Below are 57,671 nucleotides of genomic sequence, written 5' to 3'. Positions count from 1 at the left end.
CCCACGCAGATGGCCATTGCCCGCTACCTGCGGGAAACCCTTTATGACCGCCACCTCAAGAAGCTGCGCACGGCCATGAAGGAGCAGATGGCCGATATGAGAACTGAAATCGGTCTTTCCTTTCCGGAAGGAACCAGAGTGACCAACCCCACCGGAGGCTCTGTTCTCTGGGTGGAGCTCCCGGAAAAAGTGGACGGTGTGGATTTGTTTTTCAGAGCCAGAGAGGAAGGCATCGGTATAGTTCCCGGAGTCGTTTTTTCCTCGCAGGACCTCTTTTCCAACTACATCCGTCTTTCAAGCGGTTCGCCAATGACGGACGAGTTGCGCTCCGGCCTGCGCCGTCTGGGGGAACTGGCTGCCTTGCAGGGCGGTTCTGCAACGCATTCTTAATTTACCCATCCTGTGCCGAATGGGGAGCGCGGCAGTCGACTGCTGCTGATCAGACGCTCTCTTCATGGAATATTTTACGTATCTCAGTGTCGGTGCATCCGCTGCCGATGAGCAGTTGCAGGAGCAGGGTGGCTTTGATGGCCGAGAGTGCTCCGGCTATGATAACCCCTTTCTGCTTTAGGTTTGCCGCTCCGCCGGGATAGGCGTAGATGGGCCAGACTCCGCCTTCCACACAGCGAGTGCAGAGCACAACGGGAATTCCGGCGGCAAGGCATTTTTCCACACCGGCAACCAGTCCGGGAGGGGTGTTTCCGGCACCGAAACCTTCAAGGACAATGCCTTTTGCTCCGCATTCGAGGAGTTTTTCCAGAATTGTGGAGTCCATTCCGGGATGGCAGCCGACCATGTGCACGTTTTCAGCAGTCTTTGTCACGTTGAACGGCAGGCGCGGGCGGCGGCCCGGTTCCGCTCTGGTAAGTACTACCGATTCACCTGCAATGAATCCGAGGCGTCCCGTGTTCTGCCCGATGAACGGGTCCACGTTGAGGGAACTGGATTTTATTGCATTGCGGGCCGCGAAAAGTTTATCGGCCATTTGGATGATAACGTCCGAGCCTTGAGGCGGGGGGAGCAGGCAGACCCTGACCGCGTCCATGAGGTTGCGGATTCCGTCATAGCCGGACTCATTGAAATAACGCATGGCTCCGGTCATGATCACCGGCTTGGGTGAACGTATTGTCATGTCCAGAACGTATGCAGTCTCGGCCAGGAGGTCTGTGCCGTGCAGGATCACCGCGCCCAGAACCTGCTCTTCGGCCAGGAATGCATCAACATCCTGAGCAAGGTGGAGCATTTTTTCGGGCGACATGTGCGGGCTGGGAATATCCGACCAGAGAATCGGTCTGATCTGTATGTCATGATCGTCCGGGGTCACTTCCCGGATCAGTTTGGTGAAGTTGTCGTCCGGCACCACTCCGCCTGCGTCCGGTCTTTCACTCATGCCTATGGTTCCGCCCGTGAATACGAGCATGACCTCGCCTGATATTTTTTTTGCGCCCATTTCTGACTCCGAAATATGTTGGTCTGTGCGAATCTGGTAACGCAGGTCCTCCGGATTGGCAACTACAATACTGTATCATACATCTGTTGAATTTTTTCCTGTATTTATGGATGGGATGTGGTATGATTTGAGTATATTTTTAGCAGATATCGCTGAGGGGTCAGGCAGTGGTTCTTTTTGATCAGGAAATCATTCAGGTTGTTGAGGCCGTATCCCGGCATTGCCCGGGCGTTGTTGTTGCGCTTGATGCCGGGCAGCGGGTTGTTTTTGTGGGCGGTGAAAATGCCGGGATTCTGTCCGGTATCATCTGTCCCGGAGATTACCTCGGTTCAGGGCTGACAGGCGGAATCAAGGGATTCGGAAGCTTTGTCGATGGATTGACGGAGGCCGAATCCTCTTTCTCCGGTTTCTTTGCGAACAGTTCCGGGCTGGGCGGGGAAATAACCTGGCACGGCAGCCGTCTTGAAGACGGTTCTGCTGTTTTGCGGGGCTTTCCCGCCGGTAGCGTAAACGGGTTGCGCATCGATAACGAGTGCAGCTTCTTTGATCCGAAAGGATGTGAACTTTTTGTCTCCACCTTACTCGGTAACCTGCCCGGTATGGTCTACCGCTGCAGAAATGATGTGGATTGGACAATGGAACTCGTCAGTCCGGGATGTCTGGACCTGACCGGGTACACTCCGGAAGCTTTGCTGAATAATCGTGATATTTCGTATGCGGATCTTATTTTTCCTGAATATCGGGCGCATGTCTGGGAATGTGTGCAGGAGGCCGTGCAGGAATTCAAGCATTATGAGATTGTCTACAAGATTCGCACCTTTTCCGGTGAGGCAAAGTGGGTCCGGGAAAAGGGCATGGAGGTGCACAGACCGGATGGAAGCGTTGTGCTGGAGGGATTCATAACGGACGTTACTCCATTGATGGAAATGGAGCAGACCCTGCACCAGAGCGAAGACCGGTTGCGGGCCATGGCCGGCAAAACAGGACAGATGGTGTATGATATGGATCTGGGGACCGGGGAGATTCTCTGGTCCGGAGCCGTGCCGGAAATTACCGGTTATTCCGAGCCGGAATTCAGTTCGGTTGATTTTCTCGGGTGGGAAAGGCTTATTCATCCTGAAGACAGGCCCAGGGCGGCCTGTGAAATTGATTCAGGAATAGTGGACGGGCAGCATTTTGTTTCCGTCTACCGCATCCGGCAGAAGAATGGATCGTATCTTTACGTGGAGGTTGAGAGTGATTTTATTTTGAATGCCGGAGGTAAGGCCGTCCGTATGCTCGGGACCGTGAAGAACTGCTCGGACAAGGTCAATATGCAGAAACTGATGCTTCAGTCCGAAAAAATGACTTCCGTTGCCAGTCTCTCCGCCGGAATGGCGCATGAAATAAACAATCCGCTTGGAGTGATAAGCCAGTCTGCACAGAATATTGAAAGGCGGTTTTCCCCTCAGCTTGCCGCTAATCTGGATGCAGCCAGGTCGGTCGGCGTTTCTCTTGACCTTGTGAACAGGTATCTGGAGAAGCGCAAGGTTACCGCCATGCTTGATGCCATAAAAAACGCCAGCCAGCGAGCAGCCAGAATCATACTGAATATGCTCGATTTCAGCAGTTCATCAGAGAGCAGAGAGCCCTGTGACATGGGTGAAATTGTGGACAGAGTCCTGGAAATGTGCGCCGCTGATTTTACCGCGGAATCGGAATATGATTTCAGGAAAATACGGGTGGTCAAGGAAATTTCATCCGATCTGCCGGAAATAGCCTGTTTCAGGGGAGAGATGGAGCAGGTCCTGTTCAACCTGCTGCGTAATTCCGCTCAGGCCCTGTCCCTGTATGACGGAGTTCAGGATGATCCCTTAATTACCATCAGACTGTTTCAGAATCGGCAGCATATCGTGCTGCAGGTCGAGGACAACGGACCGGGAGTGGATGAATCCACCCGCAAAAGAATGTTTGAGCCTTTTTTCAGCACGCGCTCATCAGATCCGGGAAACGGTTTGGGGCTCAGCATTGTGGAATACATCATCGTGCGCAACCACGGGGGTGAAATATCGGTGGAATCAGAACCGGGAGAAGGAGTGAAAATCTCTGTCTATCTGCCCAAGGGAGCTGCCTCCTGCAGCATGCAGGATCGTCCTTGAGGAAATTGTCTGATGGTTATTTCAGCAAAGGCCCATTCGGCCTGTCATCATTTTTGAAAGATACGCAGCAGAAGTTCGTCCAGATCTTCGCCGTTATCGATAGCCTGTGAAATTTCATTTTCCAATTCGGCTGCTCCTTTGCGGACTTCGGAAACCGTGCAGTCCATGTTCAGAGCAACTTCCTCCGCCGGTATGCCGTAACGGAAGCAGAGATAGTAAAGAGCCCTGCGGGCCAGAGTGGAGTGGGGCGTTTCCTGCATCATCAGTTCCCGGAAGGAAACCGCAAATGCTTCCAGAACTGCGTCAAGAATAGTGTCGAAACTCTGCGGTTCAAGAGCCGGTTCCAGAGGACCGTCAATATTAATGGCTTTTTCTTTTTTCTTCAGCTGACTGCCGGATAATTTCTCGGCAAGAGAAGTCATGCGCTTTATGCTGGCCAGAATTTCGTCTGCCGCATAATAGGCCTGAACATCGGAAATGAATTCCCGTGGAGCGGAAGAACTGCCCGATTTCATGTCGATGGTCACTCCCACGGTGGAATCCAGAACTTCCTGAGCCGCATCGCGGATGCGGTCAAGCAGGTGCTCGCGGACCCAGTTCATGACGAACTCATTGGGAGCCGTCAGCTGCACTACTCCGTTTTCGAGTTTGGCAGAAAGCGGATCGACCCAGACCTTGACCAGGACCGGGTTGATTCTGATACGCAGTTTTTCTTTTATCGAGTGCCATACATTGGAATTCATTTCCTGCCCCCTGAGCGACAGTGCCTTGCTGGATTGTCCGGAGTATTCCCTGCCGAGGAAATGGATAGCTCCAAAGTCCTGAAAGAGCAAATGCCCCGCAAGACTTTTCTCCGTGCAGTCCAAGACGCTTTTATTCCTGTTGCAGAAACTGCGTGCAGCAATTTATGCTCCACGCAGTTCTTAACGCTTCAGTAAGTCAGTAGACAGGCTGTCCCGGAACACTTGCAGGGCTGTAAAGGCCCTTTTGCTGCGAATTTAGGGTGTCAGCCGGTCGATGGTGTCCTGCAGCTGCCTGCCGAGCGGAGTCTGCAGGGAAATTTCCCGTTCCACATTTGTAATGCCCTTGATTACGGTGGAGTGCCTGCGGCCTAGCCTGGAACCGATGTCCTTAAGAGACAGGTCCGTGTGTTTTCTCGCCAGGAAGAATGCTGTATTGCGGGCCAGAACTATCTGGCGCTTGCGGCTTTTCGAGCGGAGTTGATCGGGAGTAAGCTCATAGGTGCGACAGATGTGCGTTACAATGGAATCGTAGCTAGGAGCCGACTGGGTTATAGCGTAGTTTTCAAGCACCTGCCAGGCAAGTTCTTTTGATACATCGCGGTTAAGCAGTCTTGCTTTCAGCACCAGATTCTGCAGGCAGCTTTCAAGCTGGCGTACGTCGGTGGTTATGCGGTCGGCCAGAAGCTCAGAGATAAATTCAGGAACTCGTGCTCCGAGTCTGCCTGCCTTGCTTTCGACAATTTTTTTTCTTGTTTCGAAATCAGGGGTGGAAATAACAGCAAGCAGGCCGGAACAGAATCTGGATACAAGCTGCTGGTCGATCTTTTCAAGCTCACGCGGCAGGAAGGAGCTTGTAAGGACAACTTTAGAGCCTTTCAGTTGGAGGCTTTTCAGTGTTTGAAGAATCTCGTCCTGCATTTTCTGCTTTCCCTGAAAGAAGTGCACGTCTTCAAGCAGCAGGCAGTCCACGTTGTCTCTGAATTCGGATTTGAATCTGGAAACTTCGCCGGATTTGATGGCCATTACGAGCCTGTTGGCGAATTCTTCCGCGGTCAGACAGGCAATTGAAACATGTTTTTTGTTGCTCGTTGCACAGAGATTCCTACCTATTGAATGCAACAGGTGGGTTTTTCCCAGTCCCGGTGTGGAGCTGAGGAAAAGCTGGTCTCCGGGCAGGGTGTTGTCACACAGGCTTCTTGAAGCAGCGCATGCAAGACGGTTGGATTCACCGACTACAAAATCATCAAAGGAAAAACGCCAGCGCGGAATCCTTGTGTTTACAACAGGAGTGTTAATAGGCAGGCCTATGGAGGTCTGCACGGGCGGCATGGCGGGTTTGAGTTTTACGGCAGGTTTTTCTGCGCTTTTTTTAACGCCTATTTCGATTTTCGGGGCAGTTCCAAGGACCTGTTCCCCCGCTTCTTTAATATTGTCTGTGAGTCGGTCTCTGACCCAGGCCGCAACAAAATCATTGGGCGCGTAAAGCTTGATTGTGTTACTGCTGATCTCGGCCTTAAGGGGTTTTATCCATACCTTATAGAGGCCGGGGTTCAGACCCTTCTCAAGAAGATTTAAAATTTTATTCCAGCTGTCTCTCATCATGTTGGCTTACCTAATCCAAATGAGCCCCACCCTTCAACTCGGAATTAAGCCATGCGCACCAGATGGCACAGTGCTCTTTTTCTACAGGGTAAGTCGTTGTTATTTAAAGATTTTTGTGTTGTGCCTGCTTTTAGGCTTTTGATGGTGGCGTATGTACGAGAGGCGTAATCTCGGGCTTAACGGCAGTCTTAAAAAAATATATAAACATCTGTGGAAAACTTTTTCCACAGATGTTTTTTGTATATATTTTAAATTCCGTAAAATATCTCTATTTCTCTCCTTATGACAATAATGTTTGTGAGTAATTTTTATTTGGAACATTTTGGTGTGGATTTAATTTTTTGCCTATAACAACTTGAAATAAAAGTATAAAAGTATGTTGCTGTTTGCAGGTGGACGTGTTGATAAATAAAAAGGATAGATAAAGAGGTCGTCAAATCACTGCAAAATAGCGGGTTCAGCTGAATGACGTTTAGAACATTTCTTTAATATACTTATTTTATTGTATTTTCTTTTTCTTGACATCCGTATTTCCCTAAGTTTCAAGGGTTGCTGGCGAATCTGTTGTCTACAGCATTTTATGCAGATTGCCGGGCTCTCCTGTCTTGTTGAAGAGTTTTTCGTATATTCTCACCTGAGTACTAACTTTTCATAACGTGTAGAATATATGTGTATATTTTTCTCATTCCGAAATAATGGAGATTTTCATAACTTTGAATTCATACTCGCTATGGTGTGATTATTGACGGAATAGCTATTGGGGGTGGGCGTTTTTAAAGAAATCTTAATCTCAGCAGGGACTGAAAGGGTAAATTCACGATTCTGGACAATGAGAGGCGATTTTGGGCAGTATGAAAAAACAAATGCCTGTCGGCAGTCTGCGACAGGCATTTAATTAATGTATGGGGTTGCTCGGGCTTTTGGGCATAATCAGCCCGGAGAGGGAAAAGCTAATTTGTTTCGGTGTTGTTCAGATTACCGGGTCTTGCCGGTCAGTTCAGCCAGGGTCGGGTATTTGCCGCAGGCAAAGCGTTCGGACTCCGGGCAGTAGCCGAGTTGTTCGCAGCGGGCACCTGCATGGCGGAAAATTGCGGGAAATTTTTCTTTGCATATTGCAAGCATGCTGTCGGCAAGAGCGCGTACTTCCCATTGGGCGCGGCGGCAGCAGCGCAGGTTGAAGAAATGCATCAAAGATCGGCAGTTCATGGTGATGACGATCTTTGTCTCCGCCGCCTGCGGCAGAACGAACCGCGCATCCTCATTGGCTTTGCTTTCCCGTCCGGCCGCTACCAGGATTTCCCGCAGATCGCTGTAGGCGCTGCCTACTTCGTCCATGAACCGGAGGAACCTTTCTCTGGCTTCGGGGATTTTCGCTATGGCCGGAGGGATGATGAAGTCCATGTCGCTCTCGGTTACATAGCGCTGGCTCTGCTGTGAATACGAAGCGATCCTGTGCCGGACGATCTGGTGCGAGCAGGCCCTGGATATGCCCTCGACGGCAAATGAGAAGCTGACGTGTTCTATGGGGCTGTCGTGTCCGGATTCAAGAACCTTGGATACGAACTCGGCCTGTTTTTCCTTCGCGATTTCCCCGCTGAGGAGCCGGGGCCACATGTCCGCCACGAATCCGGCATGGTAACATTGTCTGAACGCTGCATAAACAAGCCCCAGCGCTTCCGGGGTCATGGACAGCAATTCCACTCTCATCTTTTTTTCAGGCATATCTGCTCCTCATTACTTATGGACACTTCATAATGCAAAGCTCTTCCGGAAGCAACTTGCAGGGGCATGGCCTTTCTCGGCCCGGTTTGCGCCGGTTCGCAATCTTTGCCGGTTTGTAACTCCCCGGCCAAAATTTTGCTTGCCAGCCGTAGCAATATGCCCTAACAAACGTCTCCTTATCTATAATTTAACCAGCCGCAGAGATTCCGCCCCGATTTTTCATTGCTGCACTTAGTATGCAGGGCATTTTTTTTGGCAAATCTCCGGCGCCGGAGGAATCCGTGAGCGATCTCATTACAAACGAAAAAATAAGAAATATAGCCATCATAGCCCACGTTGACCATGGTAAAACCACTCTGGTTGACGGCATGTTCAAGCAGAGCGGCCTGTTCCGTGAAGGACAGGAAGTCGATGACCGGGTGATGGACAGCATGGATCTTGAACGCGAAAGAGGAATTACCATCGCGGCCAAGAACTGCGCCGTTGAATGGAAGGGTGTAAAAATCAACATCATCGATACCCCCGGCCACGCCGACTTCGGCGGTGAAGTTGAAAGGTCCCTGAGCATGGCCGACGGTGCCATCCTGCTTGTAGACGCTTCCGAAGGACCTCTTCCCCAGACCCGTTTCGTACTGAAAAAGGCCCTTGAAGCCGGACTCAAGATTATCGTTGTCATCAATAAAATAGACCGCGGTGACGCCCGCCCGGACGAAGTTCTGGACGAAGTCTACGACCTGTTTATCGATCTGGATGCCAGCGAGGAACAGCTGGAATTCCCTCTTCTGTACGCAATCGGTCGTGACGGTATTGCTCAGGCCACCCTTGAAGAAAAAGGTGAAAACCTGCACCCGCTCATGGATATGGTCCTTGAGCAGATTCCCGGACCTGTCCACGGTGAGAATGAACCTTTCCAGATGCTCGTGTCCGACCTCGGCTATTCCGATTATCTCGGCCGTCTGGCCATCGGCAAGGTCATTCACGGTTCCGCCAAGCAGAACGAACCGCTGGTATGCATCAACGAAAAAGGCGAGAATGTCTCCCTGCGTCTGACCAAGATCCAGACCTACGACGGTCTCAGCTTCAGTGAGACCGCTGCTGCAGATCCCGGTGATATCGTTGTTGTTTCCGGCATTGAAGATATCACTATAGGCGATACCATCTGCACCAAGGAAGACCCCAAGGCCCTGCCCAGAATCACCGTTGACGAGCCCACTGTTTCGATGCGTTTCACCATCAACACCTCGCCTATGGCCGGTCTTGAAGGCAAGCTGGTCCAGTCCTCGAAGATTCGCGAACGTCTGTACAAGGAAACCCTGCTCAACGTTGCTGTCAAGGTTGAGGAAAGCGATGAAAAAGACAGCTTCATCGTCAAGGGACGCGGAGAATTTCAGCTGGCCATTCTTATTGAAACCATGCGCCGTGAAGGATTCGAACTTTCCGTGGGAAGACCTGAAGTTATCTTCAAGATCGAAGACGGACGCAAACTTGAGCCCATGGAACAGGTTTTCATCGACTGCGAAGAGGCTTTCCTCGGCATGGTCACGGAGAAACTCTCCTCCCGCAAGGCCAAAATGCTCAATCTGGTCAACAACGGCAAGGGCCGTGTGCGCATGGAGTTTTCCGCTCCTTCCCGCGCTCTGATCGGTTATCGCGATGAATTCCTGACCGACACCAAGGGGACCGGGATCATGAACTCCCTGTTCGCCGGTTATGACGAATTCCGCGGAGAATTTCCCTCCCGCTACACCGGATCGCTGGTTGCGGACCGCCCCGGAAAAGCCGTGGCCTACGCCATCTTCAACCTCGAACCGCGCGGCGAACTTTTCGTTGTGCCCGGAGACCCTGTCTACGAAGGCATGATCGTCGGTGAGCACAACAGGGATAATGATATCAATATCAACCCCACCAAGGAAAAGAAGCTCACCAACATGCGCGCTTCCGGAAAGGATGAGGCAGTTATCCTCACCCCCATCAGACCCATGACCCTTGAACGCGCCATGCACTTTATCCGTGATGATGAACTCATTGAGGTAACCCCCGAGTCCATCAGGCTGCGCAAGGCTGAACTCTCTTCCGCCAAGCGGCATATGGATCGCGGCAAGCAGCTTAAAGCTCAGGGCCGCAAGTAGTAATCAAGAATTATTGAATTGATTTGATGCGCTTCGCGCTATTGATAATTTGATTTTGCCTCTGGCAGCCAAAGGCCCATTATCCCTTAGGCGAGAAGCTTTGCTTCGAGCCTTAGGGATATGGAGAGCAGAGATGGATAATCAGCTTTGGAATCCCTGATAGTTTAAGGCTGTTGCTTTAGAAGTAGGCACTTAAATTACAAGTTTTGCGGAGCTAAGGCAAAAAAAACATAGATAAAAAAGTTGCCATGCTGGTAGAAAAGACCTGCATGGCAACTTTTTTTATGCTCTGAGTTAAGAGGATTCGTGATGCTGGTAGGGGGAATGCCTTCCTCCTTAAATCATACTTTCAGTTCGGATGTTTCCTCAATTACCTTTTCAATCATGTCTGCCGCATTTTCATAGGACATTTCCGGGTCGGACTCTATGAGCGCGCTTTGCAGGTTGATTTCCCTTTGCAGGGGAATATTTTTCGGGTCGAAGTAGAGTTTCCATACCGGAGGGCTTTTTTTCCGGCACCTGCCCGGCAGAGCAGCAGTCCCAGATAGAGATATGAAAAGTTATCCTTGCCGAGAATGCGGATGGCCCTTTCGAATTCCACCTTGGCCTGTACATATTTTCCGCATTTGTACAGGCAATGCCCCAGCCGTTTGCGGGCATCGGCATTCTGCGGTTCTGTCTTGATGAATTCGCGGTATTGTTCCGCCGCTTCTTCGAACCTTCCGTTCTCGTAGGCTACGTTTGCCTGTGCCAGTACGTCGAGATTGACTTCTTTGGCCGCAATGGGTTTGGCTGCGCTTTTGGCCTGTTCCTTATCATTTTGATTTCTGAATCCTCCGAAGAGGAATCCCCTGCGTGATAGTTTCTGGGGTTTTTTCTGGGCGGTCACTATTTCCCTCCGGTTTGAAAAACTGGCGCATGGTAACGGTAAAAGTTTCGCGCGCCAAGTCCTTTGAGCGGACCTGTGGACTTCTGGAGCCCGACATTATAAAAAGGATTTGTTCATCAGGAACCGTAAGAGGTGCTATCATGAAAAAAATTCTGGTGTTGCTTGTTCTGCTCCCTGTTCTTGCAGCCTGTGCACGAACATCGGGGTACACAACTCCGTTCGAAACCGGGGGAAAGGTTTACAAGCTGGCTCTGATGCCCTGGCATTCCTCCACAATGACTTTCGATTTCAGATATCGTTGGACGATGACGCAGGCTTTGCGCGACTCGTGCAGGCAGTCCGGGGTGTTTAAGCTGGACTGGTCGGCCTATCCCGTAAACGGAGGCAACGTTGAACTGCTCGAAAATCTTGATTCCGCAACCTTTTGGGAGCGGGTGAAGTACGGTCGCTATGTTCCGGTTGTCGAAAAGGTACGTAAGGCCACTGCCGGTCTTGGAGCAGATCTTGCCGTTCTCTACGATGTCTCTGCGGATAATGCCGCGCCCACCGATGATGATGCCATGGATTACCGGGCCGATTATGTGCGCATTTTTCTGGTGGATTTGAACACCGGGCAGGTTACTGTTGATTTCATCAGAACCAATTTTCTGCGCAAGCGGGCTTTCGGAGATATAAAAGTCGTGACACTCAGGGCGCTTAATAAATGGCTTGCCGAAACGAAGCAGTAGCTGGAAACCAGAGCGGATCATCAAAAAATTATTACTTCAGTTTTTGACAAGATATCCGGTCGATAAAATAAACAATTATGTCTGTCTTCAAGGAGATTGCCAGTGTTGAAAAAAACAGGAATTGGACTTTTAATGATCGTGTGCCTTGTCGTTCTTGCAGTTTCATCCGCGTTTGCGGAAGGAATGAACATCAAGGGTTGGGAAAAGGGCGGAAAGTATGACAAGCTCTATGACAACACCGATCGTGATGTATTCAAGGGAACCCTGATGGAAATCAGGGAGATAACCCCCATGGACGGTATGACCGAAGGCATCGGCATTGTTGTCCGTGACAAAGAGGACGGGGAGAAAGTCCTGGTCCACCTCGGGCCCAAGGATTTTGTTGAACCGCGCATAAAGGACCTCAGGCCTGGTGTTCCGGTAAAGGTGTACGGTGTGCTGGTTGAAATTGACGGTGAGTACGAATACATGTGCGCAAAACTCAAGGCCGGGGAAGAACGTAAATACAAATTCCGCCTGACAAAGGACGGCGCGCCGTTCTGGTCGCTTTCCCAGGAAGACCTCAAACGCGAAGAGGCGGGCATCGAATAGTCCCTGCCTTATATTATTCGGCGGACTGCCTGTATAAAGAAACGCTGTTCAAAACTATATGATAGTTATTGACTTAGCTCCTTAATATTCTGATTTAAGTGGGCACTTTCAACGCAACAGCTTTAAACCATTAGGTCTTCCAAAGTCCTGTCAGCCCTTAGGCGAGAAATTTTGCTTCGAGTTTTTAGGGATGCGGCAAACAAAGAAACCGCATGGACAAGACTTCCTATTCGTAAACAACTAGGGATTCCCAAGGGGATTATCCCCTTGGGCCGTCGGAGACGAAATCAAATTGCCAAGAGCGCGAAGCGCATCAATATCCTGATTTTACATTTAAATTTTTCCATCCATATTTATGAATCCAGACAACATTTCCCGTATTGCCGCGGAACTGAACCTTCCTGCAAACAATGTTAAGGCCGTTGTCGCCCTGCTTGATGAGGGCGCGACAATTCCGTTCATATCCCGCTACCGCAAGGAGGCCACCGGCAGCATGGACGAGGTCGGGGTTTCGGCCGTCAGCGACCTGCATGCCAGATTTGCCGAGCTGGACCGGCGCAGGGAGACCGTGCTCAAATCTATAGACGAGCAGGGGCGTCTTGACGATGACCTGCGGAATCGGATCAATGCCGCAGCAACAATGCGGGAACTGGAGGATCTTTATCTTCCGTTCAAGCCCAAGCGCAAGACAAAGGGACAGGCTGCCGTACTCAAGGGTTTGGAGCCTCTTGCTTACAAGGTCTTTGCTCAGAAGTGCGACCCGGTGAAAGAGGCTGCGGCTTTTGTGAACCCGGAAAAAGGTGTTGCGTCCGTTGATGAGGCCCTTGCCGGAGCCCGGGACATAATTGCGGAGAAGATTGCTGAAAACAGTGGTTGCCGTAAGGCCGTGCGTGCGCTTTTCGAACGCGGAGCCGTGCTTGAATCAAAGGCTGCCAAGGCTGCACTTGAACCGGAAGCCAAGGAAAAGGCCGCCAAATTTCGGGACTGGTTTGACTGGAGTGAACCTGCTAGGCGGGCGGCGGGACATCGTCTGCTGGCTCTTTTCCGTGGTGAACGGGATAAATTTTTGAAAGTGACTGTCCGCCCGGATGAGGGTGAAGGGCTCAAGGCGTTGCATCGTATAGTTGTGCGCTCCTCATCAGCCGCTTCAAAGGAAGTGGAGAAGGCCGCGACCGACAGTTACAAACGTCTGCTGGCCCCGCAGATGGAAACCGAACTGCGTGCCGCGCTGCTGGAAAAGGCCGAAAAAGAGGCGGTTGCTGTTTTTGCTTCCAACCTGCGCGAAATTCTGCTTGCTCCTCCGCTTGGGCGCAAAAGGATAATGGCGCTTGATCCCGGTTTTCGTACCGGAGCCAAGCTTGTCTGCCTCGATGAGCAGGGCGGGCTGCTTTATAACAGCACCATCTATCCTGTTACATCCGCAGGAAAGAAGGAAGAGGCGGCCGAAACTGTCAGAAAGCTGGTCGGTAAATACAATATCGAGGCCGTGGCCGTGGGCAACGGTACTGCCGGACGTGAAACTTGGCAGTTCGTAAGGGATCTCGGACTGGACGAGTCGATACAGATCATCATGGTCAATGAATCCGGGGCATCGGTGTATTCTGCTTCGGAAGCTGCCCGCGAGGAATTTCCGGATTACGACATTACCGTGCGCGGAGCGGTTTCCATCGGGCGCAGGCTCATGGACCCGCTGGCGGAGCTGGTCAAGATCGATCCCAAATCCATCGGCGTGGGGCAGTATCAGCACGATGTGGATCAGAAAGGTCTGGCAGACAGTCTGGGCCGGGTGGTCGAATCCTGCGTGAACATGGTCGGGGTGGAGCTTAATACCGCCAGTGCGAGGCTTTTGCAGTTCGTTTCCGGGCTTGGTCCGGTGCTGGCCGCCAACATAATTCGCCACCGTGATGAGAACGGGCCGTTTATGTCCCGGCGGGATTTGTTGAAAGTCGCCCGTCTAGGACCGAAGGCATATGAGCAGTGCGCCGGATTCCTGCGCATCAGCGGGGCAAAGAATCCGCTTGATGCAACGGCTGTTCATCCGGAGCGGTATAAGACCGTGGCCGCAATGGCAGGAGACCTCAAGGCGGATGTTTCCGATCTGATCAGTTCAGCGGAACTCAGAAACGGCATTGAGCTTGAAAAATACATTTCCGATGACATCGGTCTGCCCACTTTGAAAGATATCATGCAGGAGCTGGAAAAGCCGGGCCGTGACCCGCGCCGTGAATTCGAGAATGTCAGCTTTGATGATTCGGTGCGGGAAGTGGAAGACCTGCGTGAAGGCATGATGCTGGACGGAGTAGTTACCAACGTAACCGCTTTCGGGGCATTTGTGGATATCGGCGTGCATCAGGACGGGCTTGTTCATATCAGCCGTCTTGCCGACACTTTCGTCCGTGACCCGGCGGAAGTTGTACATCCCGGACTGCCTGTCCGGGTCAGGGTTCTGGAAGTGGACCTTGAGCGCAAACGTATCTCGCTCTCCATGCGTAAGTCGGATTTTTAGACAGTCCCTACAATTCGTCTACAAGCAGCGGGGCGGGGTGTTTTTTGTTTCTGGCCAGATGCAGGGCGTCCTTGCGGCACTTGTTTACGCATACTCCGCAGCCCATGCATTTTGTCGGATCGATGCGCATCCGCTTGTCGCGTACTGCCATTGCTCCGAAGGGGCAGTACTCCATGCATTGTCCGCATCCGATGCACTTGTGCGGATCAACGACTGCGATATATCCCGAGGGCGCGAGCATGGGAATGCCGTTTCTCATGGCTTCCATTGCCCCGCAGCAGCAGGAGCAGCAGTTGCAGATGGCGTAGAACCTTCCGAGCATGACATCCTTGAAAAAGGCGTGGTGCACGTGGCCTCTGGCATTTTCGGCTTCCAGAATTCGGACAGCCTCGTCCGGTGAGATTCTTCTGGCCTTGTCCGGGTGGTTCTTTTCCACGAAAGAAGCGAAGGGATCGCCGACAATCAGGCAGACATCAAGCGGTTTACACGGGTTTTTGCGGGATGCGCGGCAGGGACACTCAAGAACAGCGATGTGCCCCGGATTTTCGATTATGATGTCGCGAGCTTTGCTGAACGGCAGAATCGTTTCCGGCAGGGTGGTGGATACTGTCCTGTCCAGCCTGACCAGCCGTGAAGCCTCCTCGGTGGTGATAATCTTGCCGTGATAACCGTCCGCAAAATCTTTTTTCAGTCGGTTTCGTTTTTCCGGGTCTGTCGGAGAGGCCATGAGGCTTGAAATGAAGTCGACTATCGGGGCGAGATTATTCTCCCCAAGCGCTGCTCCTATGTATTCTCTGGGCCAGCGAATATACATGTAGCCGTGAAGGACATCCTTCATGGTCATGTTTTTATCCTCAAGAGCCTGCTTGAGAAAATTACCGGTAGCGGTGTCCGGGATGAACTTGTGCAGCAATTTTTTCATGGACCTTCCTCTTGGTTTCAGAAATACCAGAGCCACGAAAAATAGTACAGTTTTTCCGAAAGCAACTTCACAACATGCCGTTGTTGTGTCTATTCTGACCTCGACTGATAAACAGGAGATAACATGGATATAAACGTCAGCAGGCACGCAGATACTGTGTTGGTGGAACTGGGCGGCAGGGTGGATGCTTACGGTGCAGCGGAGTTTGACCGGGGGGTGGAGAATATTTTTTCCGCAGACAGACCTGCCTGCATGGCTTTTGACATGAGCGGGGTCAGTTATCTGTCCAGTGCCGGAATAAGGATTATTGTCCGAACCCTGAAAGAATTGAAAATGGGCAACGGAGCCCTGGCTATCTGGGGGCTGCAGCCTTATTGCCGTAATGTGCTGGAAACGGCAGGCATGGTGTCGTCGCTGAATATTTTTTCCACCCGCAGTGAGGCGATGAGTTTTCTGCAGTCCGTGCATTGGGAACGGCAGGCCCTTGAAAACTGGGACAGCATGGAGCAGATGGATTCCCCCATCGGCAATTTCAGATTTATTCCGGGAGAAAACGTTCAGGCTGAGATCAAGGTCATCGGTTCGGTGGCGGATATTTTCCATTCAAGGGTGGATGAAAGCCGCATGTTTTCACACAGTTTTTCCCAGACCGAATATTCGATTGGAGTGGGGGGACTCGGAGAAATTCCCAATGACTACATGAAAATGCTGGGCACAATGATTACTATCGGCGGAACCATGGCCTGGCTGCCTACCGACGGTCACGACATGGCGGACTTTCTGGTGCCGACGAATGATACCGGCAGTGTCCTGATCCGCACACCGTTCAACCTGACTCTGTCCGGTGGATTCAACGAATATATCATGTTCGACTCAAAGGAAGAGGGCGGAACCACTCTGGATCATCTTTACAGGGGACTTTTTATGCTGGCCCGCAGAAGACGCCGTGATTTCAAGGGCGTTCTAGGGCTTGCCGCGTGGATGCAGACAAGTGAACTTTATGCCGCGACGCTGATCAAGTCACCGGTTCGCGAATTTGCCCCGGAGAATAAAAGGACGATTGATGACCCCTCAAACGAAGAGCAGTGGCTGCGCCGTGATGTCCTGCCTCGGCATCGCAATGTGACCTGTCTTACCTGCGGGGTGGGCGTGGATCTTTCCTGTGATCTTTCCGTTTACGACCAGTCCGGTCTTTATGCTGCGTTTTATATCGACCCGGCAACAGCGGGAGACAAGGGGCAACTTTTGAATAACCATGCCGCAGTGTTCGAGTATTCCACCATGCCGCAGAAAATGGTCAGTCTGGACAAGATGGTCCGGGAAGTGAGCGTGCGCAAGGAGTTCAAGGACATGCGCAAACTGCGGGACAACTCCCGCGTGACCAGGGCTTTTATCGGCGTTAGTTATCCGAGCCGTCTGGTGCGTGATACTTCAGGCTGGCAGGGCGTTATGAACGAACCTCCGGTCAGTCGTGCACTTGCTGATAAACGTTACCGGTCGGAATCTGAATTTCCGCAGATTCCGGAGAAGAGAGAGGCTGAACTGAGCAAGTTTCAGCAGTTTCTGGAAGCCCAGCAGGCCAAGCTTTCCATGGAGAAGAAGTTCTAGGGGATGTCTTTCAGACTGGTCATCCCCAAGGCTCTGTTCGGGAAAAAATTTTTTTGATATGTATTGAACAACAGGTTCCATGGGGGGATATATGCGATTGCGGTATTTAATTTTTATTGTGTTTGTTTTCATGTTTTCTTCCAGCGCGTTCGCCGGTCTGGATACCATCAAGGTCGGGGTGCTTTACAACCTCACCGGCAATATGGCTGCAATAGACCAGCCCGGACTGCACGGCATGGAGCTGGCAAAGGATATAATCAATTCACGGGGCGGTGTTCTCGGCAAAAAACTGAGTCTGGTTGTTTCGGATTGCCGGTCCAATCAGGACTCCACGCTGATGGCCTCGCAGATTCTGGCCGGCGAGAGCGGGATAACCGCGGTAGTGGGACTGAACGATACTGATTACGTAATGGCGGCAGCCCCTGCTGTTACGGCCAAGAATATCGTTTTCATAACTTCCGGGGCCACCATGCAGAATCTTCCGTACATGTACGGCAAGTACTTTTTCATGGCGGCGTTCGGGGACAACATGCAGGCCAGAGCTGTTGCGAAATTCGCCAAACGCAGGTTGAAAACCGAAAATTGTTTCGTAGGTACGAACATCTCAACGGAATTCACCAAGACCCTGTCCAAATATTTCAAGCGCAGATACCGCAAGTACGGCGGCAAGATAATTGATGAGGTCTGGTATAACACCGGAACATCTCAGTATCCGCTGCCAAGCGACAAGGAAGTTACACCGGACGTCCTTTTCCTTTCCTCGATCCCGCCGGATGTTCCGAAGTACGTCACCCAGATGCGCAGCGCCGGAAACAATCAGCCCATTGTCTCCGGAGACGGCTTTGATACTCCCGAACTGCACAAAGTTCCTGCGCAATTCGCTCATGATATTTATTTCGCCACCCACGTGGCCCTTGATAATCCGGACCCGGCTGTACAGGACTTCGTAAGCAGTTATGAGCAGAAATTCGGCGTGGTGCCTGAATCAGGATTTGCCGCGCTCGGCTATGATACCCTGATGCTTCTGGCCGATGCCATTGAACGGGCCGGAAAGTCCGATCCCGAATCGGTCCGCAATTCTCTGGCGGCAACATCGAAATTCAAGGGTGTAACCGGGGAGATTTCCTACCCCGAAGGTGTTCGTGTGCCCATGAAAACAGTGGATATAGTGCGTTATTCAGAGGGCAGTTTTTCTTTTGTGGAACAGATTTCTCCCAACTGATGCCGGAACATAACTGAATTTGTCTTACGGAGATTGATATGGAATTCAATATAGTAGTGGAGCCGGAAGCGGCGTGGGCCGCAGACGCGGTGATTTTTTTCGTTTTCAAGGACGCTGAAGATTATCTTCCCGGATTCGGAAACTGGATGGCTTCCAGAGCTGCTTGGGTTGCCGATTCCCCCGCTCTTGCTGATTTCTCGGGAGAACTGGGAAAATCAGCCGTCGTGTATGGTTCCGGAGCCAATATCCGCCGGGTTTTTCTGATCGGGCTCGGGCCGCAGAAGGATTTCGGGGTCGAGCAGTTTTCGCAGGCAGTTTCGGCCGCATTCGCCGGATGCCGGGAGCTTGAGTTTCGCACTGTTGGTGTCCCGCTGGTTGCCTTTGAGGGAATTGTGCTTGAAGACAGGTATGAGCATTTTGTCTCTGCCGCAGTAAGCGGGCTGTACACCTTCGACATGTTTAAAAGCGAGAAGGACAAGAAAAAGGACTTTCCGGAAACCGTGCGTTTTTTCACTGCTGAAGAACCTCCGGAACATTTTGCTGAAGCAGTTGGAAAAGGCGAGGCCGTTGGGATGGGAACTTCCTATGCCCGCGATCTGGTAAACATGCCGCCCAATGTTGCCAATCCCATTTATCTGGCCGAGGAAGCACGGAAAATGGCCAAGAAATACGGGTTCAGGTTCCGTCAGATGAAGCGCAAGGAAATCACGGATAAGGGGCTTGGTGCCTACGCATCCGTGTTTCGCGGATCTGCGGATGAACCGAGAATGATCATTCTTGAATATTGCCCGAAAGATCGTGAAGGCCAGAAGCCGCTGGTACTGGTCGGAAAGGGGGTAACCTTCGATTCCGGCGGCATTTCATTGAAGCCCACGGGAGCCATAGAAGACATGAAGTGCGATATGGCCGGAGCAGCCGCCATTCTCGGGTTCTTCCATGTCCTTGGTGAAACCTGCCCGGATATCCCTGTAACCGCACTGCTGCCCTGCGCGGACAATATGCCCGACTCAACCTCCACCCGTCCGGGCGAGGTCGTTACCTCTTTTTCCGGCAAGACAATCGAGGTTTTGAATACAGATGCGGAAGGGCGACTCCTGCTTTGTGATACTCTGTCCTTCTCGTCCCAGTTTGAACCAGCCGCCATCATAGATCTGGCGACTCTTACCGGGGGATGCATCGTCGCATTCGGCTGGAATGTGGCTGCGGTGATGGATAACTCAAAGTATATGCGCAATCTGGTTATGGAGTCCGGCATGAGCGTAGGCGAAAGGTTCTGGCCCATGCCGCTCTGGGATATCTACAAGGAAGAGCTTAAAAGTGAAGTCGCGGACCTCAAGAATGTTGGCTCGCGTGAGGGCATGACAATTCATGCCGGAATGTTTCTGAAGGAGTTTGTGCCGGAAAATGTGCCCTGGGCGCATCTGGATATCGCCGGTCCGGCCTGGCGCAAGAAGAAGACCCCTGCCGGAGCAGCCGGGGGAACCGGTTTCGGAGTCCGGACCCTTGTGGAAATTGCTTCGCGCATTGATCTTGAAGATATTTAGACAGCCCATAAAAAAAGCCGCCCCTCCTTGCGGAGAGGCGGCGGCAGTTCATATCACTGCAGAAAAATGATTCTACCAGCGGGGACGTTCTGCGCGGGGCTTGGCTTCGTTGACCTTGATGTTGCGGCCACCGATTTCTTTGCCGTTCAGTGCGTTGATTGCTTCAATTGCTTCAGAATCGTCGCTCATTTCAACAAAACCGAAACCGCGGGGACGGCCGGTTTCACGATCGTCGATAAGTTTTACGGATGTTACATCGCCGAATGCTTCAAAAGCTGCGCGAACTTCTTCTTCTGTAGTGGCCCATGCGAGGTTACCTACGTATAAATTTTTGGACATGTCTTTCTCCTGTGTTTTTTTCTTTGTTATATTGCGTCGGTCATCGGGTTGGATGACATCGGCACTATCCCGGTTTGCCGGGATTTTTTTCTGTTAAGGACTGCAGAATCTCAAAAAGAGTTATGCGGCCCGTTGTTTCCTTCCCTTGCTTCGCCCGGAGCTGCGCACGTTGTTACGCCCTGAGCTTCCGTTGTTGCGTTGCTCGCTGCTGCTTTCGGATCTGCCGCCGCTGCGCCTGGTGCTGCGGGCGGAGTTGCCGTTGTTGCTGCGTCCGTTGCCTGGGCCGCGTCTGCGGGAGGAATTTGCCTTTGGTGTATTGCGGGAACGTTTCTGTTCCCCTCCGAGCAGGTCTTCACGTGCATCGGAAAATTCGGATGATTCCAACTCGGCATTGATGTTCAATGCCCGCTGAACTGACCGCAACTGGGAGATGTCGTCCCTGGTCACCATGCTGATGACTGTCCCTGAACGCCCGGCTCTGCCGGTTCTGCCTATGCGGTGCGTAAAAGTTTCTACCGTGTCCGGCATATCGAAATTGATGACGTGGGTAATGCGGTCGCAGTCAATGCCGCGCGCGGCGATATCTGTTGCCACCATGATATTGAATTCACCGGTTCTGAAGCCGTTCAGCGCTTTTTCGCGCTGATTCTGGCTCATATTGCCCTGCAGGAAGGTACTGGAATATCCCCTTGCGGACAGAGAGCGCGAAAGCCTTTTCGCCTTGTGCTTGGTCCGGGTGAAAATCAGCATGCTTTTGTGTTCGGCTTTGGAGATGATCTCGCCAAGCAGTTCGGTCTTTCTGGTGTCATGAACCTTGTAAAAGGTATGTTCGACCTTGGAGACCTCGGAGACCGAGTCAATGCGCACTGTTTTCGGGGCAACCAGAATCCGTTCGGCCAGAGTCTGGATCGGGCCGGGCATGGTTGCGGAAAAGAGCAGGTTCTGTCTTTTGGCAGGAAGGACGGAAAGAATTCGTCTGATATCCGGCATAAAGCCCATGTCGAGCATGCGGTCTGCTTCATCAAGCACCAGAGTGTCTATTGCACTTAGGTTGACTTTTTTTTCAGTAATGAGCTGAACCAGACGTCCGGGGCAGGCGACAATGATCTGTGATGATGCGCAGGCCCTGATCTGAGGAGCCATGCCTACGCCGCCCATCACAACAGAATTGCGTATGCCGGTGTTGCGGGAAAAGGAAGTGAAATTCTCGTTGATCTGCAGCGCAAGTTCTCTGGTCGGAGCAAGTATAAGGACTCTTGGAGATTTTACGGTGTTCTTCCGTTTGAGAAGATTCTGCAGTATCGGCAGTGCAAAGGCAGCCGTTTTACCGGTGCCGGTTCTGGCCAGTCCCATCACATCATATCCTTTGAGGATAAGCGGAATGGTTCTGCTTTGAATCGGGGTTGGGACTTTGTAGCCGCAGGCCTTAACGCAGGCGTCGATACGCTTGTCGAAGGCAAAAGAGGAAAAGGTCATTAAAAGCCTTGGGTGAAAAAAAATCTGAACGACGGCGCGCGCGACAGCGGTCGATCCTGGATTTTCCAGGTAAAAATTATAGGGTGGCTCTGGTACGGAGAATAAATCTTTCGACTGACGTGGAACTTTGGTTACCACATTGGGAGAAGAAGTAGTCGTGCGCACAGTCACGCTGAGTCCCCCTTATTCAACTATTTTTCAAGAGTTGTAAAGAACTATTTATAACAAATTTAAAATTTTCTGCAGCGCTTGTATTTACTTGGGGCATGCTTATTGCTTTGGTAAAATGGTTCGTTATTATAAAGCCTTGAGGTGATATCATGAAAACTGTCCGTATCAAGATTATCTGTTTCTTCATAGCCTACCTTAGTTTTATGGCTCTAAATACCGGGATGTTCTGGTGGAATGTGGTTTCCCTGCGGGATCGCCTGATGGTGCTGGATAATTTCCATGAGCTTCTGTCGAACATTCTTGAGATCAGGCGTTATGAAAAGAACTTCATCTTTTATCCGGAACCCGGAAGCCTCAAGGAAGCGGTAATATATCTGGACAAGGCGGAAGACGATGTGGCCCAGTTGAAGGGTAAAATTATCGAAATAGGCGGTCGTGAGTATTACGAAGGGTTTATGGACGACCTTAATGATTACAGCCGTCAGCTTACCCTGCTGGCAGGAGGATCGAAAGGCGACCCGGTAGAAACCCGTAAGCTGGGCAGCGCAATGGTACAGAAGGCCCAGTCTCTGCTTGTTCTTAAAAAGCAGCGCATCCATGAAGCACTTATCCGCATACAATATATACCTATTGCGGTGATGGTCTCGCTTGCGGTGCTCATAACTGCCCTGTTTTATTGGCAGGCCAAGAAGGTGTTCAGTCGACTGGTCTACGTGCAGCGGGCTGCGGAGGGGGTCGCCAGAGGAGATTATGATGCCATCGACAAAATCAGAAATGATGATGAAATTTCAATTCTTATGCGCTCGGCTTTCAGCAATATGGCTGCAGAACTGGAGTCGCGTCAGCACCAGCTGATAGAATCCAGAAAGCTCGTCTCCATCGGCACATTGACCTCCGGCATAGCCCACGAACTGAATAACCCGTTAAACAACGTATCGCTGACTGCCGACACCATGCTGGAGGAGATTGATGACCTCGACAAGGACGAGGCCAGGGAAATGCTTCAGGATATAATCAATGAAATCGGCCGGGCCAGCAAGGTCGTCAAGAACCTTCTTGATTTTTCGCGGGAAGGTGAACACGCAATGGCGCAACTCAGCGCTGAAAGTCTGGTGATGGAGACCCGCAAGCTGGTGGCCAATCAGTTGAAAATGGATAAAATCACCATGCAGACGGACATTCCGGACGGTCTGCCACTTGTAAAAGGCGATATGCATTCGCTGCAGCAGGTGTTCATCAATCTTTTCATCAATGCCGACCATGCCATGACCGGAGGTGGAATTTTATCCGTATCCGTGCGGCCGGCATCAGGTAATTTCCTTCGATTTGATGTCTCTGACAATGGATGCGGAATGACCTCTGAAACCGTGGAACGCATATTCGATCCCTTTTACACTACCAAACCGGTTGGAAAAGGTACCGGGCTGGGCTTGTCAATCATCTACGGGATTATTAAGAAACACGGAGGATTCATTGAAGTTCAGAGCGAATTGGGGGAAGGGACGACTTTTTCCATCTACCTGCCGGCACTGACCAACGAAGAGGAAGGCAATGAACAGATTTCGAGCGGCGGTAATTGACGACGAGGAGCATACAGCCAGGCTGGTGGCGCGGGCGCTGAGCAAGCAGGGGTTCGAGACCGAGACTTTCGGCCAGGGACACCCATTTCTCAACCGCATGACCGAGCAGCCTTTCCAGCTGGTGTTCATTGATCTCCAACTGCCGGATATGGAAGGCATGAAGATCCTGAATTTTGTTAAAAAGGGTTTTGAGGATGTGGAGGCCGTGGTAATTACCGGTCACGGTTCCATTCCTTCTGCCGTGGAGGCCACCAGCAAGGGGGCGGTCAACTACATCGTCAAGCCGTTTCGTATTCAGGAAGTAAAGGCCATAGCCCAGGAGGCCATGGAAAAACTGCAGCTTAAGGAGGAGAACCGCCGTCTGAAGCAGAGCCTGGGCGAATCCACGCCGTTTGAAAATTTTATCGGCAACAGCACGGTTATGCAGGATCTTTTCGCCATGATCCGTAAGGTTGCCAAGGTGAACTGCAACGTGCTGCTGCAGGCGGATACCGGTACGGGGAAGGAGCGTGCAGCCCGTGCAATCCACGACCTGAGTCCTAGGCGGAACAAGACTTTTGTCTCCTTCAACTGCGGCGGTTTTACCGAGGAACTTATTTCCAGCGAACTGTTCGGACATGAGAAAGGTGCTTTTACCGGGGCCACGGCAACCAAGATAGGGTTGCTGGAATCGGCGGACGGCGGGACCGTGTTTCTGGACGAGATCGGCGAAATGCCCATCAACATGCAGGTCAAGCTTCTGCACGTTATTCAGGAACGCCATATTATGCGCGTAGGCGGAACCAAGCCCATCTCGCTGGACATTCGCATCATCGCGGCCACCAACAGAGATCTGCACAAGGCTATGGAAGCCGGTGAGTTCCGGGAAGACCTGTTTTATCGCCTGAACGTGGTGATGGTTTATCTGCCCCGCCTTTCGGAGCGGCGCGATGACATCCCCCTCCTTTCGCATTATTTCCTGAAGACATTCAATTCACGGTTCGGCAAGGCGGTAAAGAACATTTCTCCGCAGGCGCTGGACGTGCTCACCCACTATAACTACCCCGGAAACGTGCGGGAACTGGAGAACATCATCCAGCGAGCAGTCGCCCTTGCGGAGGGCGATACCATCGGAATCCGTGAACTTCCGCCGGACCTCATCAACCTGGCATTCAGCGCATTCGGCGCAACAGGACTCCTTTCCCTTGAAGAGGTGGAACGCAGGCACATCAAGCATGTGCTTGAGGCCACCGGATACAACAAACATCTGAGCAGCAATATTCTCGGAGTGCCGCGGACCACCCTCTGGCGGCGTATGAAAAAATACAATCTCGATCCCGAAGAAGAATAATTTTTTCTTTTGCAGTCTCCTTGAGGCTGCTTGTGAACTTATTCCCTTTTCATTTTGAAACACTTCTCCCCAAAAACATATCAAACTGACAGCCTCAGCCAAGATCATATATTCCATTTTGAAACGCCGGATGCTTTGTTGTGTCCGGCGCTGCACTTTTTATTGTCTATAATTATCTAATATAATTCTTTTTTTACCTATTTGGGTAAGCCATGTCAGGATTGTTATCTCCTTTCCTTTACTGAATACTCTGGTTTCATTTTGAAACATCTGTCAGTCGAAAAATGAATAGCGAGATTAGCTGCGTCATAAATTGCCCTGATATTACACTTGGTTGGTGAAAAAAAGAACGAGCAGTGTGTTGGCACCGGCTTTGCTTAATAGGAGTCGGGAAAAGAATATGAATAACGTACTGATCGCTGTTGATACCTCCGAGTCCAGTTTCTGGCTGGCCTATTACGCAATCGGCCTGAGCAAGAGGATATATATGAACGTCTCCATTCTGATGGTGGACGATGAAGAATATCCCAGCCGGAAAAGCAGCGACGAGGAATGGATCGGACTGCCTGAAAAGCGGCTTGAATCACTGCTGGCGGAAGACCATTCCGAGAGGTCTCACATCAATTTTTACTCCGCTAAGGGCCGGTTTGAGGATGAGGTTGTCCAGTTCGCCCGTGAAAACAAGATCACGACACTTTTCATCGGACAGCCTGAAACTCGCGGAACCAGAGCGGATACGGAATTTATCGATTTGCTGGAAAGAATAGGCCAGAGAACCGACTGCCATATCGAAGTGGTCCAGAAGGTCTCCGCCTACGAACAACGTTGAACTCAAGCCGCAACCTCACGCGGTGGTTGCGGAAGAATAACGTGAGGCAGGTCCGTCTTCCTTCTGCTTTTGCTGAAGGGGAAACCGGCGGGCCACTTGCAACCAAACAAACAAGGAGTTCTGTAATGTGGCATATGTATCTTCCCATCGCCGGGAACAGTGTCAACGTAGTCCTCATCTTCATGCTGGGAGGACTGGTCGGCCTGCTTTCCGGAATTTTCGGTGTGGGGGGAGGATTCCTCATGACCCCCCTGCTGATCATGTTCGGTATTCCGCCGACCGTGGCCGCAGCGTCCGATTCCAACCAGATTGTGGGGGCCTCCACATCCGGCTGTCTGGCGCACTACCGTCTCGGTAATGTTGATTTCAAGATGGGCATTCTCCTGCTCGTTGGCGGGGTTCTGGGCGGCTTCATGGGCGTCCAGGTCATCAAGGTGCTGCGGGCCATGGGCAACGCGGACTTTCTCATTAATGTGACCTACGTGCTGATGCTTGGCGGGGTGGGCGCATATATGTTTATAGAAAGCCTGCAGAGCCTGCGCAAAAAGGATACGGATACAGTCAAGGCCGCTCCTGCAAAGAAATCGCGCTATACCCTTATACTGGAAAGCCTTCCTTTTCAGACCGATTTCCAGAAATCCGGTGTACGCCTTTCCATACTCATGCCGCTCATTCTCGGCGGACTGGTCGGGGTTCTGGCTGCAATCATGGGGGTCGGCGGCGGCTTTATCATGGTTCCCATCATGGTCTACCTGCTGCGCATGCCCATGCATGTCGTTGTCGGGACAAGTCTTTTCCAGATACTTTTCACCTGTATCAACGTCACCATCCTTCAGTCCTACACCAACCACACTGTTGACTTCGTTCTGGCTCTGCTGCTGCTTATCGGCTCCACTATCGGAGCTCAGTTCGGCACCAGAATAAGCAGAAAGCTCAAAGGTGAACAGCTCAAGATTCTGCTGGCAACCCTCGTTCTGGCCGTGATGGTAAAAATGCTTCTCAACCTGCTGCTCACTCCGGATGTGCTGCTGGCATACGCAGGAGGGCATTAATAAGATGAAAAAAATATCAATAGCATTTAGCGTTGTCCTTTCGGTTCTGCTGCTTTCCTGTGCTGCCGCGTTTGCTGCTGGCAGCACCTCGCTGCACACCAGCCCGGATCACATAACCATAGGGACCACATATGACGGGACTACTCTTGACCTCAGCGGAACCGTGCCTGAAGGCTGCACCGCAGTGATAAGGATAACCGGGGAACACAAGGACACCCGTTTCAAGGAGAAAGGCAAGGCTCTGGGGTTGCTGTGGATGAACCTTGGAACTGTCGAACTGCGCGATATTCCGGAGTTGTTCCTCATCGGCACCGACACCGCCACTTACGCTTCCGGCGGTCCGAAGTGGAAAAAACTGGGGCTTGGCTTTGATTCGGTCAAAGGCGAAACGGATGATCTCGTCTTCAATGAATTCATCAAGCTTGTTTCACAGGAAGAACTCTACGAGATTCAGGAAGGTGTTGTAACCTACAGCGAAGCAGGCAAAGGATTGCGCAATTATTCTGCCAGAATGGCGCTTCCATCCTCTCTCAAGAAAGGGGCTTATGATGTGGAAGTGGCTGCTGTGCGTGACGGCAGGGTTGTGGAAAGAACATCCCGTACCATCACCGCCGATCTGGCTGGATTCCCAGCACTGCTTTCATCCATTGCTTTCGGACATGAGCTTGTTTACGGCATATCAGCCGTTGTCATAGCCATTCTGGCCGGCCTGCTGATGACCCTGATTTTCAGGGACAGGGGCGGAGTGCATTAGTCGCATACCGCATCATCGAAGGCGTTTCATGACAGTAGACATGCTAACAATATAGATCGGAAAGAATATGAGTCGGTTGTTTAATTTCATGCACAGGATTTTCGGAAAAAGGCGCGTCGGGAAACCGCGCTCCTTTGCCGACCTGTTCAACAGCTTTAATTCCGTGCTGGAATTAAACAATCGTATTCTTACCGGTATCGCGTCCCTGCACAGCAAGCTGGGCGGGGACTATATTTTCGATATCCAGTACCTGCGCAGCGCCGCGCAGGAGATGGAAGACCTTGTCGGCAGGCTGATCGGAGCGCTGGATTCCATGGCGCCCGGCAAATATATGGATCTTTACGGCTCTCTTAGGGACATCTGCGCCAACATGCGCCGGGAAATAGCCGGACACCCGGTAATTCCGGATAGGCTGCTTGTGCCCTTTGAGGAAACCACTCCGCGGGAATTCGATCTTGTGGGAGCGAAAAGCTACAATCTGGCCCGTATTGCTAACGTAAAAGATCTGCGGACTCCCGAGGGGATATCCGTCACGACCAGAGCCTGTCTGGATTTTATGGAATTCAACAAGCTCGATGAGACCATTGCCGAAATCAACGCTGAATGGACCGGCGGGCAGCGGAGCTTAAGTTCCGCATCTCAGGCGATATCAGGACTTATTCTCGCCGGAAATTTGCCTCCTGAACTGCGCAGGGCACTAAACAGCGTCGGTGATCAGCTTTTTCAGAAAACAGAGCGGGGAATCGGGCTTGCAGTCCGCAGCAGTGCCTGGGGTGAAGACGGAACCCATTCTTTCGCAGGTATATTCGAAAGCCTTATCAATGTGTCGCAGGATGGAATCCGCGATGCCTACCGCAGGGTTCTGGCAAGCGCCTATTCGCCGAAGGCCATGCAGTACCGTGAAAAACTTGGTTACAAGGCCGCTGAAACCATGATGGCCGTTTCGTTCCAGACCATGGTCAAGGCAAAGAGCAGCGGGGTTGTCTACAGCCTTTCGCCCACTGCACCTCTTGACAACACAGTGATAATCAGCGCGGCCTGGGGGCTTGGGTCTTCCGTTGTATCCGGGGAGAGTGTCGTTGATCAGTTCTCGGTCTCAAGGGACGAGCCTCATGAGCAGACTTCCATTTCCATAGTGAGAAAGGAAAAGGCCCTGCGCATAAACCCGGCAGGGGAGGGCATGATCGAGGAAAGCGTGCCCGAACAGATGCAGACCATGTCCTGCCTGACATCCGAAGAGATAAGGCAGCTTGTCCATGCCGCGCTCAGGCTGGAAAAATATTTCAAGAAACCGCAGGACATAGAATTCGCCTTTGACGATGACGGCTCTTTGTTAATTCTGCAAAGTCGTCCGCTGCATATTCAATCGCATTCGGAAAAGCCTGCCGCGCTGCTTAACGAGCAACTACGCAATCACGACAGGCTCATGTCCGGGACAGGCGATGTTGCCCAGCAGGGAATCGCTTCCGGTCCCGTGTTCCTGGCCCACAATGAATGCTGCCTTGATGAGTTTCCCGAAGGCGCAATTCTGGTGGCCCGGCATTCCTCACCTGTCTTTGCTTCCGTTCTGCCCCGTGCGGCGGGGGTCATAACCGATATCGGTTCCCCGCTGGGGCATATGGCGACAATCGCGCGTGAATACCGTGTCCCGGCATTGCTGAACACCGGAGACGCCACCGAAAGGCTTTCCGAGGGGCAGGTCATAACCCTGGATGCGGAGCAGAAGACCGTCTACTCCGGTGTGGTGCGGGAACTGCAGCTTCATGAAGCCATAAAGGAACGGATAGAAGAGGCTTACGAATACAGGCTGCTCAGAAGACTGCTGAGGCAGGTGGAGCCCCTTAATCTGTTCGATCCTTCGGACAGCAACTTCACCCCCAAGGGGTGCCTGACGCTGCATGATATCACTCGTTTTGTGCACGAAAAGGCCGTCGAAGAACTGATCGATATAAATGTCGGCAAGATGCTGGATTCGTCTTCGCCGAACGGCAGATTGAAGCTTCCCGTACCTTTGGACCTGACCATCATTGATATCGGCGGAGGGCTGGACAATACCGTTCCCGAAAGCGGCAGACTGATTGAGCCGGAACAACTGGCCTCCGCGCCCATGAGCGCTTTTGTCGAAGGTGTCACCATGGCCGGGGTCTGGCAGTCGTCACCAGTGCCGGTAGACTTCTCAAGCTTCATGTCCAGCATGACCCGCACGATGCCTGAGCAGCTGTCGGCATCACCCAGCATCGGTCGGAATCTGGCGGTGATTTCGGAAAATTATACGCATATAAGCCTGCATCTTGGATACCATTTTACAACCATCAACTGCTTCATGAGCCAGAACCCGGCAGACAATTACGCCTACTTCCGTTTTGCCGGGGGTGTAACCGGAGCCCGGCGGCGTTCCCGCCGGGCCCGGTTCCTGGCCGAAGTACTGAATCGGCAGGATTTTTCGATCACCGTCAGGGAAGATCTGGTGATCGCACGGGTGAAAAAAATCCCAGCCGAAGAGATTCTTCACCGGATGCGGATTATCGGCGTTCTGGTCGCCTACACCAGACAACTGGACGTTTCAATGGTCGACGACTCTCAGATCACAAGGCATGCGGAGTTTTTTGAAAATTTAATAACTGATCGGTTTTAAACAAAAATCGGAGGGTTACAAGATGAGTGTCTCAACAAAGACCAGCATTCTTATACTCGATGACGAACCTATCGTCAGCAAGAGGCTGCAGCCGGCCCTGGAAAAAAAGGGCTACGAAGTGGAAAGTTTTTATGACAGCAGCAAGGCTCTGGAACGGGTGCATGATCGTAACTTCAACATTGTGATCACCGACCTGAAAATGGACGGAATAGACGGCATGCAGTTTCTGGCGGAAGTGAAGAAGCTCTCTCCTGAAACAGAAGTTATCATTATTACGGGCTTCGCGACCATGGAAACGGCCAAGGAATCCATCCGCAAAGGTATTTTCGACTTTCTGGCCAAGCCGTTCAAACTCGGGGAGATTCAGGAAGTGATACGAAGGGCGGATGAAAAGATTCGGAAAGCGGCGTTTCTGAAGAAGGGTTGATCAAACTCCGCCATGCAAGCGAGGAGAGTGTATGCAAAAAGCTTTAATCCCTGTGGAAATGACTCTGGCTTCAAATATCGCCCTGCGGTACGCCTGCCATAAGTCGAAAATCATTGCGGCAGGTCTTCAGCCGATTCACATCGAAGAACCGGACAATAAACCGCATTCCTCTCAGACCGGCTGGATAAGAAGGTCATGGGAAGAAGGTCTGAGACAGGCCGGGCGGGAACAGGTCCGCAACATACTTGAAAGCGAAAAGCTGGAAGGGTGCATACCTTCCCGGCCGATTGTGAAAATCGGAGACCGTGAGGACTCGCTGCTCGAAGAACTGCGTCTGGGAAATTACGACCTGTTCATCGAGGGCGAAATATCGAATTTCAATACCGGGGAATTCCGCAACAAGCTGCGGTCCAGACTGTATCGCAAAATGCCGTGCCCGGTTCTCATGGTCAAGAATATCGTCCAGTCGGACAAGATCGTGCTTCTTGTGGATTCCAGAACCGACCTTGAAAATCTGGTGGACAGGTTCTGCGCATTTCTGCGTGAGGGCGAAATAGATTTCGACCTTTGCGTCTACAGTCTGGATGATGTGAGCCAGGAAGTTCAGCCCGAGGACATCATGGCCCGGTGCAAGGATTTGCTGCAGGAGCATGGCCGTACGCCGGGCAGATCTTTTGCCCTGCTCACCGCGCCGGAAACCGCAGGCCACTCCTTGAGGGAATACGGCATGCTGGCTGCGTCCGTGGACCGCAGGTCCAGCCGCAAATCTCCGCTGATCGAAGTTCTGGCCAGGGTCTCCTGCCCGCTGCTCCTGTGCTGGACTTACTCTACCGGGAGGTAGCAATGAAAATACTTGTTCCTGTGGATGAAAACACATACAGCATGTACGCTATCCGGCATGCGGCCAAGCTTGCCGAAAACACCTGGCCGGAACTCGTTCTGCTGGCCATGGACAAGAGCGCCGGTTCCCCGGACGTGGGAGCCTCTTTCGAGGAATCCAACCCGAAAGCACGTATGCTGCAGAATTACAGCAGGGATCTGCTCAAGCTTATGGGGTCCAATGCCGAGTTGTATGTCAGCGAAGAGGAAAACCACGGCATGAAGGCTCTGGGCAAAAACCTTGTCGGGGAAGAGCTTTCCGGCCGCAAAAGGCTGCACCTGCACCTGCGTAACGCCCAGCCGGTCAAGGCCGTGCTTCAGGAAGCAAAGGAGGACGGAAGCGACCTGATAATCATCGGCTGCGGACAGAGCGGATGCAGCTGGGACGAGGACCCGCAGGCTCCGGGAAAAATCGCCGACAATGCGGATTGCCCCGTGCTCATCATCAAGGACGAACATCCTGTTTCCAAGGTCGTCTGCTGTCTGGACCATGCCGATGTGACTCAGGAATCTCTGGAAATGATCAACCAGCTGGTGACATTCCACCATGCCGATCTTGAGATTGTCGGTGTTCTGAAACACGATCATCTCAAGGAGGAAGTCGAGCAGCAGATGGGCAAAGTTCTCGACTATTATCTGGAAAGGGGCGTTCGCGCTCTGGTTAAAGTTGTCAATGAAGACTCGCTTGAGTCTTTCATATCTACCGGAACCCGCAGGGAACTGATGGCTGTATGGCTCAGCCCCCGGTCTCCTATGCAACGTCTTTTCTCCCGCGAGAAAGTTGCATCATTGGTCAATAAGACGTTGTCCTCTATACTTATCCTGAGGTAACTGGAGAAAAGTCCCGATTAACTTCCTTTCTACCCTCGGGTTCGGTCCCCTTTTTCCGAACCCGTCCGGGACAGTTTCCTCGGATTCCGGTTATAATGAAGCCCGAACCAGGCTTGCAAGAAGCTGGTTCGGGCTTTCATCTTTTCAGTAAAACAGGCTTGTTTATGCTCAGCTCTCGGCATTTCCTGCCGTGGGTTCCGCATATCCTTTGGGCAGGGGAGGCAGAATCGCTCCCGACAGTTCCCTGAGTGCAAGACCGGCCTCGGTATTCGCATCCGTTTCTGAAGAAAAGGTATGCAGTTCGCCGTTGTTCATGAGAAACGAACGGCTGCAGAAGCGTTTGACAAGGCGCAGGTCGTGCGAAACGAACAGGTATGCCGTTCCATACTGTTTGCGCAGGTTTTCCAGAAGATCCAGCACGCGGGCCTGAATGAGCATGTCGAGGCTGCTTACAGCTTCATCCAGCACGATTACTTTGGGAGAGGACGCAAGGGCTCTGGCAATGCAGACCCGTTGAAGCTGTCCTCCGCTGAAACGTCCGGGCAGTTTTGTCGCATCGTCCGGGGAAAGACCGACCTGCTCCAGAAGCATCGCAACCCTATCGTTCAGTTCACTCCCTTTCAGACCGTCGAAATTGCGCAGAGGCTCGGCAATGATCTGCCCGGCGGTCATGCGCGGATTGGAAGAGCCTATGGCGTTCTGAAACACGACCTGTACCTCCCGGCGGAGTTCACGCGGCAGGCTTTTCATCCCCGTGACGTCCCTGCCCAGAATGCGGACAGTACCGGAATCCGGTGATTCCAGCCCGAGCATTATCCTGCCGAGGGTGCTCTTCCCGGACCCGCTGCGTCCGACAAGTCCCAGACATTCTCCGGCATGCAGTTCGAGGTTGATGTTTTTCAGAACGGAGAAATTCTCACGTTTACGGAAAAAACCTCCCCGGCCGTACGATTTGCTTATGTTTTTCAGTTCAACTACAGGCATGGCTGACGGATTCTCCGTTGCGGTTGTATCCTGAAAAATCAAGATGGGTGTTGATCAGCTTTTGCGTGTACTCATGCTGAGGATTGCCGAATATATCGTGTACGCCGCCCCTTTCGATAATTCTGCCGTTACGCATGACAGCCACATCATCTGCAAGGCGGGCTATGACACCCAGGTCGTGGGTAACGAGCAGCATGCCCAGTCCGCGCCTCTGTTTGAGACCGGCAAGCAGGTCCAGAACCTGAGCCTGCGCGACCGTGTCCAGATCTGTGGTCGGTTCATCCGCAATCAGGAAAGGGGATTCCATTATCAGCGTCAGGGCGATCATTACCCGTTGAAGCATTCCTCCGCTCATCTGGAAAGGATACAGGTCCGGAACGGATTCCGGGTCGGTAAAGCCCACTTCGCCCAATGCCGCGATCATGCGGTCTTCATTGCCGCGAAGTCCGGACCCGTGTGCAGAAAAGGTTTCCTTGAAATGGCTGCGGATGGTGAACACCGGGTCAAAGCAGCTCATGGGGTTTTGCAGGATCATGCCCATCAAAGCGCCGCGAAGGGCTCTGACCGAGGGATAGTTTTCAAGGGATCGCCCCTGAACGGATATCTCTCCGCTTTTGGCGAGCCCCTTGGGCAGAAGATCAAGTACGGACAGGCAGGTCAGAGACTTGCCGCTTCCGCTTTCTCCCACCAGACCGAGCACCCTGCCGCGATATGCCTTGAAACCGACCTCGGAAACCAGTTCGCGGCCGGCGGTCCGTACGGACAGTCCTCGGACCTCCAGAAAAACTGAATCACTCATCGGACGCCCTCCTCCTGAATGCTGAGTTCCGGGTCCAGCCTGTCGCGCAGGGTGTCGCCCAGCAGGTTGAAGGCCATGACGGTTATGAATATCATCGCGCCCGGAATCATGATCAGGCTCGGATGGGTCCAGATAAACTGCCGGGCATCGCTGATCATCACTCCCCATTCCGGTGTGGGCGGGGTTACGCCCAGTCCCAGAAAGGACAGCCCAGAAACATGGAGCATCATGTGTCCGATATCCAGCGTACACAGGATTATCAGCTGGGCCACTACCGGCGGCAGGATATGCTGCAGGACGGTGCGGACCCGTCCTGTTCCGGCAACTCTTGCGGCCAGCACGTATTCCCTGTTTTTCAGGGAAAGGACCATGCTGCGGATGATTCTGGCATACCAGGCCCAGTGGGTGAGCGATACGGCAATGATGACATTGATAATGCCCGTGCCCAGAACACCGATCAGGAACATGGCCAGAATGAATGTCGGAAACGTCAGGAAAACATCGCAGAACCTCATGAGGCATGAGTCTACGGCTCCCCCGGCGTAGCCTGAAATCGTTCCGACACCGAAGCCCAGAATCAGGACAACGGCCATTATGGCTGCCACAGAACTTATCGACGTGCGTGTGCCGTAAAGAAGCCGGGAAAGGACATCCCTGCCCAGATGGTCGCAGCCCAGCGGATGTTCCCATGAAGGCGGTGCGAACTTGTATTCAAGATTAACCTCGGTGGGGTCACAGGAGGTCACGTACGGGGCCAGCACCGCCATGGAACAGATGGCAATAGCCAGTATCAGCGCGATGGCCGGGATGCTGCGTTTGAAGGTCTTCATCAAGCCCTGCGGGGATATCATTGGTGGTTTCCTCCTTCAAGACGGATGCGCGGGTCCAGCCACGCGTAGAGGATATCGACCCCCAGGTTCATGAGTACGAATATGGAAGTCATTATGAGTATGAAGCACTGCATTACCGGATAATCGCGGTTGTAAATTGCGGAAACGGCATACCGGCCGACACCGGGCCATGAGAAGATGCTTTCGGCCACAACCGCCCCTCCGAACAGTTCCCCGACGTGCATGCCTATGGCGGTAATTACCGGAATCAGCGAATTGACCAGAATATGGCGGCCGACCACGACGCTTTCCGGAAGTCCCCGGACTCTGGCATAAAGCACATAGCGGGCATGCATGTTGTCGAGCATGTTTCCCCTGATCAGGCGGATATTGATTGCAAGCGACATGAGCGACATGGATATGGCCGGCATTATCATGTGGTCCAGTCCTCCCATGCCCAGCGGCGGCAGCCAGCCGAGCTTGATGGAGAAAATCCAGACGCAGATGAATCCCAGCCAGAAACCGGGCATGGATACCCCGGCAAACGAAATCAGCCTGGTGATGTGGTCCGGCATGCGGTCCTTTTCCAGTGCCGCCCAGATACCCAGTGGCAGACTTACCGCCAGTGTGAGCAGCAGGGAGAATCCGGCCAGTTTCAGCGTGTTGGGCAGATAGTAGAGAATCTCTTCCAGCACCGGGTTGCCGGTTACATAGGACCGTCCGAAATCAAGATGCAGTGCCTTGCCCAGCCAGTTCATGTACTGGACCGGTATGGGCAGATCCAATCCCAGTTCCTGCCTGGCCACCGCAAGAGCCTGATCGGTCGGCGGTATGTTCGAGAGGCGCAGGTAGGACATGGCCGGGTCCCCCTGACCCAGTCTCAGGATCAGGAAGACTACCAGCGAGACCCCCAGCAATAAGGGGATGAGGATAAGAATCCGTTTCAGTATGTAACGCAGCATTGCTATTTCCCGTGCATGAGTTCAAACGGAATTTCATACTTGGTGTTGCCGAATTCAACTCCCTTGAGTCCCGGCCTGTGCACGTATATGTTGGTCATGTACGACAGCGGCAGGTAGACAGCCTGTTCATGTAGCGTGGTGAGGATGTCCCGGTAGAGGTCCTGACGTTTTTTCTCGTCAACGCTGAGGAGCACTTCACTGATCTTGCGGTCTATCTCTTTTTTCATGGGCAGCCCGAGCTGTGCCTGATAATCGGCGTGGGCCGGTTTGCGCATGGAACTGCAGAAGGAATGGGGATCATAGGGGGAACCCCAGGTGTCGCCGAAGATCATACCGAATTCACCGCTTTTCTGTCTGGAAAGGAAAGAGTCCTTTTCCTCGCCGACAAGACGGACCTTGATCCCAATTTTTTTGAGGTCGCCCTGAACAACTTCGGCAACGGATTTCTGCAGGCTGTCGTTACCCACAAAGCAGAGCGTGAGTTCCAGAGTCTTTCCGTCCCGGCTTCTGTAATCCTGACCCTTTTCCTTTTTCCATCCAGCTTCGTCCAGAAGAGCCTCGGCCTGTTTGGTGTCGAATGCGAACGGGGCAAGTTTCAGATCGCAGTATGGCTTGTCGGGAGCAAACAGGGTTTCCGCCTGCCGTTCAACGCCCAGGAAAATATGTTTTACGATTGCCCCCTTGTTTACCCCGTGCAGAATGGCCTTGCGTACAGCAATGTCGTCAGTGGGAAAGCGGTTGCTGTTAATGGCCAGCATACGTGTTGCCAGAGGCTGAGAGATGCCGGTGATCAGGTTTTTGTCCGCCTGATATCGCTGGAAGGTATCAAGGCCGATCTGGCCGCTGCCGTGACCGCCCGAACCGTAAATGAGGTCAATTTCTCCGGTATCGAATGCAATGGCGCGTCCGTCGGAGTCGGGAATCACCTTGACCAGCAGTTTTTCAAAATGCGGTTTTTCGCCCCAATATCTTTCGTTTGCTTCGAACAGGTCGTATTCGCCTTTTTTGATCTCGACCAGTTTCCACGGTCCGGTGCCGATCGGTTTTTTTACGCCTTTGGCCGTGTCTCCGTTATCCGGAAATCCTGACGGAGCCAGAAATCTCATGGGGCGGATCAGACTCAGTTCCTGCAGAGTTGGGTAATAGGAATGTTTCAGGGTCAGCCTGAATGTGTTGCTGTCCACAACTTCCGTTTTGCCTATCTGGGCTATGAATTCAAGCCAGTCATGCCGTTTGGAGTTGTGCAGAACCGCGTCGAAGTTCTGTTTGACCGCCTTGGCGTCAAAAGGGGTGCCGTCCGAAAAAACAACTCCTTTGCGCAGGTTGAAAGTATATGTTCTGCCGTCCGGGGAAATGGTCCACGATTCGGCAAGCCACGGTTCAATTCTGCCGTTTTTGCCGTACCGGACAAGCGGTTCATAGACCATGGCCTGCGCAAACATCTGGTTCGGCGAATATGCATGAGGGTTGAGCTTCCCCACGTTGGTGGACCATGAGTAATTCAAGGTCTTCGATTCTGCCGCATGAGCAGGTGTAATCAGATAAATACAGAAAAAGGCCACGGCAAAAACAAATAAAAACTTATTAAATTTGTCCACAGTGTTACTCCATAATAATTAATTCTTTTGTGTGCGTACAGAATCAAATTCGGTAACAACATTGCCGAGCTGGATAGAATTGTCAATGTAAAACGATCAGTTCCGCTGATATTGGTGCGGGCGTAAATGGGTGGGAATAGCCTTTCTCCGGCAGTTCGTCCGGGAGATAGGGCGCCATGCGGTCTGTTCCGGTGTACGGATACCGCATGGGTGACGGGAATAAGTACGGAGCAAAATAAAAGGTCCGGTTCCAACGCGGAACCGGACCGAATTATTTGATTTACACTCCGTCTTTGAGTGTATCGGGATTTCTCAGATTACTTGTGCCCGGAACCGCCGTGCGAGTAACCGCCGTACTCGGCTCCCAGAGGGGTCGTTACCGGGTTTTTCTTGAAGTATTCTATGCACCGTTTCATGTCTTCCACAAGCAGCTGTCCGAGATCACGGCTTACTCCGTGGCGGACGAGAATGCGCATGATTACGAGGTCCTCGCAGTTTGCAGGCATGGAGTAGGCAGGAACCTGCCAGCCGCGTGAACGCAGCCGGTCGGAGAAATCATAGCAGCTGAAACCGGGATTCACTCCTTCCTTGAGCGACCATGATACAGCCGGGATACCGCCACGTCCGTTGTAGATGATTTCGAACATGCCGAGTTTATCTATTTCATCGGCAATATAAGCGGCCGTATCGTAGCAGGCCTGCTGGATTTTGCGGTATCCCTCGCGTCCCAGACGCAGAAAATTGTAGTACTGGGCTACAATCTGCCCGCCGGGCCGGGAAAAGTTCAGGGCGAATGTCGGCATGTTTCCGCCGAGGTAGTTGACCCAGAAAATGAGGTCTTCGGGAAGGTCTTCCCGGTCACGCCAGATGACCCAGCCCACACCAAGAGGAGCCAGACCGAATTTGTGGCCGGAGGTGTTGATGGACTTGACCCTTTCAAGCCGGAAGTCCCATTCAAGGTCGGGATCGCAGAACGGGGCCAGGAAACCGCCGCTCGCACCGTCCACATGGATGGGAATATCCCAGCCTTTTTCTTCCTGCAGCTTGTCCAGTGCCTCGCTGACTTCCTTTACCGGTTCGTAGTCGCAGGTATAGGTTACTCCGAGAGTGGGAATAACTCCGATGGTGTTTTCATCGCAGCGTTTGATGACTTCTTCGGCGTTCATGATCAGCCGACCTTTTTCCATGGGAATTTCTCTGAGTTCCACATCCCAGTATCTGGCAAACTTGTGCCAGCATATCTGCACGGGGCCGCAGATCATGTTGGGCTTGTCCACGGGTTTTCCCTGAGCCTTCATTTTTTCGCGCCAGCGCCATTTCATGGCCATTCCGCCTAGCATGGCCGCTTCGGACGATCCGGTGGTGGAGCAGCCGAGGGTGTTCCGTGCGTCCGGGGAGTTCCAGAGATCGGCGAGCATATGTACACAACGCCCTTCAAGCTCTGCTGTCTGGGGGTATTCATCCTTGTCGATCATGTTCTTGTCCACGCACTCGTCCATCAGCTTGTGGATTTCAGGATCGACCCAGGTGGAGCAGAATGTGGCCAGATTCTGACGGGAATTCCCATCCAGCATCAATTCATCGTGCACCAACTGGTATACGTCTCTGGCGCGCTGTTCCTGCTTGGGAAATTTGTACTTGGGCAACACCACGGCCAAGTCCGGGGTTGCGTAGACGTCATCAAGAAGCTCTTCTCTGATTCTATCTCTTTCGTGCAACATTTGCAGATCTCCTTTATTTGTTGCGCTTTGCGCTTTTGATAATCTGATTTAGTTTTCGACTGTTAAAATGTCCGTTTTAAGGGTGTTGCCGTTTTGTCATCTGAAACGGCGAAGCCTTAATAAAAGGTTTTGGGATTCTCAAACCCTTTTGCAAAAGGGGTTGAGGCCCCCGGCAGGCCTTACAGTCGCTTAACGAAAAGCTTTGCTTTGAGTTTTAGCGATCTGTTGAGAACAGAGGTGCCGTCGGAGACAACTAGCCCGGCGCGTATTGTCCGGATCAGCTTTTTTTCTTCCATTCAGGTTTCTTCATGGCGTTGATGAGAAGCGGCAGTCCCACGAAAACAATCAGGCCGCCAGCGACAAGGCCCACATAAAGGGCGGGGTTGCCTACCTGCAGGTTGGTCGGAGGGAAGAACCCGACCACAAGGGCGAAGCAGACGCCGAGCAGTCCTATTCCGGCAACGGCGCAAAGACCGTAAAAGCCGCCGGGAACCATGTATGTTCTCGGCAGGTCCGGCTGAGTGTAGCGCAGTTTTATGGCTGCGGCGTACATCAATATGTACATGACCAGATAGAGGGTTATGGTCATGGCTGAAATCATGAAAAAGGCCACGCTGACGTTATCCATAATGAAGTAGAGACCGGCCAGCAGACTTACAATGATGGCCTGAACCATGAGGATGTTTATCTGCATGCCCTTCTTGTTGGTCTTGGCCAGAATCGGGGGAAGCTCGCCCTGATCTGCCGTGTGCAGCAGGCCTCGGCTCGGGCCGCTGATCCAGGACATGACCCCGCCGATTGCCCCGAAGGCAACCAGAAGCCCGATGACCGGGGTGAGAAATTCCAGGTGAAATTTACCCAGAAGCATCTGAAAGGCCTGCATGAGTCCTGCGGTGAGGCTTATGTCTTTTGCCGGGAGCACCGCAGCCACGGACAGGGAACCGAGGGTGAAGAGGAGAAAAATCACACCCGCAGCGAGGAACATTGATTCCGGGAACTGCTTGCCGGGGTTTTCAAGTTCATTGGCGTGTACGGCGTGCACTTCCACCCCGGCAAAAAGCAGGATGATCCCGGCCAGAAAGGCCACGCTGCCGAGGCCGGTGATGTTGGGGAACAGCCTTGCATGGGGAAGTTGTCCGGCAGCCTTTTCCGCTTCGGCAATGGCCGGGGAAACGTGCATGAATTCCAGCGGATTGCCCATATTCACCCAGAGCAGGCCGAGCACGATTATCAGAACTCCGGGCAGAACCGTGCCGAACAGGACCCCGTATTTTGTTACTTTGCTGACCACGTCAGTACCGGCAAGGGTCAGGAATGTGGCTACCCAGTATGCTACCAGAATAACTGTGCCGGTATAGGCACCGCTTTTGGCCAGTCCCGGGTCCATGAACAGGTAGGCAAGTGCTCCGGCCGCAAATCCGAGCACGGTAGGATACCAGACCACGTTCTGTATCCACTGCAGCCAGATGGCGGTGAATCCCCAGCGGGAACCGAATGCGGCTTTGACCCAGGTATACACTCCGCCGGATTCCTTTGAGAATGCTCCTCCGAGTTCCGCTGCCACCAGCGAGGCCGGGATAAGAAAAATGATTGTTGAAAATAAAATATAGAAAATCATCGATAAGCCTTCTTTTGCCATCATGGGCAAACCGCGAAGACTGCAGACCGCAGCAACGGTCATCATTGACAAAGTGAATACGGACAATCGTTTTTTTACTGGTCCGGACATTACCCACCTCCTGTTTTACATTGCAATATAAAATTTCCCCGAAATACGGTTCCGAACAGCCGGAAAAAATTCCAAAAACCTGGTGAACGAACGTCAGCACTTAGTGCCATCGCTATTACATGAATAAATCAGTGTCAAGACGGTCTGTTGAAATTCCTGAAAACATTAATCAAATTTCAGACCGGTTGCGTCCGTTTGTCCGATTATTCTACCAGCTTGCAGGATGATCCGGCGCGCGAACAATTAGTGAATTTAAATCGAGTCTCTTGCGAAATGAATAATCATAGGTCCGTTTGAAATGGACCTGATATTATTTTTTATTAAATATTCATTTAGTCAGGTGTTGCGCTGTAGGAATCAGTCTGAAAACGGGCAGGATGTGAATTTATTTCTGAGGACGGAGAGGGCGGCCGAAATCCCGGCAGACAGCTTATGTGGTCTGCCTGCCGGGAGGTTGTGCGTTCAGTGCGGGGGAAGTTACAGCCCGGTCTTGATCACCATATCCGTTATCGGCCCTCTGGAGCGTTCCCCTTTCAGGACCATGTGTGCGTATTCCTTGTTGTTTCTAAGCTTTTTTACCACCCAGTTGAGGCCGTTGTTGCTTTCGTTCAGGTATGGGTTGTCAACCTGTCTGGTATCTCCGAGGCAGATGCATTTCACCCCTTCACCCATGCGGGTAAGCAGCGAACGTACTTCCGTGCGGGACATGTTCTGCATTTCGTCTATTATGACAACACAGTTTTCCAGATTCATCCCGCGTATATAGGCGATGGGCAGTATCTCGAACTTTTTCTGGTTGAAACGGAATCTTTCGGAATCGGTGTCCATGAATATGCGGTTGGCCGGGCGCTGTTCATGCAGCTTGACGGCCAGATCACGGATATAGCGGACGTAGGGCAGCATTTTTTCTTCTACCGTACCGGGAAGATAGCCCATTTTGGAACCTATTTCCCATATAGGCTTGACCAGATACACTTTCCGGTACGGGTTGTCCTTTTTTTCCAGCGCCAGAAAAAGAGCCGAGGCAAGAGCCAGAAATGTTTTGCCGTATCCTGCTTCAGACTGGACGGAGACAAGGTTTATGTCATCGTTGAGCATGAGGTCGAGGGCCAGGTTCTGGTATATGTTGCGGGGCTTCACTCCCCAGACCTCGTGCGTGTAGGTGATCGCCTTCGGTCCATGTACGCCGTGGAAGACCGGAGTTCCGTTTTCCCAGCGGAAATTGTTGATAGCCGGGGAGTCATCTTCTGCTGCAAATCCGGTGTACATCTGAGAGTCGGACCGGAAGGGATCGGAGTCCTTGTAGCCCTCGCACCGCAGGGAGTGGATTCCGGCCTTGATCTGCAGAATCCGGTCGTTTGTAACCAGAATGGGGTCGTCAATGCCGCTGCCCAGGGTCTCTTTGAGGATGCGGTCGTCCGGGTTGGCTGCATCAATCCTTTCCGCGTATTCCGGAGAAAGGATTGCCAGTTTGCCATCCAGCAGAATGGAATGGATAGCCTGAGTTACGATGTGGCCTATGCGGGGGTCTCTTTTGAGTTTGTCCAGTTCGGTCAGAACCGTATACGGAATGTGAATGTTGTTGTCCTGTCCGTTGCGCAGCGCAGTGATGCACTTGGGATTCTCAATCAGCACATTGGTGTCCAGAATAAAGTTCTTCTGTCCCATAATTCCTCAACTCTTTTTGACGGTTAGAGCGAAAAGAAAAGGCGACCCACTGGGCCGCCCGGTCAAGAAAGAAACATCAAAGATGCCTTGCCGATGATTTGGCAGGATACGCCTGCTGCTTTTTGGTACATGGCGTATCGATACACCGTGACCCGTAAGGGAACTCCTCAAATATGTCGCCTTCATGTGACGGTTGTGTGAAAACGAAATGGCGCAGGAAGCAGTTTGTTTTGATGCGCTTTGCGCTTATGATAAACAGATTTCGCCGCTGGCAGCCAAAGGGGATAATCCATCTCTGCTCTCCACATCCCTAAGACTCGAAGCGAAGCTTCTCGCCTAAGGGCTGATGGGCCTTTGGAATCCCTGATAATTTAAGTCTGCTGCATTGAAGCTCGTCACTAAAATCAATAGTTTTGCTGAGCTAAGGCGGCATATTCGGGGAGTGACACAGAGCGGGACAGCTACGGCCTGTCGTACCTTATAGCCGCAGCCGTTTCACCTGCCTGCAGTTCTCCGCAGCCAGGCGGCAGGACGATAATGCCGTTGCTCATGGACATGACTTTTCTCGGTGAAAGTCCGGCGGAAGTAAGGGGGTCGGCAATCAGTTGCCCCTGTATTTCAGAAATGAGGCAGGGCCGCATTTTTTCCCTGTCCTTCGCCCCCTTCACCGGTCCTTTCAGCAGAACCGTATTCATCGGGGAAATATCCCTTGCTCCGAGCAGGATGTTTATGACCGGTCTGATGATGGTGTGGAAAGCAAGGTTGACCGCGTTAGGCGGTCCGGGCAGACCGATTACAACACTGCTGTCGGTTTTGCAGGCAAAAACTGATTTGGCCGGGTGCATGGCCAGCCCTTTGAAAACCGGGGTTCCTCCGGCAGAACGTACTGCGTTGAATACGAAATCTCTATTGCCGGGGCCGGTTCCCCCGGTGGTAATTATCAAATCGCATGCAGAGTTTTCGTTTACTGCAGCAGCAATTGCCTCTGGTGAATTGGGGCAGGGCGCGATTTTTACGTTGTCTATTCCTGCTCTTGCACACAGGGACTTCAATAGGATCAGGTTGTCCGCCGGAATCAGTCCGCAGACGTTTTCCATGGCCGGGTCGCAAAGTTCGTTGCCCACAGCGAGAACGCTTATGGCAAGTCTGCGGCGTACGGAAACAGTTCTTATGCCCGCGTAGGCCAGCAGGGCGGCATCACAGGGAGATATTTCGCTTCCCGCGTCCACGATCGGCTCGCCTTTCATTATGTCCGAGCCTGTACTGCGTATGAAATCTCCCTTGCGCGCAGGACCGAATATGGTCATAAGGTCTTCCCGTACGTGCACTTTTTCAAAAGGAATCACTGCATCTGTCCCGCTGGGGACAATGCCCCCTGTCAGCACTCGGATTGCGCATTTTTCCCGTGCGCGGGACTGCACTGTTTCCGAGGGACGGATTTCCCCGCCGAAGCTAAGGGTCACCGGTGTTTTCTCGGTTGCAGCTGCTGTTTCCGCGCTAGGTACGGCAAATCCGTCCATTGCCGAACGGTCATGGTCCGGCAGGGAGACTCCGGAGACAACGGACTCGGCAGAGATGCGGCCGCTGCATTCGGTTACGGAGACGTTTGTTTCCCGGACCGGGGATATACAGGCGCGCAGTATAAAAAGGGCTTCGGACCTCGGGATGCTCAGTGGAAAGTCCGGCTTGTTGTCATTGTGCATTTCCAGCCCTCACATATGCTTCCTGCAGTTCTTCCGGGGTGTTGACATTGATGAAGGATTCAAATTCCCGGTCACTGGCCCGAAGTTCGGCTGTGTCCACAGTGTGGATTTTTACATGCGGAAAAAATTTGATGATCTGGAACCTTTTCTGTTCGAGGTTCTTCTCGATAAAGGGCAGGCAGCGTCTGGAGTATACAGCACACAGCGGTTCATACATGCCGTCGGGATGGATCGGTATCAGTACGTCGTCTTCGGGGTGCAGCCTGGCCAGCAGGGCTGCGATGAGTTTCCGGTTGAGAAAAGGGGAGTCGCAGGCTGTCACAAATACATAGTTGGTAGAACTGTGATACAGGGCCGAGTGCAGCCCCGTCAGTGAACTGCGGGATTGGAATACGTCTCCGGCCATGCGCACTTTCAGGTCCGGGTGGTTTTCCGGCGATCTGGTGATGACGAAAATTTCCGTGAACAGTCCTTCCAGCCGCTCAATGATCCTGCTGACCAGTTTCTGACCGGAAATTCTGATGCATGACTTGTCTGTACCGCCCATACGGCGGCCTTCCCCGCCGGCCAGTATTGCCGCGCTCACGGGTATCTTCATGTTGCCTGGATTGTCGGGCATAACCAACCTTTATCGACTCCGATGGAATTTTGCTGCAGACCCGGACCGGCCGGTCTGTATTTATTTTCGCATAAAACCAGCGGTTAATCCATCATGTTTTTCGACCCTTGCGGCAAGGTGGACATCGCTGCGAGAACTGTCTAGATTGCATGTACAAATCCGGAATCTGCACAGCCTGTGCTGATTGAATCATGTGTTTTGTCCCCACTTCATTTTCATCTCAATTTTTAGGAGGCCTCTAATGAAACGCATACTGCTTCTTTCACTGCTGTCCGTCCTGCTTACGGTTGTTTTTGCAGGAATGGCGCAGGCCAGAACTCTTGATGCAATACTCGCCAGCAAAGTGCTGAAGGTCGGAACAACCGGCGATTACAAACCTTTTTCCTTTAATAATAACGGTAAATATGAAGGGTTCGATATTGCTGTGGCCCAGAGCTTCGCAGACAGGCTCGGAGTCAGGCTTGAACTTGTTCCGACCACCTGGAAGACCCTGATGAAAGATCTGAATGATGGAAAATACGATATCGGCATGAGCGGCATTACCAGAACTATCGCCCGTCAGAAGGAAGCATGTTTTTCCCAGGGGTACGTTACTTTCGGAAAAACTCCGCTTGTTGCCGCATCCAAGGCTTCGAAATATAAGACAATGGCCGATATAGACCGCAAGGGAGTGAAAATAGGCGTGAACCCCGGCGGGACCAATGAAAAATTCGTGAAGGCCAACATAAAGAACGCCGAGATTGTCATGTTTGATTCCAACCTTGCCATTCCCGTTGCTGTTGCCGACGGCAAGGTGGATGTGATGATTACCGACAGCGTGGAGGCAATTTACTATGCCGCTACCAACCCGGCCCTTGCCGCTCCCATGCTCGACAATCTTTTTACGCGCAGTCAGCTCGGATACCTGATGCCCGCCGATTCCTACAGACTTCAGGATACAGTCAATTTCATGATGGACCAGATGATTCTCAAAGGTGACATGGCCAAACTCAAGGCCGAGTACCTGCACATGAACTAGGATAGGGACAACTTCCCGACTCCTCCTTCATCCGATTGATTTCTTTAAAGGCCTCTGCGTGTCACGCAGGGGCTTTGTTTTTTTGTGGAGATCCTGATGGTTTCGGCCTGGAATTGGGTATTGAGGATGATTATTCGGCCATGCTTTGTTGAAAGCCGTACGGTTTACATGAGAAGCATCGGGCCGGCGGGTCGGTTCAGTCTCTGTAAGTAACTTTTTCCAGGGCGTAGATGATGTTGGGATCGTACTGCGATGATTCCTTGTATAGAATCTTCAGGGCATCCACGATGGGCATGCGTTTCTTGCCCGGCCGTTCCATTGTCATGGCCACGAAGGAATCAACAGCCCCGCACAGTTTTCCCAGCCAGGAAAGCTGATCGTTGGTTACCCCTCTGGGGTAGCCTGAACCGTCCATGCGCTCGTGGTGCTCCAGAACCGCGCGCATTACGGGTTTACTTACCAACTGCGTATCGCTGAGGACTTTTATGGAGCTTAAAGGGTGCTGGCGGATACGTTTCTGCTCGTCACGGGTCAGGCAGAACTCTTTTCCGAGAACGAATTCCGGCATGGAGGAAAGCCCTATGTCGCACAGGAAAAGAGCACAGAAGGCGTCAAGGAACACGTTTACGTCCGGCGTCAGTTCCCGCCCCAGCAGGATGACTGCGGCCCCGATTATTCCGGTGGAAACCGATTTGTTTACAAGGGAGTGATTCCCGTCAAGAAGCGGTATTATCAACCACAGAAGTTTGGGGTTTGAGTGGAGTATTTCTCCTGCGGCGCAAAGAGTTTTATGGAAAGATTCGAAGTGGATTTTTATCGAATCCACATAAATCGTTGCCGCAGAAATCTTCAATCCTTCAAGTATCAGCAGGGCCAGTTCCGGTTCCGGAATGGAACTTCCGAGAGTATTTAAAACAAGGTTGAGGTTTTCGGCAAACGGATGATGACAGTGGCGCAGGTCTTCAGTTTTCAGGTAAATTAATCCGTCTTCGCAATCATTTGTAATGCTTTGTCTTTCCGTGTGGGTGAGGTTTTTTCCGGGCACGGTAAGAGGGTAGAACTTGCCGTTGGAGGTGTTCAGTTTATACAGGCTGAAATTTAGTCCGGTCTTCGGGAGAATTTTGAATATGTTGACCGTGATCGCGCAATAGCTTTCCTCTATAAGGTTTGAATCATCAGCCATAGCCGACTCCACCGCTGCCGGTTTTCTTTGGTTTTATCATATTTTAAATTTGGCAAATCTGTTACAGGATGATTATTTCGCATTAGTTTTGTATTTTGTCTGAGTTTCCCGCCCTACGGGATTATTATCATTATTTGTTAAGATAACGCAACAGATATAATAAGATAAGTGTTGCTATACTTAGATGTTATCTGTTCGGTGTGAAATTAGGCGTTGATTCTTACGGGCTGTTGCTGTTTTTCCGGGGCAGGAATACCACTGCGGGAATTAAAGAATGCTGATAATTGGGGTCAGTAGCATCTCCTGCTTGCAATGACGGCCTCTCTCTGACTATATTCACTTGTTCACGTGGTAGTTCCGGTGATGATGTCAGTGTCATTGCGGATCGCAACCATATTTTTCGATAAGCATCATGTTTTAAGGAAATCAACCCCGCCGGGAAGGGGTTTCATGTTCCGGGAGAAAGTTTGGACACCCTTTTTGCTCCTTCTTCAATCGCCGTTGTCGGCGCTTCATCTGTTTCCGGTAAAATCGGGAACACAATAGTTGCTAATATTCTGGACGCCGGTTTCAAAGGCGAGGTCTATCCTGTCAATCCGCGTGGCGGTTCCATTTGCGGGCTTGAGGTCTGCAAAAGTATTTCCGATCTTCAAGGTCCGGTCGATCTTGCCGTCATAGCTGTGCCGCGAGATCTTGTTCTCGATTGCTTTCTCGAGCTGGTGGAAAAGGGAGTCGGTTCCGTTGTCATCGTCAGCGCCGGGTTCAAGGAAGTGGACCACGAAGGATGGGTGCTTGAAACATGCCTGGCCGAAATTGCCTCAAAGACGGGTGTTAATCTGCTAGGACCCAACTGCCTCGGACTTATCAGTACCGGCTCTTCCCTTAATGCGTCATTCGCCACCGGCAATCCTCTGCCCGGAAAGATAGGTTTTTTTTCCCAGTCCGGGGCCCTTTGCGTGGCAGTACTGGACTGGGCTCTTGGAGCCGGGGTCGGGTTTTCAAAATTTATCAGTCTTGGCAACAAAGCCGTTCTCGATGAAGCCTCCATGCTTGAATATCTGGGGAATGACCCGGATACCAAAGTTATCCTCGGATACGTGGAGAACGTGGATGACGGACGCAGGTTTATGGATTGCGCTTCCCGCGTGTCCATGAAGAAGCCTGTAATAATGATGAAGGCCGGTATTACTCCTGCCGGAGCCCGGGCGGCTTCTTCGCATACCGGAGCCGTGGCCGGATCGGACAAGGCCTGCGGGGCCGCGTTTGTTCAGTCCGGCGTTATACGTGTGGAGCGGCTGGACGAGCTTTTCAACCTTGCCAAGGCATTTTCATCGCAGGAACTCCCGCTGGGGCCGAATCTTGGAATAGTGACCAATGCGGGCGGTCCCGGAATCCTTGCTGCTGATGCCTGCGGTGATTCCGGAATGCGCATGCCGACTTATTCTCCCGATATAATCGGGGAATTGCAGCGCATGCTGCCCGGATACGCTTCCCTGTACAACCCGGTCGATCTGCTGGGGGATGCTGATGCGCAAAGTTACGGCAGGGCGGTCCGCATCGTCGGGCATGATCCGGGCGTAAACAGCATGCTTGTCATAGTTGCACCTTCCGCCGCGTTGGACCTTGCCGCCGCTGCTGAAGAAATTTCAGCCGTAGTTGCCGAGATAGCGAAGCCTGTTTTCTGCTGTCTTATGGGGCGCAGGCACAGCAGACGGGCCAGAGAAATTTTTGCCGCAGCCGGAATTCCTGTATATGATTTCCCCAAACAGGCCGTGCGGGCCATGGACTGCATGTACCGCTATGCCGCCTGGAAGGGACGTCCGCCGCGCACATACGCGGAGCCGGAAAGGGATATCGAGTCGGCGCGCCAACTGGTGGAAGCCTCGTTGCGTTCCGGGCGTTCCGAACTGGTCGAGTTTCAGGCTCGTGATATTGTTACCGCTTACGGGCTGCCTACTCCGGAGTCGGACCTTGCCCGCAGCGGCGATGAGGCCGTAGCGATTGCCGAGCAACTGGGTTATCCGGTTGTGCTCAAGATCGCATCCCCGGAAATATCTCACAAGTCTGATGTGGACGGTGTGCGCGTGGGACTTTCTTCCGCAGAGGAGGTTCGTACCGCTTTCTGGGAAATAACCGCCCGCACACAGTGCCTCCGGCCGGATGTGTATATTGCAGGCTGTCTGGTTCAGCAGATGGCTTCGCCGGAATCCCGGGAAGTGATCGTCGGTTTTCGCCGGGACGAACAGTTCGGCCCGTTGCTGATGTTCGGACTTGGCGGGGTCTACGTGGAAATCCTGAAGGATGTTTCTTTTCGGCTGGCTCCTCTTTCGGTGGAGGATGCCGGAGACATGGTGCGTGAAATCCGCTCCTACATGCTGCTCAAGGGAGTCCGGGGCGGAGAGCCCGTTGACTTCGAAGCTATCACTGATGTCCTGATCCGGATGTCGTATCTGGCTGAAGATTTTCCTGAAATTTATGAAGCTGAATTTAACCCCGTGCTGGTAAACTCGGAAGAGGCTCTGGTTGCGGATGCGCGAATGGTCGTGGTTGATCCCGGCCCCGGCGTGGCACCCGACCGGAATTCTGCTGCCGGGTCTGAATAAGGAGGCGTAGATGGTAGGTATATATATCGGTTCAACCACCGGATATTCCGGCAAGAACCTTCTGGCCATGTCTCTCGGCCTCAAATTGCGTGAGAGCGGGCTCAAGGTGGGATACATGAAACCTGTAGGCGCTGTGCCGCATATGGACGGTAACAGGCCGGGCGATGCGGACGCGGCGTTCATACAGGAAGTTCTGGGCCTTGAACAGGACCCCGGCATGGTAACACCGGTTCTTGTGACGCGTGATTTTACCATCAAGGCCTTTGCCGACGATCTTGGCGACCTTATGCCGTCGATTGTTTCATCCTACGAAGAATTGAGCCGGGATAAGGATGTAATGCTCATCGGCGGTTCCGGCAGCTATCTGAGTTCCGGAACATATTGCGGCGTAAGCGGACCCGATGTGGCCAGAGCGGTGGGAGCCAAAACCATACTGGTTGACCGTTACAGCAAGGAACTCCGCTACGATTACGTTCTGCGGGTCCACAAGGAACTGGGGGACGATTTTCTCGGAGTGGTCTTCAACGATGTCCCCGACCATTATATGGAAGAGTTGACCTCTCTGCTGGTGCCGTTTCTTGAAAAAAGGGGAGTCAAAGTACTCGGGATAATTCCCAGAGATCCTCTCATGGGCGCAATCAAGGTCAATGATCTGGCCGAACGGCTTTTCGGCAAAATTATTTCCGCCCACGCAAAGGCCGACAGGGTTGTGGAGAATTTTCTCATCGGGACCATGCAGGTGGAGAACTTCATTACGCATTTCAGAAGGCATAAGAACTCCGCTGTCATAGTCGGTGGAGACCGGGCCGATGTTCAGCTGGTGGCTCTGGAGGGCAACTGCCCCTGTCTGATTCTGACGGGGAATCTCTATCCCAACGATATTATCCTTACGCGTTCCGAAGTTCTGGAAATTCCCGTTATCGTTGTGCGTGACGACACCTATGCCGTGGCCAAGAAGATGGAAGCTATTCAGGAAAGCTACAAACTGCGGGATATGATCAAGATCAACCACGGTGCCGGACTGGTTAATTCCGAGCTCGATTATGACTATATCATGGCTGAATTGGACCTCTGATTACCTCCTGCAAAAGTTGGTATTATAACCTACCATTATAGTGGGAATAAAAAAATCGTTTGATCAATTATGTCAAATGGGTGAGGTTGTTTTTTAGCGAATAAATAACATGTAACATGCTTTTATATTTGAATAAATATTTAAAGCACCGCAGCCTGTCCGGCGGCGGTGCTTTCGTTTTTTATGGGTTTTTACCCGGCAAAAGCCTCTGGACGGTATTGTCCTATAGCACAAAATGTGCGAATTAACGTGCAGTTATAAGGCTGGAAGGGTCTTCGGCCTTGGTGTGACGAGGTTTGTTTCGACCAAAGACGGGACTATTGTTGGTTTGAAAACAGGGTGCTTGCACCCGAAAAACCGAGCCGATCCGGGATATTGGCGGATAAATCGGATCAATTCGGAATGAGGAGGCGTGAGATGCCTGATGCGTCCACGTGGGATTGGAATCCCGGTAGGAAAGAGGTTCAGGATACAGGATCCTGGTCCGATAAATTTGAGTGGGTGGAAGAGTTCCATGCCAGCCCCGACGGTGAAAAGGTCGGAGCGGTCGTTAATAAAGGCGAATTGGAATTCACTGCTTGCGTCAACGGTGAAATTTGGGAAGAAGTTTATGACAGAATTTTTGATCCCAAATTCTCTCCCGACGGTAAGTTCGTTGGTAGCGCCCAGCAGATGGGCGAATGGACTCTTACTGTTGACGGTGAGCACTGGCCGGAAAATTACGGCTATATCTGGAAAAGCATGTTCGGGTCCAACGGCTCCATTATCTGCGCTGTTCAGCAGGATATGGAATACGGCATGGGCGTGGACGGTGTGCTCTGGGAAAACTTTTACGCCAACGCAAACAACTTTGCTTGTAGCTGCGACGGCACCGGGACTGCAGCAGTAGTGCAGGTTACACCTATGCCGCAGGCGGACATCGAGACCTTCCAGAAGGGTATCTTTACCGTGGCCGTCAACGGTGTTGCCTGGGATAACGTCTTCGTAAACTGCTACACTCCGGTATTTGATCCCGAGTGCAAGAAAGTTGCCTGTCAGGTAAGAAAGAACCTCTACGATTATACCATCGCAGTGGACGGGAAAATCTGGCAACGTGAATTCCAATGTGTCTGGGAACCCTGCTTCAACCCCGCAACCGGTGCTGTTGTCGCTCCTGTTCGCCTGGAAGGCAAATGGGGAATGGCCCAGAACGGAGAACTGATCTGGAAAAATACCATGGCCAACTGCTGGCATCAGCAGTTCAGCGCAGACGGAAGCAGACTCTGGGCCATAGTTGCTCCTACTTTCGGAAGCTTCACTCTGGCCGTTGACGGCAAACCCTGGTCCATTACTGCTCCGGTTGTAATCGATATGGCTGTAAGCCCCGACGGCAACCGCGCTGCGGCTCTTGCCAAGGACGACAAGGCCTATACCGTACTTTGCGACGGTAAAGTATGGCCCGGCGTCTTCGAAATGGCCTGGAAGCCTGTTTTCAGCCCCGACAGCTCCAAAGTTGCCGCAAAGGTTGAAAAGAACGGACGTTACACCGTGGTTCTGGACGGCAAGGCCTATGGCAAGGATTTTGATCAGTGCTGGGAACCTGCTTTCAGCCCGGACAGCTCCAAGGTTCTTATCCGCGCTATCGAAGGCGGCAAGTATGTACGCATCGTTGCCGATGTAAGCGAATTCTAAACCGGAGGAATTACACATGAATAGTGCTTATGCATTTGTTGTCGGTCCTCTGGCGTGGTTCGCCTGGGGCGTGTTTGTTCTCGGTTCCCTGTACAGGCTGATCTCCATGTACCAGCTTGCCAAGGCCAAAGACGGTTCTTCCTTGCACTACATGAGTTTCAAGTGGGGAATGCGTTCAATCCTGGCCTGGTTGAATCCTGTAGGAACCCTTGGTTGGCAGCGCAATCCCTGGACTGCGATGGTGACCTTTGTTTTTCATATCTGTCTTGTCATTGTCCCCATCTTTCTTTTGGGGCACGTGGTTCTCTGGGATCAGTTCTTCGGCATCAGCTGGCCGACCCTCCCGGATAACATCGCCGACATCATGTCCATAGTGGTCGTTGTCTGCTGCATCTTCTTCTGCGCACGTCGTTTTCTGCAGAAGGACGTAGCCTACCTGACCACCGGCAAGGACTGGATCGCACTTGCCGTGCCTTCCCTGGTTTTCCTGACCGGTGTTTTGGCTTATCACCAGATCGGCGATGCTAAGGTTATGCTCATTCTGCACATCCTCTGCGGTGAAATCATGCTCATCAGCATCCCCTTTACCCGTTTAAGCCACGCGGTGTTCGCGCTGTTCACCAGAGCCTATATGGGATCCGAGTTCGGCGGTGTCCGTAACTGCAAGGACTGGTAATTAAATCCCTCAAGGAGTACTAAAAATGACATTCGACAGGAAAATCGAAGACGTAGGACTCACGCGGGGCGTATCCCGCCTGACTCCGGAACGTATCGAAAACACTCTCAGGCAGGTAATTGAGGGAGAAGCCGGCGCAAAGCTCAAGGTCTACGCTGAGACCTGCATGCGTTGCGGCATGTGTTCCGAAGCCTGCCATTACTATATGTCCCATGATCAGGATCCCAGCTATTCACCTGCTGGTAAGGTTCATCAGACTCTGGGCAAAATCTTGAGCCAGAACTATAAAGTAACTGCTGATGAAATTTATGCCATGGCTCAGATCGCTTATACCGAGTGTAACCTCTGTAAGCGTTGTGCGCATTTCTGTCCGTTGGGTATCGATACCGGTTATATCATGAGCATGGTGCGCCGCATGTGCCACAAGCTCGGTGTGACCCCGCAGTATATTCAGGATACCGCCCATTCCCATTCCGCCACTGTAAACCAGATGTGGCTCAAGGATGATGAATGGCCGGATACCCTGCAATGGCAGGAAGACGAAGCCCGCGACGAAATGCCCAACCTGCGCATTCCGCTCGATAAAGAAGGTGCTGATATCTATTATTCAGTTATCGCACCGGAGCCAAAGTTCCGTACCCAGCTCATCTATCAGGCTGCATTTATTTTCAACCAGGCCGGAGTTGATTTCACCATGCCCATTGAGCCTGGCTGGGATAACTCGGACATGTGTATGTACACCGGCGACTATGAGATGATGGGCCGCATCAAGAGAAGCCATTTTGAATCCGCTCTGGATCTTAAATGTAAAAAGATTGTCATGGGCGAATGCGGTCACGCTTTCCGTTCCGTTTATGATAATGGTAACCGTTGGGATGGATGGGAAAAATTTCCCATTGAAGTCGTCCACTCCATTGAGTTTTTCTGGGAATTGATCAGTTCCGGCAAAATCAAGATCAAGGAAAAATTCAAGGAGCCCATCACACTTCACGATCCCTGTAACGTTATTCGCGGTCGCGGCCTGATGGAACATTCACGCAACCTCATTCACGCGCTTTGCGATAATGTTGTTGAGATGACCCCCAACAGAGAGCATAACTACTGCTGTGCTGCCGGTGGCGGTGTCATCAACTGCGGTCCTCCGTTCAAGAATGTACGTATGGAAGGTAACAGGGTTAAAGCCGAGCAGATGAAGGCTACCGGCTGTAAGTATGTTCTTGCTCCATGCCATAACTGCCATGGCGGTCTTGAAGATCTTATCCACTATTACGAGCTTGGTATTGAACTCAAGTTCTTCGGTGATTTGATTTACGAACTCATGGAAAAGCCTGAAGCGGAATAGGAGGAAGATGAAAATGTTGAAAAAAGTATTCTCCATGGCGGTCCTTGCCGCTTGTGTCTTTCTCTATATGATTCCCGCATTCTGTCAGGATGAAATAACCGTTCTGCTGGACCCCGCGTTCGAGCCGCATCAGCGTCCCGCCGCAGTGTTTGTCCATGACGCCCACAATGAAAAGGCCGGGATTGAAGATTGCTCCCTTTGCCACCACGTGTGGGAAGATGGAAAGATAGTGGAAGGTGAAAGCTCCGAAGACCAGAAATGTTCGGACTGCCATGCAGTCAAGCCCGAGGCCGGAAAAACCGGTCTGCGCAATGCTTACCACAAGCTTTGCACCGGCTGTCATGTGAAAGAAGACAAAGGCCCCGTAAGCTGTGCCGGTTGTCACCCCGATGGTGCTGCCCACGCTGAACACTAGAATTCTAAAGAGATAATGTTCGGAGGGCGTCCACAGGATGCTTCCGGACATGGTTTAATACGATACACTGAAAAGGCTGAAACTGACCTGCGCATGAGCACGGTTTGTTTCAGCCTTTTTGCTGCCTTGTCTCAATTCCATCCTGAACACACCTGTTAAATAATTTATTTTTCCATTTTCCGGTCCAAGTAGAAGCTGCTTTAAAGAAATTGCCTGACTATTTCTGCTGCTTTTCATTTTTACGAAGTCCTGCTTACCGGGTTGTTTACTCAATCAATTCCCCTCTCTGTTCTGCAATCGGAGATATCCGACCAGTAACTCCATACCGTACTTATTTATATGCTTTACTTTGCAGTTGTCGTTGATATAGCGTTGTGCTTCGTTAAGCATAATTATTGAGTGGGTAATCATACCCAGGGCGGGGTGAATAACAATGGTCCCATCCATGGACGCTGTCCTGTATGGGGCATCTAAAGGAGATATTGGAGTGAAGAGTTTCAAATTTTCATGCGGCAGCGTATGTCTTCTGCTGATTTTCACGGTTCTCATGGCTACACCTGCGTTTGCTCAACGGACAATTACCGATCAGTTGGGCCGGAAAGTAACTGTTCCAGACAAAATTGAACGTGCTGTGATTCTGCAGCACCAGACTCTTGATATTGTAATTCAGCTCGGCGCTGCAGATAAGGTCGTCGGAATTCTTGAGAAGTGGCAGAAGTATCTTCCCGGTGCCGCCAAATGCATCAAAAACATAGACAGCATGGCCACTCCCGGAGGGCTGGACAGTGTTAACATGGAGGCTCTGCTCGCTCTCAATCCGGATGTCGTCTTTGTTACTCACTATGCACCGAAAGAGATGATTGAGCAGATCACCAATGCAGGCATTCCCGTTATTGGAATATCACTGTACGCAGCAGGGTACGAAGAGGCTTCCAAACTCAATCCTGAACTTAAGGATGCCGACAAGGCCTATAACAAGGGCCTGAATGACGCCATTGAGATCATAGCAGATGTTTTCGGCAAGCAGGAACGGGGGCAGAAGCTTATCAGCGTCATCGCCGCCAACCAGAAGATTTTGAAAAGCCATCTCGGCAATATACCGGAAGCAAAACGTGTTCGCTGCTACATGGCCCGTTCGAATCTCAGGACATACGGACGCGGCAAATATACCAGCGTGATCATGGAACGTGCCGGAGGAGTCAACGTGGCTGCAGCAGATATCGTTGGTTTCAAGGAAGTTTCTATGGAAGATGTGCTGCGCTGGAATCCTGAAGTCATTTTCATACAGTGGCGTCACCGCAGCGCTGAAAAGCAGCTGGTAGGCGATCCTGCATGGCAGGAAGTAAGCGCCGTGAAGAATCACAAGGTATATATCTGCCCCGAGTACGTTAAGCCCTGGGGACATTGTCTGCCGGAATCAATGGCACTCGGTGAGCTTTGGATGGCAAGCACCTTGTATCCTGAAAAGTTCAAGGACGTAGACCTCAATGCTCTCGTCCAGTCTTACTACAAAGAGTTCTATGGCATTCCCTACAAAAAGTAGATTCAATAAGCCGAAACAGAGTGCAGCCGGTAGCAGATTATATTTTCTGCTGCTGGCTGCACCTGTTATTGCGATGTGTCTGGGGCTGGCCTGGGGCCGATACCCGGTGGAGATTACAGATATTCTGCGCATTCTGGGTTCAAAGCTGGGGTTTCCGGTCAATGATGTCTCCTCCGGCGTTCTTGAAACCGTGGTGCTCAAGGTCCGCCTGCCCAGAATTCTGGCGGCAATGCTGATCGGCGGGGGATTGTCGGTTTCAGGTGCGGCCTTTCAGGGCCTTTTTCGCAATCCGCTGGTTTCCCCCTATATTCTGGGAGTCGCGTCCGGAGCAGGATTCGGGGCGGCGTTGGGAATAGTTATCTGGAACCAGCCGGTCATGATTCAGGGCTGCGCATTTCTGTTCGGGATTACCGCTGTTGCGGCAGCATGGCTGATGAGCAGGGTCTATAAGAGCAGCGGCACAATGATTATCGTCCTTGGAGGCGTCATTGTGGGCGCTTTTTTCCAATCCCTGCTTTCACTGGTCAAATACATGGCCGACCCGGACGATAAACTTCCGGTAATCGTTTACTGGCTTATGGGCTCGCTGGCATCCATTTCAATGAAAGACCTGTACACTATTCTTCTGCCCATGCTGATCAGTATTGTTTTTCTCCTGCTTGTTCGCTGGCGGCTCAATGTACTGTCGTTCGGTGACGAGGAGGCCCGGACTCTGGGAGTGGAGGCCGGCAGGCTACGGGTCAGCGTCATTCTCGGAGTAACCGTTATTACGGCCAGTGCGGTATCGGTCAGCGGCATTATCGGCTGGGTCGGGCTTGTAGTTCCGCATCTTGCCAGAATGCTGGTCGGCCCGGATTACATGAAACTGATCCCGACAAGTCTTGCCCTTGGGGCATGCTATCTTGTCTTCATTGACGGTCTTGCAAGAAATATCAGTGCCGCCGAGATTCCTCTGGGAATTCTGACCGCTACAGTGGGGGCTCCTTTCTTCGCATGGCTGCTGGCCAGGGGGAAGACAGGATGGGCGTAGTCTTATCCGTTTCGGACCTGAGCTTTTCATATGAACATGGAGAGCCTGTCTGGTCTGGAATCAGTCTTGATGTGCATGCCGGGGAAGTCCTGTCCATACTCGGGCCCAATGGGACAGGCAAGTCCACACTCATGCGCTGCATGGCCGGCCTTGCCGAGCCGGATAGCGGCAGGGTTGAAGTTGATGGATGCAGTATCAGCAAGTTGAACCGCAAAAAAGCGGCCCGGGCCATAGCTTTTGTCCCGCAGATGCATCATCCTGTTTTTTCCTTTTCCGCTATCGATATTGTGGTAATGGGGAGAACGGCTCATCTGGGTGCATTTTCCTCGCCGTCCGCACGGGATTACGATATTTCATTCAAGGCTATGGAAACTTTCGGAATCGCGGATCTGGCGCATAAACCGT

Annotated in this window: 48 protein-coding genes (2 of these 48 running past the window's edge); 28 read left to right on the top strand and 20 right to left on the bottom strand. The window is 52.1% G+C overall.

Annotated features, from left to right (window positions below):
- On the top strand, nucleotides 1-390 hold the 3' end of the coding sequence (locus ACKU4E_RS10740) for a PLP-dependent aminotransferase family protein (protein WP_320171070.1). Its footprint begins 1,065 nt before the window's first position; only the last 390 of its 1,455 coding nucleotides appear in the window; the start codon falls outside the window, past its left edge; the stop codon is at nucleotides 388-390.
- Between the two features lie 49 nt (nucleotides 391-439).
- On the opposite strand, the gene ACKU4E_RS10735 is transcribed toward ACKU4E_RS10740, so the two are convergent.
- Nucleotides 440-1,450, bottom strand: a complete 1,011-nt coding sequence (locus tag ACKU4E_RS10735) for an asparaginase (protein WP_320171069.1) — start codon at nucleotides 1,448-1,450, stop codon at nucleotides 440-442.
- 167 nt (nucleotides 1,451-1,617) lie between these two features.
- On the opposite strand from ACKU4E_RS10735, the gene ACKU4E_RS10730 reads away from it, so the two are divergent.
- Nucleotides 1,618-3,588: a PAS domain-containing protein gene (locus ACKU4E_RS10730; protein ID WP_320171068.1), complete on the top strand. Its 1,971-nt coding sequence runs from the start codon at nucleotides 1,618-1,620 to the stop codon at nucleotides 3,586-3,588.
- Nucleotides 3,589-3,635: 47 nt separating this feature from the next.
- On the opposite strand, the gene ACKU4E_RS10725 is transcribed toward ACKU4E_RS10730, so the two are convergent.
- The 3 genes from ACKU4E_RS10725 to thyX form a co-directional block, all read right to left on the bottom strand.
- Nucleotides 3,636-4,331: a DnaA N-terminal domain-containing protein gene (locus tag ACKU4E_RS10725; RefSeq protein WP_320171067.1), complete on the bottom strand. Its 696-nt coding sequence runs from the start codon at nucleotides 4,329-4,331 to the stop codon at nucleotides 3,636-3,638.
- 255 nt (nucleotides 4,332-4,586) lie between these two features.
- Nucleotides 4,587-5,933: a chromosomal replication initiator protein DnaA gene (locus ACKU4E_RS10720; RefSeq protein WP_320171066.1), complete on the bottom strand. Its 1,347-nt coding sequence runs from the start codon at nucleotides 5,931-5,933 to the stop codon at nucleotides 4,587-4,589.
- Between the two features lie 975 nt (nucleotides 5,934-6,908).
- On the bottom strand, nucleotides 6,909-7,655 hold the full coding sequence (thyX, locus tag ACKU4E_RS10715) for an FAD-dependent thymidylate synthase (protein WP_320171065.1): 747 nt from the start codon (nucleotides 7,653-7,655) through the stop codon (nucleotides 6,909-6,911).
- 281 nt (nucleotides 7,656-7,936) lie between these two features.
- Between thyX and typA the strand changes: the two genes are divergently transcribed.
- Complete coding sequence (typA, locus tag ACKU4E_RS10710) at nucleotides 7,937-9,784, top strand: translational GTPase TypA (RefSeq protein WP_320171064.1); 1,848 nt, start codon at nucleotides 7,937-7,939, stop codon at nucleotides 9,782-9,784.
- A gap of 424 nt (nucleotides 9,785-10,208) precedes the next feature.
- On the opposite strand, the gene ACKU4E_RS10705 is transcribed toward typA, so the two are convergent.
- On the bottom strand, nucleotides 10,209-10,673 hold the full coding sequence (locus ACKU4E_RS10705; RefSeq protein ID WP_320171063.1) for a tetratricopeptide repeat protein: 465 nt from the start codon (nucleotides 10,671-10,673) through the stop codon (nucleotides 10,209-10,211).
- Between the two features lie 140 nt (nucleotides 10,674-10,813).
- On the opposite strand from ACKU4E_RS10705, the gene ACKU4E_RS10700 reads away from it, so the two are divergent.
- The 3 genes from ACKU4E_RS10700 (at nucleotide 10,814) to ACKU4E_RS10690 (ending at nucleotide 14,498) form a co-directional block, all read left to right on the top strand.
- A complete protein-coding gene (locus tag ACKU4E_RS10700; RefSeq protein WP_320171062.1) occupies nucleotides 10,814-11,401 on the top strand; it encodes a hypothetical protein in 588 nt (195 codons plus the stop codon).
- A 102-nt stretch (nucleotides 11,402-11,503) separates the two neighbouring features.
- On the top strand, nucleotides 11,504-11,992 hold the full coding sequence (locus ACKU4E_RS10695; RefSeq protein ID WP_320171061.1) for a hypothetical protein: 489 nt from the start codon (nucleotides 11,504-11,506) through the stop codon (nucleotides 11,990-11,992).
- Between the two features lie 355 nt (nucleotides 11,993-12,347).
- Entirely contained in the window at nucleotides 12,348-14,498 is a 2,151-nt protein-coding gene (locus ACKU4E_RS10690) for a Tex family protein (RefSeq protein ID WP_320171060.1), read from the top strand.
- 7 nt (nucleotides 14,499-14,505) lie between these two features.
- Here the strand turns inward: ACKU4E_RS10690 and ACKU4E_RS10685 are convergent, their stop codons facing one another.
- The gene (locus ACKU4E_RS10685) at nucleotides 14,506-15,420 is read right to left on the bottom strand and encodes a 4Fe-4S binding protein (RefSeq protein WP_320171059.1); all 915 of its coding nucleotides are present in this window, start codon (nucleotides 15,418-15,420) and stop codon (nucleotides 14,506-14,508) included.
- A gap of 123 nt (nucleotides 15,421-15,543) precedes the next feature.
- Between ACKU4E_RS10685 and ACKU4E_RS10680 the strand changes: the two genes are divergently transcribed.
- The 3 genes from ACKU4E_RS10680 to ACKU4E_RS10670 all read left to right on the top strand — a co-directional run bounded on the left by ACKU4E_RS10680 (nucleotide 15,544) and on the right by ACKU4E_RS10670 (nucleotide 19,794).
- Entirely contained in the window at nucleotides 15,544-17,028 is a 1,485-nt protein-coding gene (locus tag ACKU4E_RS10680) for an STAS domain-containing protein (protein ID WP_320171058.1), read from the top strand.
- A 130-nt stretch (nucleotides 17,029-17,158) separates the two neighbouring features.
- Entirely contained in the window at nucleotides 17,159-18,250 is a 1,092-nt protein-coding gene (locus ACKU4E_RS10675) for an ABC transporter substrate-binding protein (protein WP_320171057.1), read from the top strand.
- Between the two features lie 38 nt (nucleotides 18,251-18,288).
- A complete protein-coding gene (locus ACKU4E_RS10670; protein ID WP_320171056.1) occupies nucleotides 18,289-19,794 on the top strand; it encodes a leucyl aminopeptidase in 1,506 nt (501 codons plus the stop codon).
- Between the two features lie 72 nt (nucleotides 19,795-19,866).
- Here the strand turns inward: ACKU4E_RS10670 and ACKU4E_RS10665 are convergent, their stop codons facing one another.
- Nucleotides 19,867-20,133: an RNA-binding protein gene (locus ACKU4E_RS10665; protein ID WP_320171055.1), complete on the bottom strand. Its 267-nt coding sequence runs from the start codon at nucleotides 20,131-20,133 to the stop codon at nucleotides 19,867-19,869.
- 120 nt (nucleotides 20,134-20,253) lie between these two features.
- Complete coding sequence (locus ACKU4E_RS10660; RefSeq protein WP_320171054.1) at nucleotides 20,254-21,609, bottom strand: DEAD/DEAH box helicase; 1,356 nt, start codon at nucleotides 21,607-21,609, stop codon at nucleotides 20,254-20,256.
- Nucleotides 21,610-21,929: 320 nt separating this feature from the next.
- Here ACKU4E_RS10660 and ACKU4E_RS10655 point away from each other — a divergent pair, with 320 nt between their 5' ends.
- From ACKU4E_RS10655 to ACKU4E_RS10615, 9 genes are all read left to right on the top strand, one after another.
- A complete protein-coding gene (locus tag ACKU4E_RS10655; protein WP_320171053.1) occupies nucleotides 21,930-23,360 on the top strand; it encodes an ATP-binding protein in 1,431 nt (476 codons plus the stop codon).
- Entirely contained in the window at nucleotides 23,332-24,690 is a 1,359-nt protein-coding gene (locus tag ACKU4E_RS10650; protein ID WP_320171052.1) for a sigma-54 dependent transcriptional regulator, read from the top strand. The genes ACKU4E_RS10655 and ACKU4E_RS10650 overlap by 29 nt, the downstream gene beginning before the upstream one ends.
- A 400-nt stretch (nucleotides 24,691-25,090) precedes the next feature.
- Complete coding sequence (locus tag ACKU4E_RS10645; protein ID WP_320171051.1) at nucleotides 25,091-25,519, top strand: universal stress protein; 429 nt, start codon at nucleotides 25,091-25,093, stop codon at nucleotides 25,517-25,519.
- A 125-nt stretch (nucleotides 25,520-25,644) separates the two neighbouring features.
- The gene (locus ACKU4E_RS10640) at nucleotides 25,645-26,571 is read left to right on the top strand and encodes a sulfite exporter TauE/SafE family protein (protein ID WP_320171050.1); all 927 of its coding nucleotides are present in this window, start codon (nucleotides 25,645-25,647) and stop codon (nucleotides 26,569-26,571) included.
- Between the two features lie 4 nt (nucleotides 26,572-26,575).
- Nucleotides 26,576-27,325, top strand: a complete 750-nt coding sequence (locus ACKU4E_RS10635; protein ID WP_320171049.1) for a TIGR02186 family protein — start codon at nucleotides 26,576-26,578, stop codon at nucleotides 27,323-27,325.
- A gap of 67 nt (nucleotides 27,326-27,392) precedes the next feature.
- Nucleotides 27,393-29,960 (top strand): PEP/pyruvate-binding domain-containing protein, encoded by a 2,568-nt coding sequence (locus ACKU4E_RS10630; RefSeq protein ID WP_320171048.1) that lies wholly within the window; start codon nucleotides 27,393-27,395, stop codon nucleotides 29,958-29,960.
- Nucleotides 29,961-29,982: 22 nt separating this feature from the next.
- Nucleotides 29,983-30,387: a response regulator gene (locus ACKU4E_RS10625; RefSeq protein ID WP_320171047.1), complete on the top strand. Its 405-nt coding sequence runs from the start codon at nucleotides 29,983-29,985 to the stop codon at nucleotides 30,385-30,387.
- Between the two features lie 31 nt (nucleotides 30,388-30,418).
- Nucleotides 30,419-31,228 (top strand): universal stress protein, encoded by an 810-nt coding sequence (locus ACKU4E_RS10620; RefSeq protein WP_320171046.1) that lies wholly within the window; start codon nucleotides 30,419-30,421, stop codon nucleotides 31,226-31,228.
- A 2-nt stretch (nucleotides 31,229-31,230) separates the two neighbouring features.
- Nucleotides 31,231-32,097 (top strand): universal stress protein, encoded by an 867-nt coding sequence (locus tag ACKU4E_RS10615; RefSeq protein ID WP_320171045.1) that lies wholly within the window; start codon nucleotides 31,231-31,233, stop codon nucleotides 32,095-32,097.
- 168 nt (nucleotides 32,098-32,265) lie between these two features.
- Here the strand turns inward: ACKU4E_RS10615 and ACKU4E_RS10610 are convergent, their stop codons facing one another.
- The 10 genes from ACKU4E_RS10610 to ACKU4E_RS10565 form a co-directional block, all read right to left on the bottom strand.
- Nucleotides 32,266-33,081 carry an ATP-binding cassette domain-containing protein gene (locus ACKU4E_RS10610; RefSeq protein WP_320171044.1) on the bottom strand — a complete coding sequence of 272 codons (816 nt, stop codon included), beginning with the start codon at nucleotides 33,079-33,081 and terminating at the stop codon, nucleotides 32,266-32,268.
- A complete protein-coding gene (locus ACKU4E_RS10605; RefSeq protein WP_320171043.1) occupies nucleotides 33,068-33,880 on the bottom strand; it encodes an ABC transporter ATP-binding protein in 813 nt (270 codons plus the stop codon). Before ACKU4E_RS10605 ends, ACKU4E_RS10610 begins: the two co-directional genes overlap by 14 nt.
- Nucleotides 33,877-34,731: a nickel ABC transporter permease subunit NikC gene (gene nikC / locus ACKU4E_RS10600; protein ID WP_320171042.1), complete on the bottom strand. Its 855-nt coding sequence runs from the start codon at nucleotides 34,729-34,731 to the stop codon at nucleotides 33,877-33,879. Before nikC ends, ACKU4E_RS10605 begins: the two co-directional genes overlap by 4 nt.
- The gene (nikB, locus tag ACKU4E_RS10595; RefSeq protein WP_320171041.1) at nucleotides 34,728-35,672 is read right to left on the bottom strand and encodes a nickel ABC transporter permease subunit NikB; all 945 of its coding nucleotides are present in this window, start codon (nucleotides 35,670-35,672) and stop codon (nucleotides 34,728-34,730) included. The genes nikC and nikB overlap by 4 nt, the downstream gene beginning before the upstream one ends.
- A gap of 2 nt (nucleotides 35,673-35,674) precedes the next feature.
- Nucleotides 35,675-37,270 (bottom strand): nickel ABC transporter substrate-binding protein, encoded by a 1,596-nt coding sequence (nikA, locus tag ACKU4E_RS10590; RefSeq protein WP_320171040.1) that lies wholly within the window; start codon nucleotides 37,268-37,270, stop codon nucleotides 35,675-35,677.
- A 317-nt stretch (nucleotides 37,271-37,587) separates the two neighbouring features.
- Nucleotides 37,588-38,991, bottom strand: coding sequence for a glutamate decarboxylase (locus tag ACKU4E_RS10585; protein ID WP_320171039.1), 1,404 nt, complete (start codon nucleotides 38,989-38,991; stop codon nucleotides 37,588-37,590).
- 277 nt (nucleotides 38,992-39,268) lie between these two features.
- Nucleotides 39,269-40,720: an amino acid permease gene (locus ACKU4E_RS10580; protein ID WP_320171038.1), complete on the bottom strand. Its 1,452-nt coding sequence runs from the start codon at nucleotides 40,718-40,720 to the stop codon at nucleotides 39,269-39,271.
- A 477-nt stretch (nucleotides 40,721-41,197) separates the two neighbouring features.
- Complete coding sequence (locus ACKU4E_RS10575; protein ID WP_320171037.1) at nucleotides 41,198-42,388, bottom strand: PhoH family protein; 1,191 nt, start codon at nucleotides 42,386-42,388, stop codon at nucleotides 41,198-41,200.
- A gap of 461 nt (nucleotides 42,389-42,849) precedes the next feature.
- Nucleotides 42,850-44,091: a molybdopterin molybdotransferase MoeA gene (locus ACKU4E_RS10570; protein WP_320171036.1), complete on the bottom strand. Its 1,242-nt coding sequence runs from the start codon at nucleotides 44,089-44,091 to the stop codon at nucleotides 42,850-42,852.
- Nucleotides 44,081-44,710 carry a molybdenum cofactor guanylyltransferase gene (locus ACKU4E_RS10565; RefSeq protein ID WP_320171035.1) on the bottom strand — a complete coding sequence of 210 codons (630 nt, stop codon included), beginning with the start codon at nucleotides 44,708-44,710 and terminating at the stop codon, nucleotides 44,081-44,083. Before ACKU4E_RS10565 ends, ACKU4E_RS10570 begins: the two co-directional genes overlap by 11 nt.
- Nucleotides 44,711-44,951: 241 nt before the next feature.
- Between ACKU4E_RS10565 and ACKU4E_RS10560 the strand changes: the two genes are divergently transcribed.
- Nucleotides 44,952-45,728 (top strand): transporter substrate-binding domain-containing protein, encoded by a 777-nt coding sequence (locus ACKU4E_RS10560; protein ID WP_320171034.1) that lies wholly within the window; start codon nucleotides 44,952-44,954, stop codon nucleotides 45,726-45,728.
- 196 nt (nucleotides 45,729-45,924) lie between these two features.
- Here ACKU4E_RS10560 and ACKU4E_RS10555 read toward each other — a convergent pair whose 3' ends face one another.
- Entirely contained in the window at nucleotides 45,925-46,911 is a 987-nt protein-coding gene (locus ACKU4E_RS10555) for an HD domain-containing phosphohydrolase (RefSeq protein ID WP_320171033.1), read from the bottom strand.
- Nucleotides 46,912-47,378: 467 nt separating this feature from the next.
- Between ACKU4E_RS10555 and ACKU4E_RS10550 the strand changes: the two genes are divergently transcribed.
- The 6 genes from ACKU4E_RS10550 to tmcA all read left to right on the top strand — a co-directional run bounded on the left by ACKU4E_RS10550 (nucleotide 47,379) and on the right by tmcA (nucleotide 54,693).
- Entirely contained in the window at nucleotides 47,379-49,514 is a 2,136-nt protein-coding gene (locus ACKU4E_RS10550) for an acetate--CoA ligase family protein (protein ID WP_320171032.1), read from the top strand.
- Nucleotides 49,515-49,524: 10 nt separating this feature from the next.
- Nucleotides 49,525-50,589 (top strand): phosphotransacetylase family protein, encoded by a 1,065-nt coding sequence (locus tag ACKU4E_RS10545; RefSeq protein WP_320171031.1) that lies wholly within the window; start codon nucleotides 49,525-49,527, stop codon nucleotides 50,587-50,589.
- A 417-nt stretch (nucleotides 50,590-51,006) separates the two neighbouring features.
- Entirely contained in the window at nucleotides 51,007-52,260 is a 1,254-nt protein-coding gene (gene tmcD, locus ACKU4E_RS10540) for an electron transfer complex subunit TmcD (RefSeq protein ID WP_320171030.1), read from the top strand.
- Between the two features lie 16 nt (nucleotides 52,261-52,276).
- Nucleotides 52,277-52,936, top strand: coding sequence for a TmcC family electron transfer complex membrane anchor subunit (gene tmcC, locus ACKU4E_RS10535; protein WP_320171029.1), 660 nt, complete (start codon nucleotides 52,277-52,279; stop codon nucleotides 52,934-52,936).
- Nucleotides 52,937-52,961: 25 nt separating this feature from the next.
- The gene (tmcB, locus tag ACKU4E_RS10530) at nucleotides 52,962-54,278 is read left to right on the top strand and encodes an electron transfer complex ferredoxin TmcB (protein WP_320171028.1); all 1,317 of its coding nucleotides are present in this window, start codon (nucleotides 52,962-52,964) and stop codon (nucleotides 54,276-54,278) included.
- A 13-nt stretch (nucleotides 54,279-54,291) separates the two neighbouring features.
- Nucleotides 54,292-54,693 carry an acidic tetraheme cytochrome c3 TmcA gene (tmcA, locus tag ACKU4E_RS10525; RefSeq protein WP_320171027.1) on the top strand — a complete coding sequence of 134 codons (402 nt, stop codon included), beginning with the start codon at nucleotides 54,292-54,294 and terminating at the stop codon, nucleotides 54,691-54,693.
- A 54-nt stretch (nucleotides 54,694-54,747) separates the two neighbouring features.
- On the opposite strand, the gene ACKU4E_RS10520 is transcribed toward tmcA, so the two are convergent.
- Nucleotides 54,748-54,966, bottom strand: coding sequence for a hypothetical protein (locus ACKU4E_RS10520; RefSeq protein ID WP_320171026.1), 219 nt, complete (start codon nucleotides 54,964-54,966; stop codon nucleotides 54,748-54,750).
- Between the two features lie 214 nt (nucleotides 54,967-55,180).
- Between ACKU4E_RS10520 and ACKU4E_RS10515 the strand changes: the two genes are divergently transcribed.
- The 3 genes in view from ACKU4E_RS10515 to ACKU4E_RS10505 are tightly spaced (each overlapping or abutting the next) and all read left to right on the top strand, a layout consistent with a single transcriptional unit that may run on beyond the window.
- Nucleotides 55,181-56,236, top strand: coding sequence for an ABC transporter substrate-binding protein (locus ACKU4E_RS10515; protein WP_320171025.1), 1,056 nt, complete (start codon nucleotides 55,181-55,183; stop codon nucleotides 56,234-56,236).
- A complete protein-coding gene (locus ACKU4E_RS10510) occupies nucleotides 56,214-57,266 on the top strand; it encodes an iron ABC transporter permease (protein ID WP_320171024.1) in 1,053 nt (350 codons plus the stop codon). Before ACKU4E_RS10515 ends, ACKU4E_RS10510 begins: the two co-directional genes overlap by 23 nt.
- Nucleotides 57,257-57,671 carry the 5' portion of an ABC transporter ATP-binding protein gene (locus tag ACKU4E_RS10505; protein WP_320171023.1) on the top strand. Its footprint extends 362 nt past the window's final position, so 415 of the gene's 777 nt are visible here — the first part of the coding sequence; it begins with the start codon at nucleotides 57,257-57,259; the stop codon falls past the right edge of the window. The genes ACKU4E_RS10510 and ACKU4E_RS10505 overlap by 10 nt, the downstream gene beginning before the upstream one ends.

The sequence above is a fragment of the Maridesulfovibrio sp. genome (assembly GCF_963677005.1).
Classification (GTDB): domain Bacteria; phylum Desulfobacterota; class Desulfovibrionia; order Desulfovibrionales; family Desulfovibrionaceae; genus Maridesulfovibrio.
The sequence above is the reverse complement of the archived record's forward strand: the minus strand, read 5'-3'. Positions and strand labels throughout refer to the sequence as shown.

Excerpts from the sequence above, each read along its gene's own strand:
- ACKU4E_RS10735 (WP_320171069.1), bottom strand. The coding sequence starts at position 1,450 with ATGGGCGCAAAAAAAATATCAGGCGAGGTCATGCTCGTATTCACGGGC.
- ACKU4E_RS10725 (WP_320171067.1), bottom strand. The coding sequence starts at position 4,331 with ATGAATTCCAATGTATGGCACTCGATAAAAGAAAAACTGCGTATCAGA.
- ACKU4E_RS10720 (WP_320171066.1), bottom strand. The coding sequence starts at position 5,933 with ATGATGAGAGACAGCTGGAATAAAATTTTAAATCTTCTTGAGAAGGGT.
- thyX (WP_320171065.1), bottom strand. The coding sequence starts at position 7,655 with ATGCCTGAAAAAAAGATGAGAGTGGAATTGCTGTCCATGACCCCGGAA.
- ACKU4E_RS10700 (WP_320171062.1), top strand. The coding sequence starts at position 10,814 with ATGAAAAAAATTCTGGTGTTGCTTGTTCTGCTCCCTGTTCTTGCAGCC.
- ACKU4E_RS10690 (WP_320171060.1), top strand. The coding sequence starts at position 12,348 with ATGAATCCAGACAACATTTCCCGTATTGCCGCGGAACTGAACCTTCCT.
- ACKU4E_RS10685 (WP_320171059.1), bottom strand. The coding sequence starts at position 15,420 with ATGAAAAAATTGCTGCACAAGTTCATCCCGGACACCGCTACCGGTAAT.
- ACKU4E_RS10680 (WP_320171058.1), top strand. The coding sequence starts at position 15,544 with ATGGATATAAACGTCAGCAGGCACGCAGATACTGTGTTGGTGGAACTG.
- ACKU4E_RS10675 (WP_320171057.1), top strand. The coding sequence starts at position 17,159 with ATGTTTTCTTCCAGCGCGTTCGCCGGTCTGGATACCATCAAGGTCGGG.
- ACKU4E_RS10670 (WP_320171056.1), top strand. The coding sequence starts at position 18,289 with ATGGAATTCAATATAGTAGTGGAGCCGGAAGCGGCGTGGGCCGCAGAC.
- ACKU4E_RS10665 (WP_320171055.1), bottom strand. The coding sequence starts at position 20,133 with ATGTCCAAAAATTTATACGTAGGTAACCTCGCATGGGCCACTACAGAA.
- ACKU4E_RS10660 (WP_320171054.1), bottom strand. The coding sequence starts at position 21,609 with ATGACCTTTTCCTCTTTTGCCTTCGACAAGCGTATCGACGCCTGCGTT.
- ACKU4E_RS10655 (WP_320171053.1), top strand. The coding sequence starts at position 21,930 with ATGAAAACTGTCCGTATCAAGATTATCTGTTTCTTCATAGCCTACCTT.
- ACKU4E_RS10650 (WP_320171052.1), top strand. The coding sequence starts at position 23,332 with ATGAACAGATTTCGAGCGGCGGTAATTGACGACGAGGAGCATACAGCC.
- ACKU4E_RS10645 (WP_320171051.1), top strand. The coding sequence starts at position 25,091 with ATGAATAACGTACTGATCGCTGTTGATACCTCCGAGTCCAGTTTCTGG.
- ACKU4E_RS10640 (WP_320171050.1), top strand. The coding sequence starts at position 25,645 with ATGTGGCATATGTATCTTCCCATCGCCGGGAACAGTGTCAACGTAGTC.
- ACKU4E_RS10635 (WP_320171049.1), top strand. The coding sequence starts at position 26,576 with ATGAAAAAAATATCAATAGCATTTAGCGTTGTCCTTTCGGTTCTGCTG.
- ACKU4E_RS10630 (WP_320171048.1), top strand. The coding sequence starts at position 27,393 with ATGAGTCGGTTGTTTAATTTCATGCACAGGATTTTCGGAAAAAGGCGC.
- ACKU4E_RS10625 (WP_320171047.1), top strand. The coding sequence starts at position 29,983 with ATGAGTGTCTCAACAAAGACCAGCATTCTTATACTCGATGACGAACCT.
- ACKU4E_RS10620 (WP_320171046.1), top strand. The coding sequence starts at position 30,419 with ATGCAAAAAGCTTTAATCCCTGTGGAAATGACTCTGGCTTCAAATATC.
- ACKU4E_RS10615 (WP_320171045.1), top strand. The coding sequence starts at position 31,231 with ATGAAAATACTTGTTCCTGTGGATGAAAACACATACAGCATGTACGCT.
- ACKU4E_RS10610 (WP_320171044.1), bottom strand. The coding sequence starts at position 33,081 with ATGCCTGTAGTTGAACTGAAAAACATAAGCAAATCGTACGGCCGGGGA.
- ACKU4E_RS10605 (WP_320171043.1), bottom strand. The coding sequence starts at position 33,880 with ATGAGTGATTCAGTTTTTCTGGAGGTCCGAGGACTGTCCGTACGGACC.
- nikC (WP_320171042.1), bottom strand. The coding sequence starts at position 34,731 with ATGATATCCCCGCAGGGCTTGATGAAGACCTTCAAACGCAGCATCCCG.
- nikB (WP_320171041.1), bottom strand. The coding sequence starts at position 35,672 with ATGCTGCGTTACATACTGAAACGGATTCTTATCCTCATCCCCTTATTG.
- ACKU4E_RS10585 (WP_320171039.1), bottom strand. The coding sequence starts at position 38,991 with ATGTTGCACGAAAGAGATAGAATCAGAGAAGAGCTTCTTGATGACGTC.
- ACKU4E_RS10580 (WP_320171038.1), bottom strand. The coding sequence starts at position 40,720 with ATGTCCGGACCAGTAAAAAAACGATTGTCCGTATTCACTTTGTCAATG.
- ACKU4E_RS10575 (WP_320171037.1), bottom strand. The coding sequence starts at position 42,388 with ATGGGACAGAAGAACTTTATTCTGGACACCAATGTGCTGATTGAGAAT.
- ACKU4E_RS10570 (WP_320171036.1), bottom strand. The coding sequence starts at position 44,091 with ATGCACAATGACAACAAGCCGGACTTTCCACTGAGCATCCCGAGGTCC.
- ACKU4E_RS10565 (WP_320171035.1), bottom strand. The coding sequence starts at position 44,710 with ATGCCCGACAATCCAGGCAACATGAAGATACCCGTGAGCGCGGCAATA.
- ACKU4E_RS10560 (WP_320171034.1), top strand. The coding sequence starts at position 44,952 with ATGAAACGCATACTGCTTCTTTCACTGCTGTCCGTCCTGCTTACGGTT.
- ACKU4E_RS10555 (WP_320171033.1), bottom strand. The coding sequence starts at position 46,911 with ATGGCTGATGATTCAAACCTTATAGAGGAAAGCTATTGCGCGATCACG.
- ACKU4E_RS10545 (WP_320171031.1), top strand. The coding sequence starts at position 49,525 with ATGGTAGGTATATATATCGGTTCAACCACCGGATATTCCGGCAAGAAC.
- tmcD (WP_320171030.1), top strand. The coding sequence starts at position 51,007 with ATGCCTGATGCGTCCACGTGGGATTGGAATCCCGGTAGGAAAGAGGTT.
- tmcC (WP_320171029.1), top strand. The coding sequence starts at position 52,277 with ATGAATAGTGCTTATGCATTTGTTGTCGGTCCTCTGGCGTGGTTCGCC.
- tmcB (WP_320171028.1), top strand. The coding sequence starts at position 52,962 with ATGACATTCGACAGGAAAATCGAAGACGTAGGACTCACGCGGGGCGTA.
- tmcA (WP_320171027.1), top strand. The coding sequence starts at position 54,292 with ATGTTGAAAAAAGTATTCTCCATGGCGGTCCTTGCCGCTTGTGTCTTT.
- ACKU4E_RS10510 (WP_320171024.1), top strand. The coding sequence starts at position 56,214 with ATGGCATTCCCTACAAAAAGTAGATTCAATAAGCCGAAACAGAGTGCA.